This is a genomic window from Streptomyces sp. NPDC058052 (assembly GCF_042885515.1).
Taxonomy (GTDB): domain Bacteria; phylum Actinomycetota; class Actinomycetes; order Streptomycetales; family Streptomycetaceae; genus Streptomyces.
The window spans coordinates 55,742-111,560 of record NZ_JBHVRX010000015.1; the positions used below are offsets into that span (position 1 = coordinate 55,742).

The following is a 55,819-nucleotide window of genomic DNA, read 5'->3' on the forward strand; positions in this document are numbered from 1 at the left end:
TGGTCCGCATGGCGAGCTGGGCGTCGTAGTCGGCCTGGACGAAGAAGGAGGACTGCTCGCCGGTCTCCTTCGGCCCGCCGGCGCCCTTCGGGGCGTCGGACGAGGCGCTGGAGCCCGCCGAGTCTCCCGGCAGGTCGCTGGAGCAGCCGGTGAGGGTGACGAGCGCGACCGCTGCTGCGGCGGCGAGGACACGTCGGTGGATGCGCGGCATGGTGTTTCCTCTACGCGGTGGTGGGGGCCGGCTTGGAGCGCCGGGGGAACTGGAGGGATCCGAGGGCGACGGCGACGATGAGGATCAGCCCCTGGACGGTGTATTCGAGGGCCCCGGAGATCCCGTACAGGTTGAGCAGGGTGAAGAGGGCTTGCAGGGTGAAGGCGCCGGCGATGGCGGCGACGGCGGATCCGCGGCCTCCGCCGAGGACGACGCCGCCGAGGACGACGGCGGTGATCGCCTGGAACTCCAGGCCCTCGCCGACCTTGGCGGACACGCCGGCGAATCCTCCGAGGAGGACGGCGCAGACGGCCGCCGACAGCCCGGAGAGCACGAAGGCCATGGTCTTGACGCGCCGCACGCGCACTCCGGACAGACCAGCGGCGACGGGGTTGTCGCCCGCGGCCGTCAGGGTGCGGCCGAAGTCGGAGCGCATGAGCGCGATCACGGCGGCGACGGCGGCGGCGAGGACGAGGACCGACCAGGGCACGGGCCCGAGGGTGCCGCGCCCGAACTGGCGGAACTCCTCGGACAGGGCTCCGCGGGGGGATCCGCCGGTCCACAGGAACACGGCTCCGGACAGGATCAGGAGGGAGCCGAGGGTCACGATGAAGGACGGCACCTTGAGCATCGTGGTGACGAGCCCGTTGACGGCGCCGATGAGGGCTCCGAAGGCGAGCAGGAGCAGGACGACGGGCCAGGTGGCGCCGGAGTCGCCGTCGATCAGGCGGGCGGCGATCACCACTTCGGCGGTGACCAGTGATCCGACGGAGAGGTCGAACTCGCCCGAGACGATGACGAAGTACTGGCCGGCGGCGAGGATGGCGAGCGGTGCGGCCCGTTTGACGAAGGCCAGGAAGCCCTCGGGTTCGAGGAAGTAGGGGTTGGCGGCGGCGATGGCCACGAGGAGGACGGCCAGGACGCCGAAGATGGGCAGGTTGCGTCTCATCGGGCGGTCCTCCGGCGGGCGTAGAGGGCGAGGGCGGCGACGAGGACGACGCCCCGCACCACGTCCTTGGCGAAGGAGTCGATCTCCATCTGGTTGAAGACGCTGTCGAGGACGGCGAGGAGGAGGACTCCGCCGACCGTGCCGGCGACGCCGCCCTTGCCGCCGGCGAGCGCGGTGCCGCCGAGGACCACGGCCGCGATGGACTCCAGGTCGTATCCGCCGTCGGTGCCGACGGTGGGGGCGCCGGCGCCGAGCCTCGCGGCGAGCAGCAGACCGGCGGCTCCCGCCGTCAGGGAGCACAGGACGTGGGTGGCGACGAGGACGCGGCCGGTGCGCACGCCCGAGAGCCGGGCCACCTCGGGTCCGCCTCCGACGGCGTAGATGCGGTAGCCGAGGGGCGTGCGGCGGAGCAGGAACCAGGCCGCCGCGGCGATCGCCAGCCAGAGGAGGGCGGAGACGGGCACGGGCCCGACGCGGTCGTAGCCGAGGTGCTGGAAGGACTCGGGGACACGGCCGGCGGGTCCGTCGTAGCGGTACTCGAGGATGCCCTTGATGATGAGGGACACGCCGAGGGTGGCGATGAAGGCGTGGACCTTCAGCGCGGTGATGGCCAGGCCGTTGACGAGTCCGGTGAGCGCGCTGACGAGGAGGACGGCGCCGATCGCCGGCAGGACGCCGTACTGGGCCATGGTCTCTGCGGCGACGAGCGAGCTGAGGCTCATCAGGAAGGCCACGGAGAGGTCCAGCGAGCCGGCGAGGATGGCGAGCGTCTGGCCGACGGCGACGATGCCGAGGGCGGCGGACCGCTGCTGGATCCCGACGATGTTGCTCTCGCTGAAGAACTGTCCTCCGTCGAAGGCGAACAGGACCCATCCGAGGATGATCATGACGCCCAGGGCCACGAAGACGGGTCTGGCGGGACTGTCCGCGCCGAAGCCCCGCACGGTGAGTCCCTTCACCGGGAGGGACTGGAGCTGGTGGGTCATGATCCGGCCGCCAGGTGCATCACGGCTTCCTCCGTGGAGTCTGCGGGCAGGTGACCGGCGATCCGGCCGTCTCTGAGGACGACGACGCGGTCACTCATGCCGATGAGTTCGGGGAGCTCGGAGGAGATCATCAGGACGGCCATGCCGTCCTCGGCGAGTTCCCGTACGAGCTCGTGGATGGCGGCCTTCGCCCCGACGTCGACGCCGCGGGTCGGCTCGTCGAACAGGAGGACCTTCGGAGCCACCGTCAGCCATTTGGCGAGGACGACCTTCTGCTGGTTGCCGCCGGAGAGGTACCTGACCTCCTTCTCGGGGCTGGGGGGTGCCAGGCGCACCCGTTCGAGCAGGCCGAGGACCGAGGTGCCCGTGCGGCCCCGGCGGGCGCGTGCCACGAGGAGGGCGTTGTCGCGCACCGACTGATGGAGGGCGAGTCCCTCCGCCTTGCGGTCCTCGGTGACGAGTCCGATGCCCGCGTCGATGCCCTGCCGCACGGAGGCGGGCCGCAGGGGGGTCATCTCCCCCCGGGTGAAGGGCTCGGCTCCGAAGAGGGCCTTGGCCAGTTCGGTGCGGCCGGCGCCCTGGAGTCCGGCCAGGCCGACGATCTCCCCGGCCTTCAGCTCCAGGTCGATCCCGTCGAGGACGGCGTTGCCGCCGCCCCGCACCGAGAGGAGGGTGTCGCCGGGCGGGCGGGTGGCGCGCGGCGGGTAGTAGTCGGTGAGTTCGCGGCCGACCATCAGGCGGACCAGTCCGGCCGTGGTGAGTTCGCCGATGGGAAGGGTGGTCACCTTGGCGCCGTCCTTGAGGACGGTGACGCGGTCGGCGAGTTCGAAGATCTCGCGCAGGCGGTGCGAGATGTAGAGGACGGCGACGCCGCGTTCGCTGAGCCGGCGCACCAGCCGGTGGAGCAGTTCGACCTCGCTCTCGGCGAGGGCGGCCGTCGGCTCGTCCATGACGACGATCCGGGCGTCCACCGAGAGCGCCTTGACGATCTCGACGACCTGCTGCTGGGCCACGGAGAGGCGGCGGACCAGGTCGCGGGGGCCGAAGGAGCCTTCGCCGAGTTCTTCGAGGAGGGTGGCGGTGTCCTTCTCCATCGCGGCCCGATCGACCAGGCCGAGTCGCCTGGGCTCGCGCCCGAGGAAGACGTTCTCGGCGACGGTGCGTTCGGGGAGGAGGGTGAGCTCCTGGTAGATGATGGACACGCCGGCGCGCTGGGCGTCCGTCGGGTGCTTGAAGGTGACGGTCCGGCCGTCGAGGGTGATCGTGCCCTCGTCGGGCGCGTGGACGCCGGCGAGGATCTTCATGAGGGTCGACTTGCCGGCGCCGTTCTCACCGATCAGGGCGTGCACCTCGCCGCGTTCGACGTCGAGGTCGACGTCGGTCAGCACGCGGGCTCCGGGGAAGCTCTTGCCGATGCCCTTCATGCTCAGCACTCGACCCACCCGCCTTCGCGTGCCGACCGGAGCGCGGCGTCGGTGAGCAGGGCGGCACGGGCGCCGTCCTCGAAGGTCGGCAGACCGTCGCGGTGGTCCCCGCCGAGCGCCGCGTAGGCGTCGGCCACGAAGGCGTTGAAGCAGTCGTGGAAGCCCTGGGGATGGCCGGCGGGCAGCGGGGAGTAGCGGCGGGCCGCCTCCGAGAGGCTGAGCGGGTCGCGGACGAGGGCCTGGGAGCCGTTGCGGCCCCCGAGCCACAGCTGGTCGGGGTTCTCCTGGTCGAAGGCGAGGCTGCCGGAGGCGGCGGACACCTCCAGGTAGAGGCGGTTCTTGCGGCCGGGGGCGACCTGGCTGACGGAGACCGTGCCCAGGGCGCCGGATGCGGTGGCGAACTGCACGGTGGCGAGGTCCTCGGTGAGGACCGGGCCGGCGCCCGTGCGCTGCGGCACGACCACCGAGGTCTGCGCGCAGAGCGTGGTGATCGGGTCGCCGGTCACGAATTCGACGAGGTCGAACCAGTGGGAGCCGATGTCGCCGATGGTGCGGCCGGGGCCGCCCTGCGCCGGGTCGACCCGCCAGTTGTCGTCGGTCGCCTCCAGCAGCCAGTCCTGGAGGTAGCTGCCCTGGATCAGGCTGACGCGTCCGAGTCCGGTCAGCCGTTCCCTGGCCTCCCTGACCATCGGGTGGAAGCGGTAGACGAAGGGGACGGCGGCCAGTACCCCCGTGTCCTTGGCCCGTTCGGCCATGGTCCGGGCCGTCGGTGCCTCGGTCGCCAGCGGCTTCTCGCAGATCACGGCGAGGCCGGCGTCCATCGCCTGGAGCGCGATGGGGGCGTGCAGATGGTTCGGGGTGCAGACGTGGAGGACGTCGATCAGGCCGGACGTGATCAGTTCCGTGACCGATTCGAATGCCTTCTCGGCGCCGAGCGCCTCGGCGCCCTCCTTGGCGTTCGCCAGGTCTGCTCCGGCGACGCCCACCAAGCGGGCGCCGGCCTGTCGCGCGGCTCGGGCGTGGATCCGGCCGATGAAGCCAGTTCCGACGATCCCCACCCTGACTTCCGCCGACTGTCGTCGTATATCGAGCATGTTTCGGATCCTAGGGATGGCTTATGACGACCGTCAACCATAAGTGCGTCGACAGTTATGATTAGTGGGTCCAGACCAACTCGGCAGCACACCATGGATGGAGACGGGGAGTTGACCACTGAACCGGCAGGCGCCGGAGCCCTTCTGGCGATCCTTCGCGACGGCCGCGCCCGCACCCGCACCGAGCTGGTGCAGCTCACCGGCCTCGCCAGGTCGACCGTGACCCAGCGCCTCGACGCACTCGCCGACCAGCACTGGATCCGGCCCACGGACGACGCGATCTTCTCGGGAGGCAGGCCCGCCGTGGCCTTCTCCTTCAACTCCGGTGCGCGGGTGGTCCTCGCCGCCGACCTCGGCGCCACGCACGCGCGGATCGCCGTCACCGATCTCGCCACCCGCGTGATCGCCGAACGCGGCCGCGACCTGCGCATCACGGAGGGGCCCGAGCACGTCCTGGGCTGGCTCGTCGACGAGTTCACCGAGCTGCTGGCCGAGGCCGGTCACACCCTCGCGGACGTGTGCGGCGTCGGCATCGGCCTCCCCGGCCCCGTCGAGCACACCACCGGGCGGCCCGTGAACCCGCCGATCATGCCCGGCTGGGACGGCTTCGACGTGCCCGGCTGGCTCGAACCCCGGCTCGGCGCCCCCGTCCTGGTCGACAACGACGTCAACATCATGGCCCTCGGCGAGCACTGGGCCGCCAGCCCCGAGGTCGAGCACCTCCTCTTCGTGAAGGTCGGCACCGGCATCGGCTGCGGCATCATCACCGAGCACCGGCTCCATCGCGGCGCCCAGGGCTCGGCCGGCGACATCGGCCACATCCGGGTCGCCGGGGCGGCCGACGAGCCCTGCCGGTGCGGGAACACCGGCTGCCTCGAAGCCGTCGCAGGCGGCGCCGCCCTCGCCGCCCGCCTCCGGGAGTCGGGCGCGGACGCCGCGGACGGCCGGGACGTGGTCGCCCTCGTCCGCGCGGGAAACCCCGCGGCCATCCAGCTGATCCGTCAGGCGGGCCGGGACCTCGGTGACGTGCTGGCCGCGCTCGTGAACTTCTTCAACCCCGGAGTGATCATCATCGGCGGCGACGTCTCCGACGCCGGAGAGCACCTGCTCGCCGGAGTGCGCGAGGTCATCTACAGCCGTTCCCTCCCGCTGGCCACCCAGCACCTCTCCATCCGGGGACGGGGCCTGGGCGACCGCGCCGGCGTCATCGGCGCCGCGGTGATGGTCATCGAGCACACGCTCAGCCCCTCGGCGGTCGACCGGGCCATCGCAGCCTCGGACCTCGGGGCGCACGGCTCCTGACCCGCGCGCCCCGGCGCGCGGTCAGAGGCCGACGAGCGACCACTCCTGCCCGCCGGGCCGTCGGCGGGCGGCCGGACGACCGGTCCCTCCACGCACGGGAGCCTTGCCCTCGCTCTGACCAGGAGCGTTCCCGGCTCTCTCCTCCGTCCGCCTGAGTACGCGTACTCAGGTGCCGTACGCCGGGCTCCTCCATGCTGGGCGCGAACGCCGGACCGTCACAAGGGGACTTGACGCATGCACCACGCCCTGGAGTTGCGCACCGCCACGCCTCGGGATCACGACTGGATCCACGAACTGCGCCACCGCGTCTACGCCGAGGAGCTCGGCCAGCATCCGGTGGATCCGTCGGGGAGGCTGAGCGACGGTCTCGACGGCGACAACGTCTACCTCGTGGTCGCGCGCGGCGGGACGCGGATCGGTTTCGTCAGCCTCACCCCGCCGTGGGTCGGCCGCTACTCCCTCGACAAGTACCTGACGCGCGAGGAGCTGCCGGTCCTGACCGAGGAGGCGCCGTTCGAGATCCGCGTCCTGACCGTCGAGGAACGCTGGCGGTCCACCGCGGCGGCGCCGCTCCTCATGTACGCGGCGCTGCGCTGGGTCGCGGCACGGGGCGGCCGCCGGGTGGTGGCGATGGGCCGCACGGAGCTGCTCGACATGTACCTCGCCGCCGGACTGCGGCCGGTGGGGCGCACCGTCCGCTCGGGCGCGGTCTCCTTCGAGGTCCTGAGCGGCTCCGTGGCCGAACTGACGGGGGCGGTCGCGGAGCGCCACGGCCGGATCCTGGAGCGGCTGCGGGCGGACCTCGACTGGCGGCTCGACATGCCCTTCGCACCGCGCGCGGACGGCTGCGAGCACGGCGGTGCCTTCTTCTCGGCGATCGGTACGGACTTCCGGACGCTGGCCCGCCGTCATGAAGTGGTCGCGGCGGACGTGCTGGACGCCTGGTTCCCGCCGGCCCCCGGGGTCCGGGCGGTCCTCGCGGAGGATCCGGGGTGGGCGGCCCGGACCTCGCCGCCGACGGGCGCGGAGGGACTGCTCGCGGAGATCGCCGCGGCCCGCGGGCTGCCGGTGGAGTCGCTGGTCGTCGGGGCGGGCTCGTCGGACCTGATCTTCCGGGCCTTCGGCCGGTGGCTGACGCCGGGGAGCCGGGTGCTGCTGCTCGATCCGGGATACGGGGAGTACGCCCACGTCACCGAGCGGGTGATCGGCTGCCGGGTCGACCGGCTCCCGCTGCGCCGGGAGGACGGCTGGCTGCTCGACCCGGCCCGGCTCGCCGCCGCGACCGCCGACGGACGGTACGACCTCGTGGTGGTGGTCAACCCGAACAACCCGACCGGCCGCCACGCCCCGGCCGCGGCGCTGCGCGCGGTGATCGAGGCATCGCCCGCGCGGACCCGGTGGTGGATCGACGAGGCGTACCTGGGCTATGTCGATCCGGCGGACTCGCTCGCCGGGTTCGCGTCCGCCGACGCCCGCGTCGTCGTCTGCACCTCGCTGTCGAAGATGTACGCGCTGTCGGGGATGCGCGCCGCGTACCTGGTGGCCGCTCCGGGGACGGCCGGGGAGCTGCGGCGCTGGACGCCGCCGTGGCCCGTGAGCCTGCCCGCCCAGCTCGCGGCCGTGGCGGCGCTGCGCGACCCCGCGTACTACGCGGAGCGCTGGGCCCGCACCCATGCGCTGCGCCGGGAACTGGCCCGCGAACTGACGGAGTTGGACGGCTTCTCGTCGGTCGACGAGGGGGTGGCGAACTTCCTGACGGTGACCCTGCCGCCGGACGGACCGAGCGCGGCGCGGCTGGTGAGCGCGTGCCGGAGCCACGACGTGTTCCTGCGTGACCTGTCGCCGATGTCCCCGGCGTACGAGGGGCGGACCGTCCGGATCGCCGTCCGCGACACGGCGGAGAACGCGCGGATCGTGGCGGCGTGCCGGAGCGCCCTGGACGCGCTGCGCACTCCGGTGGCCGTGGTGTCGGGCGACCCGGGGCGGGCCGCCCGGTGACGACAGTGGCCGGTCTCGTCCCGTACCTCGGCGGGGCACTCGCGATCGGGGGCGTCGCGGTGGCCGCGACCCGGCGCCGCGAGCTGATGGTCCGCTGGTGCGTGTGGGCGCTCGGAGTGCCCCTGGTGACGGCCGCGTTCTGGCTCGGTCCGCCGGGGATCGCGGTGCTCGCGGCCGTGGTCGGGGTGGTCGCGGTGGCGGAGTACGGCGGGCTGCTCCGGCTGGGTGCGGTGGACCGGGCGGTGCTGGGCGCGGCCGTCGTCGGACTCGTCCTGACCGCCTGGCTGGCCCCCGGGGAGGTGTTCCGGGTGGCGGCGGTCGGGGCGCTGGCGATCGCCGGGGTGCCGCTGCTCTCGGGCGATGCGGAGCACGGGCTCCGCCGCCTGGGGGCGGGCCTGCTGGGGCTCGTCTGGCTGGGAGTCCTGGCCGGTCTCGTGCCGTCCGGAGCCCTCGGCCTCGTCCTGTTCGTGGCCGTGTCGATCGCCGACATCGTCGCGTACGCGGCGGGTCGCCGCCTGGGCGGTCCCCGGCTCTCCCCGCTGTCGCCCGCCAAGCGGTGGAGCGGCACGCTGGCCGGCGCGGCGGCCGGTCTCCTCACGCTGGCCGTGCTGTCCTCCCTGACCTGGCAGACGGCGGTGGCCGTGGCGGTCGGCGGCCCGCTCGGAGACCTGCTGGAGTCGATGGTCAAGCGCGGCGCCCGCGCCAAGGACGCCGGCCGCTGGCTGCCCGGCTCCGGCGGCCTCCTCGACCGCGTCGACTCCCTCCTCGTCGCCCTGGCGGTGCTGTTGGTGCTGAGCTGAGCGACGTGACCCGGCGCCGGGGGTGGTGGCGGTCGGGCGGGACGTCACCTCCGCCCCGTGGCGGACCGGACGTGGACCGCCGACCGGACGCCCCTCACCCCTCAGGCGCCGTGGTCCTCGCCGTCCTCGTGGAGGTGCGCCTCGACGGCGCCCAGGTGGCGGTCGTGGGCGATGAGCAGGTCGTCGTCGAGGCCGAGCAGGCGGACGCTCCCGCCGGGGAACCGCAGCCTGAGGCCGGCCGGGAAGTCGACGCGGCCGTCGTCGTGACGGATCTCCCGCACCGAGCGGAGCGGCTGTCCGACGAAGCGGGTCAGCGGCACGTCCGGCGAGTCGTCGTCCACGTGGACGCTGCCGTGCTCCCCCCACTCGTACGGTCCGTGCGGCGCGCGAAGGAGCGGGGACACGCCGGTGGAGGGCGTGTGGAACTGGACCGGCCCCAGCCCCTCCAGGTGGAGCCACAGGTGCAGCGGCTCCGGCTCGCCGTCGGCGGACCGGTACCACGCGGTGGTCACCTTCAGGAGCCGCCTCCCGACGAGATCGGCGGCGGTCAGCGGGGCGGACGGGTCGGCGGGGGACGCTCCGTCGCTCATCCGTCCTTCCCTTCCGGCTTCCAGGGGCCGACGGCGAGGCGGCCGGTGGTGCCGAGGTCCAGTTCCGGGACGACCATGACGGGGGCGGCTCCGGGCTGCCACCGGACGCGGACGTAGGGAGCGCCGACCGGGTCGCCGGCTTCCGTGGTGTTGCGCCAGACGAGGCCCGCGCGGGCGCGTTCGCCGGGGCGGAGGGTGAAGGGGCGGGCCGGGCCGTCCGCTCCGGTGCCGGCCGCGATGGTCTGGCCGCCCTGGAGGACGCGGACGCCCGGGAGATCGCGGTGGTCCTCGTCGAGGGGCTGGATCCCGGGGTAGCCGTCGAGGGGCAGGGGCCGGGTGCCGCAGTTCTCCAGGTGGAGGCCGACGGCGCGCAGGCCCATGGCGGCGTCGCCCTCGTCCGCGTGCACGCGGACGCCGGAGGGCGGGCAGGGGCCCGTGGGGGCAGGGGCCTCGGCGGCGGGGACGGTCCGCACGGTGCCGATGCGGACGCGTCCGCCGACGAGGGAGTCCGGCGTGGCCAGGGCGGCGGTGACGGTGCGGGTCACGGTGGCTCCGGCCGCGACGGCCGGGATGGTCTCCTTCGCGTTGTCCATCGCCCGCCCGTCGGCCGTCAGGAACTCGAAGACGGCGAGGGTGACGACCGGCCCGTCGGCGGGGCCGGTCACGGTGTACGTGGCGCAGGGCCGCGCGCAGCCGCCGAGACCGGTGATCCGGATGCCGTTCTTCTCCTCGGCGGTGACGGAGGGGCTGGGCACGGTGGGACCGGAGCCGCCGGCGGTCCGGACTCCGCAGGCGGTGAAAAGGAGCAGGCCGGCGGCGAGTGCGGGCAGGAGGGCGGGTTGCGGGCGCATGGCGCCGAGTCGATCAAGCGCCGTGCCCGGCCGGCCATGACGTGAGTCACTTCTCCGGTCACAGGGACGTCACAGATCGCTGCGGGCGGCGTCAGGTGCGTCGACCCGCGGGATTGCCGACGCGGGCGGGGGCGCGTGTCCGTGGTTACCGCCGCGCGCTGAAGGTCCACCACTCCCCCGGTCCCGTCGTACCGCCCGGAGACGTGCGGGGCGGCGGTGCCGGGGGCGATGGCGGCCTGACGGGGCGTCTACGGGATCGACAGGGCGCACACGCGGCCGGCGGGGTCGAACAGGCGCAGGTCTCTGATCATCTTCTTGGCCAGCAGGAGGTGACCGCGCTGGTTCGGGTGCAGTCCGTCGCCGAGGAGGCCGTGGGGCACCGTGCCGCCGCCGGACTCCAGCCAGTGGGTGTGGTGGTCGACGAGGACGACGTCCAGTTCCGCCGCGACCTCGCGCATGATCTGGGCGTAGTCGCCCAGCGCGGCCCGGTTCGGCCACTGGTTCACGTCGACCGGGTTGGGGGTCTGGAGCAGGGGGATCGCGCCGCCGGGCAGGGCCCGGACGTCCGACACGAGCCTGCGCAGGTTGGTCCGGTACACAGCGGGTCCGGTGGAGGCGGTGGCGGCGTCGTTCGTACCCAGCATGATGGACACGACCTCGGGGCCGAAGGCCGCCACCCGTTCGGCGAAGGTCGTCACCAGGGACTGGGTGGTGCTGCCGCTGACGCCGGTGTCGATGACGAAGTCGCTGTTCTTCGGCTTGCCCAGCTCCCAGCGCACCCGCTCCTGGAAGTGCTCGGGGTAGCTGCGCCAGCCGTCGGTCCACAGCGCGCCGTGGGTGATGCTGTCGCCGGTGGCCAGCCAGACGGCCGGGGTGTCGGAGTTGAGGATCGTGGAGATGCGGCCGAGGTCGGCGAGGTCGACGCGGACGCTCTCGGCGGCGATCTCCGGCTGGGACAGGGCGCGGTCGTAGACGGCGACCCGTTGGATGGTGCCGGTGTAGAACCATTCGCCGCCCGGGTGGTCGCTGTCGAGGTTGCGGGCGACGTGGAGCGCGGTGAGGCCGGAGGCGCTGCCGAAGAAGTGCGCCTGGTCGGTGGTGAAGACGGGGCGCCCGTCGGCGTAGAAGGTGGTTCCCGTGCCGGTGACGGTGATCGCGAGGGTGTGGAGCGCGCCGTCGTCGTACATGGTGCGGGTGAGGTGGTTCTGCTTGACGACGCCGTTGTCGCGGACGGAGAACTGCAGCCTGCCGGCGCTGACGCACGCCGTGACGTCGGTCGCCGGTCGCGTCGGGTCCGAGGCACTGAGCAGGGTCATCGCCAGGTTGCGGCTCGTGGTGCCGAAGGTGGCCAGGACGGTGCCCGAGCGCAGGTCCCGGACCTTCCCGATCTGCGCGGTCAGGTCGGTGTACGACCGCCCGTCGTAGGCCCGTTCGGCCCGGTGGTCGAGCACGGGCGCGGTGGTCGACGCGGCGGCCGCGCGGGTGAACGAGGGGGTCAGGGTGGCGGCGGCCCATGTGCCCGCCGCGAGAAGGACAGATCGTCTGCGCACGCTGGTTCCTCTTCGGGATGGGGTGGGGTGGGGTTGCGGTGGCCCTGGGGCCTGCCGCCGGAGTGCGTCCGGCGGCAGGCCCGCTCAGGAGGGGTCAGTTGGCGCGGTGGACGGTGATCCGCTCGATGCGGCCGCCGTAGAGCCACTGGGGGCCGCCGCTGTCGACGTTGCGCCCCGCCCACATGCCGTTGAGGCCCTGGGTCTGCCCGAAGAGGGACGGGGTCGTGGTCGACGCGATCCGCACGCCGTCCGCGTAGAGCGTCGTGCCGGCGTCGGTCACGGCGACAGCGAGCGTGTGGTCGAGTCCGTCGGCCAGCGACCGGGTGCCGTCGAGCCGCGCGCTGTAGACGCCGCCGGCCCGGGCCTCGAAGTGGGGCACTCCGCCGTTGAGGGAGAGCGTCACGTTGGTCGACGGCGCGGCGGTGTCCGAGGCGGAGAGCAGCGTTCCCGCGACGGGCGTCTTCGTGGTGCGGAAGCGGACGGTGAGCACGCCTCGCGTCAGGGGCGCGACGTCGGGCAGCGATCCGGTCAGATCGGTGTACGAGGTCGTGCCGTCGAAGTCCTTGGCGAGCGTCGTGTCGAGGGCCTTGCCGCCGCCGACGACGAGCATCCGTGCGGTCGTGGAGGTCGTGGCCGCGCCGGACTGGAGGGCGACGGTGAAGTCCTGCTCGCCGGAGGCCGTACCGGCCGGGGGCGTCACCGGGAAGCGGAGCGCGACCGTGGCTCCCGGCGCGATCGCCGGAATCTGCTGGGCGGCCGCGCCGGGCCAGCCCGAGGGCGTGGCCAGGGTGGCCGTGCCGGGGACACTGGTGAGGTGGCCGTGGTTGGTGACGCGTACCTCCACCGTGTTCGGCGTGCCGGCGGTCAGCAGCCCGTCGAGGACGGAGGTCTGGGCGGCGAGCTTCGGGGCGCTCTGGTCGGTCGGGCAGTCGGCGCCCAGCCAGGAGGCGTTGAAGCGCGCGAAGGTGATGCGCTGGTAGGGACCGGATTCGTACAGCAGGCCGAAGGTGCCGTCGGCGAGCCGGGTGAGGGTCGAGTACGCCGAGCCCCCGGCCTCGACCACCTTGGACGTGGGCCAGGTCAGGCCGTCGTTGCAGGACATCCTGACGGTGAGGCGGTGACGGGTGGTGGTGCTCGCGGTGTTGCTGAACAGCAGCCAGTGCGACTGCGGTCGCTCGGCTCCGGCCGTCGCGTCGTAGCGGAGGATCGCGGCGTTGTTGGTCGGGTCGATCAGCTCGTCGTCGGGGACGGGGGCGCTGTAGGTGACGCCGCCGTCGGTCGAGTAGGCGACGAGCCGGGTCCTGGCGCTGGAGGTGCGGCTGTTGAGCATGACGCGGCCGTCGGCCAGCTCGACGGTCTTGTTCTCGTCCATCAGCGGGCCGACCGGGTTGCCCCTCTTCCACGTGCCGCCGTGGTCGTCGCTGTACGCGCTCACCGCCCAGATGCTCCCGTCGGCCTTGCGGAACGCGTACTGCTGGACCAGGCGTCCGGTCGACAGCTGGATGCCGGTGCCGGAGGAGGCGAACATGCCCTTCCAGGCGGGGTCCTTGACGGCCCGGGTGATGCGGCGGGTGGTCCAGGTGACGCCGCCGTCGTCGGAGTACGCGTAGTCGGCGTGGAGGGAGTCGGTGGCGTCGTCGGCGTTGCCCGCGGCGGAGTTGAAGAAGCCGATGCCCGCCGGGCCGTACGCGTAGAAGACGAAGACCCGGCCGGTGACCCGGTCGACGACGATGCTGGGGTCGCCGGCCCCGATGCCGCCGTCGTAGTCGGCGATCGCCTGGGGGGCGGTCCAGGTGCGGCCGTTGTCGGTGCTGCGCCGGACCATGACGTCGAGGTTGCCGGGCAGGTCGGCGGAGCTGTCGTTGCGCCGGTCGTAGGCGGCGACGAGCGTGCCGTCCGGCAGGGTGTCCAGGGCGGGGATGCGGTAGGTGTGCGCGCCCTGTCCGGCGGTGGCGAGGACGGTGCTCTCGAAGAGCGGCTCCTCGGCGGTGCGCCCGTGCTCGCGCGACGCGGTGGCCTCGGAGTGGGACGGGGGCCCGGCGGCCGGGGCCGGCGGCGCGGCGAGCAGGCCGGCCCCCAGGGCGAGCAGGAGAAGGAGCGGAGCGGTACGGGTGGTTTTCACCGATGCCTCCAGATCGGACGACAGTAAGGCATCGGACATCAGACGTTGTGGTGAACCTAGAGTGCCGCCGAGGGACCGTCAACCCCGGGCAGGGCAACGGAATTCGGGCCGCGCGCGCCATTGCCCGGACGGCGGTTCGGCCCTAGAGTCGCTCAGGCATCGGACATCAGACGTCACATGCCTTGTTCCTTCTGGGAGGGAGAGGGACCCGTCCCTCATCCCCCCAGGTGATCCACGGCCCCGGGTTCGATCCGCCGGTGCAGCCGCCTCGGCACGTCGAACCCCACCATCACGACCACCACCAGACTCAGCCCGGACGTCAGCACCGCCAGGGCTGTCCCCAGCGCCATGCCCTCGGCCAGCCGTGCTCCGAGCACCGGCGCCACCGCACCGCCCAGCGCGCCCACGTTGTACGTGAACCCCAGCCCGGCCGCCCGCCGCTCCGCAGGGAAATGGCCGCCGATGTACCGGGGCAGCAGCCCCGAGACGCCGAAGCCCAGGGCCTGGAGCACGAACAGCAGCGCCCCGAGCAGCGGCAGGTTGTCGTCCACCGCGAAGACCGGGAAGACGAACACGAGCGACGCGAGCAGCGTCCACGCGTACGCCCGTGACGGCCCGAACCGGTCCCCCGCGAACCCGGACAGGCAGCAGCCCGCCATGGTGCCGAACCCCGCGAAGTAGAGGACCTGCGCCACCTGTTCCGGCGTGTAGCCGAGTTCGGTCTTCAGGTAGGTGGGCAACAGCGCCTGGATCGGCCAGCTGTACAGGAACGCGGCGAACACCGTGCCGATCAGCGCCAGATACAGGATCCACCCCCGCCGGCCGCCGAGCTGCGCCGCGAACGCCACCATGACCGCGGCCGCCAGGACCGACAGAACCGCCGTCGCGCCTCCCGCGGCTCCCGTGAACACCGCGAACAGGGACCCCAGGGCCACCACCGCGAGCAGCCCGTTGACGAGCCCGCGCCGCCGGCCGGCGTAGAGCGGCCGGAAGGGAGCGGGCCGGGTCGCCGTCTCCGCGACGGCCTCCTCCCAGTCCTCCGCCTCCGGCAGGGCGCGCCGCACCCACAGGGCCACCACGACCGGCAGCACGCCGAGGTAGAACATCCAGCGCCAGCCGTGCTCCGGCACGACGACGCTGTACGTCTCGGCGGCCAGCACCGTGCCCATCGAGTAGCCCGAGATCAGGAAGCCGCTGGCGCGTCCGCGCAACCGGGCCGGCCAGCTCTCCATGACGTAGGTCGCGCTCGCGCTGTATTCGCCGGCCATGCCGAGGCCGATGACCAGTCGCGCCGCGAACAGGCTCCCGTAGTTCCACGCGAAGCCGCACGCCAGGGTGCCCAGGGAGAACAGCCAGATGCTGATCACCATGGCCGTCAGCCGGCCGTACCGGTCGCCGATCGCGCCCAGGACGGCACCGCCCAGCCATCGGGTGATGAAGGCGGCCGAGACCAGGCTCGCGGCCTCCACCGGCGTGAGGCCGAACTCCTCGCTCACCTCGGTCAGGACCAGGGTGATCAGGACGAAGTCGAACCCGTCGAGGAGGTAACCGATCCAGGCGCCGGCGAACGCCTTCCAGCGCGCCCGCCCGATCTCGCGGTACCAGGGCACCGCGTCTTGTCTCTCGTCCACCCTGCACAGCATGAGGGGCGTGGCCCTCTCCGCCCGGGAGGGCCACGCCCTGGGACGCCGCCGTCGGACCTGAGCGGTCCGACGGCGACGGGTTCAGACCCGGCCGTCCGCGACGGCCGCGGCGAACCACGCGGTCAGCGTGGTGGGGTGGGTGATCGCCGTACCGACGACCACCGCGTGCGCCCCGTGCGCCAGGGCGCGCGCGGCCTGCGCCGGGGAGTGGATCCGGCCTTCGGCGATCACCGGTACGTCCAGCGCGCCGGCGAGCCGCTCCACCAGCTCCAGGTCCGGCCCGGCGGCCTTGCGGTCGTACGTGGCCGGGGTGTAGCCGGAGAGCGTGGTGCCCACCAGATGGGCGCCGAGCGCGGCGGCCCGTACCCCTTCCTCGTACGTGGACACGTCGGCCATCACCAGACCGCCGGCGGCGCGGACCACCTCGATCGACTCGGCCAGCGGGCGGCCGTCCGGCCGGGGCCGGTCGGTGGCGTCGAGGGCGACGACGTCCGCTCCGGCGTCGAGGACGGCGAGGGCGTGCCGGGCCGTCGGCGTGATGTACACGCCTTCCGTGCCGTCCTTCCACAGCCCGATCAGCGGCAGGTCCAGCGCGCCGCGGATGGCCCGGAGGTCGTCCAGGCCCTGGGCGCGGATGCCGCCCGCGCCGCCGTCGCGGACGGCCATGGCCATCCGGCGCATGGTGTCGGGGTCGCGCAGCGGCTCGCCCGGGTACGCCTGGCACGACACGATCAGCGCACCGCGCAGGCGGCCGAGCACCGTGTCCCGCTCCGTGCGGTCGCTCATCGCACGGCCTCCAGGGCGAGGCGGGCCGCGCCGAGGACGGCGGCGTCGGCGCCGAGCGCGCCCCGGCGCAGTTCCACGTCCTTCAGCGGCGGCAGGAGCTCGGCCGCGAACGCCTCCCGCAGGGGTTCCCACCACTCCGGGCCGCAGTTGCTGACGCCGCCGCCGACGAGGACCAGTTCGGGAGCGGTCATGTTGACGATGCCGCCCAGCGCCTCGCCGAGGGCACGCGCGCCCCCCGCCAGGACCCGGCGGGCCGCCTCCTCGCCGCCGGCGGCACGGGCCGAGACCTCGGCCAGCGACGAGACCGGGGCCGACGCGGACGTCGCGTACGCGGCGAGCAGCGCCGGGCCGCTCGCCACGGCCTCCACGTGCCCCGATCCACCGCAGGTGCAGGGGATCCCTGCGGCCGACGGCACGGGGACGTGACCGGCGTGCCCGGCCGCGGAGCGGGCTCCGTGGTGGACCCGGCCGTCGATGAGGAGCGAGCCGCCGATACCGGTGCCGGCCGCGACCAGCAGGACGTGCCGGTGTCCGGCGGCGGCGCCGAGCCACGCCTCGCCCAGGGCGTGGGCGTGGACGTCGTTGTCGACGGCGACGGGGACGCCGAGCGCCCGCTCCAGGTCCCGGCGCAGCTCGGTCCCCGCCCAGCCGGGCAGCGCGTCGGTGGCCGAGACGATCCGGCCGGACCGGGGGTCGACGACGCCGGCGCTGCCGACGCCGACGGCCGTCACCGGACCGCTCAGCTCCCGGACGGCCCGGACCGCCGCGGCGACCACTGCCGCCGGGCCGTCCGCGGCCGGGGTCGGCAGTGTGTGCCGGGCGTGGACGGTGCCGCTCGCGTCGACGAGTCCGGCGGCGGTCTTCGTGCCGCCGATGTCGATTCCAGCGACGAGGGTCATCGCAGGTCCGCCCGCTCCAGGATCTCCGCGATCCGCGCGGTCTCGTCCGCGTCCAGCGGGCGCATCGGCGGGCTGACGACGTTGGTGTCGATGATCCCGCGCACCTTGAGGGCGGTCTTGAAGGCGCCGAGGCCGCCCGCGGTCGCGGAGGCGGTGCCGGGCCTGGCGACGGTCACGATCTCGAAGAGGCGGGCGATGCGGTCCTGTTCGGCCCGGGCCGCCGCCCAGTCGCCGGCGGCGGCGTGCCGGTCCAGGCGGGCGTAGCCGTGCGGGTCGACGTTGCCCAGGCCCGGCACGGCGCCGTCGGCGCCGCCGAGGAGCATGGCGTCGACGACGACCTCGTGGCCGGTGAGGACGGAGAAGCCGGGCAGTTCCCGGGCGCCCAGGCAGAGGTAGCGCAGGCCCACGTCGTCACCGCTGGAGTCCTTGATGCCGGCCAGGACGCCGTCGGCGGCGAGGCGCAGCACGAGGTCGGCCGACAGCTTGCTGTGGACGCAGACCGGGACGTCGTACGCCAGGAGGGGGAGGTCCACGGCGTCGGCGATGAGCCGGAAGTGCCGGTCGATCTCGGTCTCGTGGGTGCGGGTGTAGAAGGGGGCGGTGGCGACGATGGCGTCGGCGCCGCTCTTCAGGGCGGCGCGACCGCGCTCGATCGCGCGGTTGGTGGTCTGCTCGATCGTGCCGGCGACGACGGGCACCTGCCCGGCGGTGGCGCCGACGATGGTGTCGACCACGAGGTCCTTCTGGGCGTCGGTCAGGTAGGCGGTCTCACCGGAGCTGCCGAGGGCGAAGAGTCCGGTCACCCCGCCTTCGAGGAGGAAGCCGACGAGCCGCTCCAGGGAGGCGTTGTCGATCTCGCCGTCGGAGGTCAGGGGGGTGACCACGGGCGGGATGACTCCGGTGAAACGGGGGGTACGGGCGTTCACGACGTGCTCCTGGCGATGTCTGCGGGGGTGGAACGGGAGGAAGGGAAGGCGGGGGTGTCGTCCTTCAGCGGGTGGACGCAGTGCCAGCGGTGTGCGTCCCTGGCGCCGTCGGCGGCGGGGAAGGCGGTCGCGCAGGCGTCGTCCGCCTTCCAGCAGCGCGTGCGGAAGGGGCAGCCGCTGGGCGGGTTGACGGCGGAGGGGACCGGACCGGTCAGGATGATCCGCTCGGTCTGCTCCAGCAGGCTCGGCGTGGCCGAGAACAGGGCCTCGGTGTACGGGTGGGCCGGGGAGGCCGACACCGCGCGGGCCGGGCCCTCCTCGACGATCCGCCCGAGGTAGAGGACGGCGAGGCGGTCGGAGAGGTGGCGCACGGTCTGGATGTCGTGGGAGATGAACACCATGCCGAGGCCGAGCCGGGCGCGCAGGTCCACGAGCAGGTTGAGGACCTGGGCGCGGACGGAGACGTCGAGCGCGGACGTCGGTTCGTCGGCGACGATGATGTCCGGCTCCAGGGCGAGCGCGCGGGCGATGGCGACGCGCTGGCGCTGGCCTCCGGAGAGCTGTCCCGGCAGGGCGCCGAGGGTGTGGCCGGGGAGGCCGACGAGGTCGAGGAGTTCCTCGACGCGCTCCTCGCGCTCCCGCTCGGTGCCGCGCCGGTGGACGTCGAGCGGGTCGCGGAGGATGCGGCCGACGGACATCCGCGGGTTGAGCGCGGTCGAGGGGTCCTGGAAGACGACGCCGACCGAGGCCCCGAACTCCTTGCGGCGGCGGGCGGCCGGCATCCGCCACAGGTCCTCGCCGCGGAAGTGGACGGTGCCCTCGGTGGGCTTCTGGAGGCCGGTGAGGACGCGGGCGAGGGTGGACTTGCCGCAGCCCGACTCGCCGACCAGGCCGAGTATCTCGCCCTTCGCCACCGCCAGCGTGGCGTCGGTCAGGGCGTGGACCGCGTCGTGGCGGAAGAGTCCGCCGCCGCGGGCCTTGTGCCGGACGTGGATGTTCTCCAGGCGGATCATCGGACCGCCTCCTTCCGCAGCTCGGCGATGGCCGCCGGGTGGTGGCAGGCGAACGCGTGGGCCCGGCCGGCGGGCGCGGTCAGCTCCGGCGGCGCCGTGCGGCACAGCTCGGTGGCCGCCTCGCAGCGGGAGGCGAACCGGCAGCCGGCGCCGAACCCCTTCGGGGCCGGGACCACGCCGTGGATCTGGTGGAGCCGCTTCGCGCCGGCCTCCAGGGAGACGACCGAGCCGAGCAGGCCGCGGCTGTAGTGGTGGGCCGGTGCGACGAGGACGGAGCGGGTGTCGCCGACCTCGGCGAGCTGACCGGCGTACATGACGGCGACGCGGTGGGAGAGGTCTCCGACGAGCGCGAGGTCGTGCGAGACCAGCACCATCGCGAAGCCGAGCTCGTCGCGGAGCCGTACGAGGAGCTCCACGACCTGGGCCTGGACGGTGACGTCCAGTGCCGTGGTCGGCTCGTCGGCGATCAGGAGCTTCGGGCCGCGGGAGAGCGCCATGGCGATGAGGACGCGCTGGCGCTGGCCGCCGGAGAGTTCGTGCGGGTAGCTGCGCAGGGTGCGCTTCGGGTCCAGGCCGACCAGTTCGAGGAGTTCGGCCGGGGTGCGGGTGCCACCGCGCGAGGTGAGCTGGCCGAGCTGTTTGCCCACGAGGATCGAGGGGTTGAGGGACGACATGGCGTCCTGGTAGACCATCGCGATCTCGGGGCCCGCCAGCGTCCGGCGTTCCTTGCGGTCCATCGTGAGCAGGTTCCGGCCGCGGTACTCGATGGTGCCGGAGACCTCGGCGTTGCGGGCGAGCAGGCCCATGACCGCGAGGCTGGTGATGGACTTGCCGCAGCCGGACTCGCCGACCAGGCCGAGGGTCTCGCCCTCGCGGACGGTGAAGGAGATGCCGTCGACGACGTTCACGTCGCCGTACCGGTCCGGGAAGCGGATGGCGAGGTCCTTCACGACCAGCAGCTCGGCGGCGTCGTCGGCCACCGGTCTCGCGGACGGCGGGGTGGTGCGGACGACCTCGGCGAGCCGGGCGAGCGCGGCGTCCACCTCCTCGCGCGCGAGGGGCCGGGCCTCGGGGCGGGCTGCTTCGCGCGGGGCGTCCGCTTCCTGCGTCCGGGCCGTCCTGGGGGCGGCCGAGGCGTCGGTGAGCCCCTCGGAGAGGATGTTGAGGGCCAGGACGGTGACCAGCAGGACCATGCCGGGGAAGAAGGTGGCCCACCAGCCGCCGGAGAGCAGGATCTGCCGTCCGTACGCGAGGACGTTGCCCCAGCTGGGGTCGGGGTCCTGCACGCCGGCGCTGATGAAGGAGAGGCTCGCCTCGAAGGTGATCGCCTCGGCGACCAGCACGGTGGCGAAGACCATGACGGGCGCCGCGCAGTTGACGGCGACGTGCCTCAGGACGATGTGGCCGCGGCGGGCGCCGATCACCTTCTCGGCGGCGACGTAGTCCTCGCCGTACTGGGCGAGGACGTTGGCGCGGACGACGCGGGCCAGCGACGGCACGTACACGAAGGCGATGGAGCCGATGATCACCGGGACGCTGGGGCCGAAGACGGCCACCAGGACGGCGGCGAGCGCGATCGGCGGGAAGGACATGACCACGTCGAGCGTGCGCATGACCGACTCGTCGCCGAGCTTGCGCGAGGTCGCGGCGAAGGCGCCGAGGAGCGCGCCGCCGACCACCGCGAGCGCGGTGGCGCCGAGGCCGATGAGGAGCGAGTAGCGGGCTCCGTGCACGACCCGGGAGAAGACGTCGCGGCCCACGCGGTCGGTGCCGAACCAGTGGTCGCCGCCCGGTGCCCGCACCGGGGTTCCGGTGGCCAGCGGATCGGGGGCGATCAGGGGCGCGAGGACGGCCGCGGCAGTGACGAGCAGCAGGATGCCGACGGCGGCGCGGGAGGTGAGCGGCAGCGCCCGGAAGCGGATGCCGGGTCGGGAGAGCCTCTGGGCGAGGCGACCGGTGAACATGCGTCACACCGTCCTGATACGGGGGTTGACCAGCAGGTACAGGAGGTCGACGACGACGTTGACGACCAGGAACGCGAGGGCGATGGTGAGCACGGTGCCCTGGACGAGGGCGGTGTCGCCGCCCGTGACGCCTTCGAGGATGAGCTTGCCCATGCCGGGCAGGTCGAAGATCGTCTCGATGACGACGGCGCCGCTGAGCAGGTAGCCGACCTTGATGCCGAGCACGGTGAGCGGGGTGACCAGCGCGTTGCGCAGCACGCCGCGGACCACCACGGTCCGGGGCAGGCCGTTGCCGGTGGCGGTGCGGACGTAGTCACGGTCGAGCTCGGCGACCATCGAGGTCCGGATGAGCCGGGCCAGGGACGCGGCGACGGGGATGGCCAGGGAGATCGCCGGCAGGGCCATGGCCCGCAGCCATCCGGTGAAGGACTCGGCCGGGTTGACGTAGCCGCCCGTCGGGAAGGCGGGGGTGTTCAGGGCGAACTGCTGGATCAGGACGACGCCGAGCCAGAAGGACGGGATCGCGATGCCGGCCATCGACAGGATGCGGGTGACCTGGTCGGGCCAGCGGTCGCGCTGCACGGCGCCGGTCACGCCCATGGCGACGGCGAGGACGATCGCGAGGACGAGGCCGAGGGCGGTGAGCTGGATGGTGACGGGCAGGGCGATCGCGATCCGGTCGGCGACGGCCTGGCCGGGCGGCAGGGTGACGCCGAGATCGCCCTGGAGCAGCTGCCCGAGGAAGGTGACGTACCGGACGGGCAGGGGGTCGTTCAGCCCGTGCTCCTCGGCGAAGGCGGCGCGGGCCTCGGCGGTGGCGCCCTCGCCGAGCGCGTTGAACGCCGGGTCGACGGGAGAGAACTGCAGCACCACGAAGACCAGCAGGGTGATGCCGAGGATCATCACCGGCATGATCGCGATGCGGCGCAATGCGAGCCGGAGGAAGACAACCATCGTTTGGTTCCTAGCGGTTGGAGGGGTGCCCGGGCCGGCCCGGCGTCGGGTGCGGGCCGGCCCGGGCACCGGTCAGGAACGGCCGACGTTGAGGAACGACATGCCGGTGGTGGGCAGCGGGCTGAAGCCGGGCAGCGCCTTGTCGCTCCAGGCGGTGGGCAGCTTGCGGTGCAGGATCGGGTAGATCGGGACCTCGTCGGAGATGAGGTCCATGACCTGGTTCCAGAGCTTCGTGCGCTCGGCGGCGTCGGAGCTGCGGGCCGCCTGGTCGAGGAGCGCGCGGACCTGCTTGTCGGGGGCGGTGCCGTCCCAGCGGTAGCGCTTGGTCGGCCAGGTGCCGTCGTAGAACCAGCGCAGCAGCAGGTCGACGTCGTTGCCGAAGACCGAAGGGTCGCCGGGGGCGACGAGGACCTGGAAGTCGCCCTGGTCGACCTTGCCGTACTGGGCGGAGGACTGGCCGATGTCCAGCGTGGTCCGCACGCCGACCGCGTCGAGGCTCTCCTTGATCAGCGGGGCGATGTCCTTGACCCAGCCGGTGTCGGTGGTGAGCAGCTTGATCGAGAGGTTGTTCACGCCCGCCTCGGCGAGCAGCTTCTTCGCCTTCGCGGGGTCGTACGAGTAGACCGTGGACGCCTTGTGGAAGTCGGGGTGCGTCGTCTGCAGGTAGCCCTGCGCGGCGGTGCCGTTGCCCATCATCGCGGTCTCGATGATCTTGGGGGTGTTCAGGGCGTAGTGCAGGGCCTGGCGGACCCGCTTGTCGTCGAAGGGCTTCTGCCGGGTGTTGAACATCATGAAGAGCTGGCCGAAGGACTGCACCGCGTCGACGGTCGCCTTCTCGGACAGGCGCTTGGCGTCGATGTAGGGGACGTCCTCGATGGCCTGGACGCGGCCGGACTCCAGGGCGCTCACCCGGGCGGCCGGGTCGGACATGAGGCGCCAGGTCATGGACTTGACCTTGGCCTTGTTGCGGCCATTGTACTTGTCGTACGCCTCGAAGACGATCTTGTCTTCCTTGGTCGCGGAGACCAGGCGGTAGGGACCGGAGCCGACCGGCTTGGCGTCGAAGCCCTTGGGGTCGGCCTCGACCAGCTTCTTGGGGACGATCTTGGCGACGGTGACCCGGGAGGGGAACAGGTCGAAGGGATACTTGAGGGTGAACTCGACGGTGGAGGCGTCGACCGCCTTCACCTTGTCGAGGAAGGGCAGGAACTGCGCCATCAGCGAGGCGTTCGCGGGGTCGAGGATGCGCTCGAAGCTGTACACGACGTCCGCGGAGGTCACCGGGGAGCCGTCGTGGAAGGTGGCGCCGGCCCGCAGGGTCGCCCGGTAGGTGGTCGCGTCGATCTTCTCGGGCAGGGCGGTGGCCAGCGCCGGGCGGGCGACCAGGGTGGCCGGGTCGAGGTCGGCGAGCCCCTCGAAGACGTGCGTGTTCGCGGCGACCGGGGTGGCGCCCGAGGCCGTCATGGGGTCGAAGCCCGTGGAGAGCGCGTACGAGATGCCCGCCTCGATCGTGGTCGTGCCGCCCCCCGCGCCGTTCGCGGAACCAGTGGAGGCCGGGCCACCGCACGCGGCGAGGGTGCCGGTCAGGACGGCCGCGGTGCCGACGACGCCGGTGTAGCGCAGGAAGCTGCGGCGGCGGAGTCCTGCGGGTGTCCGCTGCGACATGGGGGTCCTCCTAGGGGCGACGTTCACTCGGGAAGAGCCTGGAGTTCGGACGTCTGATGTCCGACGGCTGATAGCGTTGGAACCTAGCTGGACGAGGGAGAGGGGTCAATAGGTGGCCAGTCCTGAGATTTCCGAAGTGCGCCGGGGACGCGCATCGCTCCGAAAGACGGTGGCGGAGGAGATCAAGCACTACATGCTCGACAACCGCATGCGTCCCGGCGATCCCCTGCCCACCGAGGCGGAGCTCTGTGCCGCGCTGGGTGCGAGCCGCTCCAGCATCCGCGAGGCGGTCAAGACGCTGGCCGCGCTGGACATCGTCGAGGTGCGCCACGGGCACGGCACGTACGTGGGCCGGCTGAGCCTGTCCGCGCTCGTCGAGTCGATGAGCTTCCGGGGCATGCTCAGCCCGGACGACGACTTCCAGGTGTACGCGGACCTCGTCGACGTGCGCGAGCTGTTCGAGCGCGGCAACGCCGAGCGGATCATCGGCGCGCTCAGCGCGCGGCACCTGGACACCCTCGACGGCCTGGTCGACGAGATGGAGCGGCAGGGCTCCGGCGGAGGCGACGGCTTCGTCGCCTCCGACCGCGCCTTCCACGCCCTCCTGGTGGAGCCGCTCGGCAACGAGCTGATGAGCCAGCTCACCCTGGCGTTCTGGGACGTCTACTCGATCGTCTCGCCCCATCTCAACCTGATGACCATCGAGGACGAGAAGGTGACGGTGGACGTCCACCGCCGGATCGCCGAGGCGGCGCGGGCCGGAGATCCGACGGCGTTCATCGCCGCCGTCGCCGACCACTACGCCCCGGTGCGCCGCCGGCTGGCCGACGCCCGCGCCAGGACCACCGCCGGGAACTGACGGAGCCGGACGAGGTGCCCGCCCGGTCCCCACCGGGCGGGCACCTCGGCGCGACCGCCCCCGCTTGACCGCCCCCCTTGACCGCCCACCCGAAGGGCCTTACTGTCGCGACCGGACATCAGACATCTCATGTCCGATTTCGTGGATCACCCCGAGGAGGCGGCCGTGCCGCTCACCGACCTGTCCCTGGACGACTGTCTGGCGTACCGGCCCGAGGTGCCGGCCCCCGCCGACTTCGACGACTTCTGGGCCCGCACCCTCGCCCTGGGCACCGCCGCCCCACCGGAACTGCGCCCCGTCGACAACGGCCTCGCCCTCATCGACACCTACGACGTCACCGTCCCCGGCTTCGACGGCCAGCCGGTACGCGGCTGGCTCCGGGTGCCGGCCGGCGCGACCGGCCCGCTGGGCTGCGTCGTCGAGTTCCTGGGGTACGGGCGCGGGCGCGGCCTCCCCCACGAGAACCTCCTCCACCCGGCCGCCGGTCACGCCCACTTCCTCATGGACACCCGCGGCCAGGGCTGGTCCGCCGCCCCGGGCGACACCGCCGACCCCGCACCCGGACCGAGCGGACCGGTCCCCGGCTTCCTCACCCGAGGGATCGAACGCCCTGAGGAGCACTACTACCGACGGCTGTTCGCCGACGCGGCCCGCTGGGCCGAGGCCGCCCGGGCCCTGCCCATGGTCGACCCCGGCCGGATCGTCGTCACGGGCTTCAGCCAGGGCGGCGGCATCGCCCTCGCCGTCGCCGGACTCGTCCCCGGCCTCGCCGGCGTCATGCCCGACGTGCCCTTCCTCTGCCACATCCGGCGCGGCGCCGAGATCGCACCGGAACCCCCGTACACCGAGATCGCCCAGTACCTCGCCCTCCACCGCGACCGGGTCGACCAGGTCTTCACGACCCTGTCCTACTTCGACGGCATGCACTTCGCCGCCCGCGCCGACGCCCCCGCGCTCTTCTCCATAGCCCTGATGGACCCGATCTGCCCGCCGTCCACCTGCTTCGCCGCCTACCACCGGTACGCCGCGGACAAGACGGTCGAGGTCTACCCCTTCAACGGCCACGAGGGCGGCGGCAGGGCCCACGAAGCGGCCCAGCTCGCCTTCGTGCGCGCCCGCATCGGCTGACCGGTGCTCCCGTCGACCGCGCCGTCAGAACCACTCCGGGAGGCCGCTCCCGACGACCCCCGCTTGGGCCCGCACGCCCGTGTCCCGGGGCCGTCGTGACCCCCGGCACTCACCCCGGGGCATCAGCGCCGCGACGACACGCCCACCCGCTCGTGGCGGCGGGCGGCCACACCGGTGGCCACGACGGCGGAGAAGAGGACGCCCGCGGCCACGTAGCCGACGACGGTGTCGGTGACGACCAGGACGAGCAGCAACGGGATCAGCGTCATGTTCCCGGTCCTGGACACGGCGAAGGCGTCCGCGCGCAGGACGAGGCGCAGGAAGCGCGAAGGCGGGACGTCGGTCATGGATCTCCCCCGCACGGAACGTGAGGCCCCGTCCGTCCGGGCGGGCCAGCCTCCGGGTGAGACTACCCGGTCACCGTTCCCGCTCGACGACGGCCCCGCCCCCGCGAACGAGCACGCCGCGGCCGTGGAGAACGGCGACGCCACGGTCGGACCTCGCCCTCAACGCAGGGCGCCTCCCTGGAGGTCGAGGCTCCAGGTCTGGCCGACGAGGGCGTGACCGAATGCCTCGGTGGGGTCCTCGTGGATGAGGGTGAAGCCGAAGTGCTGGTAGATCCTGCGCGCCGCGTCGAGGTTGCCGGTCGTCCACAGCGTCACGGCCCGATAGCCGGCCGACCGGGCGAAGGCCAGCGCCTCCTCGACCAGGCGGGTGCCGATGCCGAGCCCCCTGGCGTCGGGGGTGACGAGCAGGACGCGCAGCTTGGCCACGGCCGGCCGGTCACTGGCGACGAGCATCACGCAGCCCGCCCGTTCACCGTCGACGTCCGCGATCCAGGCCGCCTGCGCCGCCGCGGTCCGCTCGGCGGCGAAGTCGGCGACGATCTTCGCCACCAGCGCCTCGAAGTCCTGGTTCCAGTGGAACTGCCGGTCATAGAGCTCCCCGTGGGCCATCACCATCCAGCCGAGGTCCCCGGGACGGTCGGCACGGCGCATCGTGACACTCCGCTGGTCTGACCTTGCCGACATGTTCACTCCTTGCATGGAAACCCTCACCACAGGCTACTGACACAGTCGTGTCAGTAGCCGTAGGGTAGGCGCATGCCTCCGAGCACCGCAAACCCCTCCCCCCGCCAGACCGAACTCCTCGAAGCCGCCTACCGGTACGCCCTGGCTCACGGCCTGGCCGGCATGTCGCTGCGCCCCTTGGCCGACGCGATCGGTTCGAGCACCCGCGTCCTGATGTTCCTGTTCGGCAACAAGGACGGACTCCTCCAGGCCCTCCTCCAGAGAGCCCGCGCGGAAGAACTGGCCCTCCTGGACGAACTCCGCGGGCACGAGCAGCCTCTCGGGCTCGCCTCCGCCGCGGAGAGCGTGTGGGCCTGGCTCGCCGCCGACAGCCACCGCCCCCTGCTGCGCCTCTGGGCCGAGGCGTACACCCGCTCCCTCGTCGAGCCCGACGGCCCCTGGGCGGGCTTCGCCAGGAACACCGTGGACGACTGGCTCGCGGTGCTCGCGGACTGCCAGCCGCGGGCCGAACGGAACAGCGCGGCGGGAACCGCCCTCCGCACCCTGACCCTGGCCGTTCTCCGCGGGGCTCTGCTCGACCTGCTCGCCACGGACGACGAACGCCGTGTGACCGCCGCCGTCGACCAGCAACTGGCACTGCTGCGCGGTGCGCGGCCCGGCCACCGGTAGGAGCCGTCCGGTCGCCGGCCGGCGGGCCCGTCCCACCCCACCCCACCCCACCCCACCCACGAGACACCGGGCGAATCTCCCGTGCCGACGGGGGTCGGTGATCGCTAGGTTGGTGCCCTCGGCGTCGAACGGCCCGATCGGAGGGATGAAGGTGGAGAAGTCGCAGGTGAGCTTTGGCCTGGAGAAGGGCGTGACCGGGTTCAGCGGCCCCAACGACCCTCCCGTGCCGAGCACCGATCCCCGAGCGTGCCGTGCCGGCTGGTACGCCGCGGCGCGGGCCGCGGGAGGCCAGGTCGAGGACTTCACGGAGCGGGAGTACCCGCAGAACTTCCACACCGCCACCATCAGCGACCGGGACGGCACGCACATCGCGCTGTTCCACGCCCACTACCCGCTGATCGCCTTCGTCGGCGACCGGCGCTACTGGTACACCGACGAGTTCCGGGAACCTCCCGCATGGGCCACCGAGCTGATCAGGACCGGCTTCGTCGTCCCGAGCGCGGCACAGCTCCGGTCTCCCCTGACGGAGTGGGACACCTCTGCCCTGTCCGCGGCGGAGTGGCGTCAGATCGAGCACTGGCGGCCGCGGACCCTCGGCGCCACGCTCTTCAACTCCTGGGACTGAGAACCGGCCGGCGCCCAACTCCCTTCCTCCTCCGCCAGGAGCCCGTGCCACGGCCGCGAAGGGGAGGTGCTGATCAGGACGCCGACAGGTGAGGCGGTCCCGCAGGCCGGGGAATTCGGGTGACAGCCGAGGCGAGCTCCGCGATCATCGGCCGGTGGCCACAGAACCGGACCTCCTCAGCCTGCAGATCGTCTGTCCACCGCCCGGAGAGGGCGCGGTGGAAGTCAGGCCCCTCGTCAACGGACGGGATCTGCTGGCCGACGTGTTCCCGCGGGGGACGGGTGTGAGCCCTCGGTACCTCTTGCCGCCGGCCGGGCCGCTGCTTCCCCGCTCACGGCCCGCCGAGGTTCGGCTCGCCCTGGCGGGGTGCGGCTACGAGCCGTGCTGTGGCGCGCTCTACGTGACGGTCGGACGCGACGGGGAGCACGTGGTGTGGGCGGACTGGCGCGACCCGCCCCGCCAGGACGTACGCCTGCCGGAGCTCAGGTTCGCGGCCGGTCCGTACGAAGCCGAGGTCCGCCGGGCCGAACAGGACCGTGGATGGGAGTGGCCGGCCGGAGTCGTCGCACGGCTGCTGGAGGACCGCCTGCGGGAACGCACCGCCTGGCTGTCCCGGTGGGAGTGCGAGCTGGAAGACGTCTGGGCCTCGCGCACCGAACCGGACCGGATCCACGTCCTCCTGATGCATCCCCGCGTCCGGACCGAGACGGGACCCTGGCTCCAGTTCGGGATGACTCTCCCCGTCGAGGAGGCCGACGACCCGGCCGACCAGGCCGAACGGTTCGAGGCACAGCTGACCGTGAGCGATCCCCGCGCCGCCGCCGAGGTCTGGGGAGGCTCGCACGACGCCGAGCTGCTCGGCTACCCATGGCCCCCGGTCGACTAGGCCGTCTCTTTCGGATGTTGCCGCGCCTGTGAGGTCTGGGGCCGCGAGGTGCGGATCCGGCGTACCGCACACGGTGGTGCGCACCACGTCGCGCGAAGGCGGGAACCCATGGATGACGAGAGCACACGGCGTAGCCGAGAGTTCGGTGTGCGTCGCGCGAACGGCTCGGAGGCGGACGCGCTCATCGGCGTCGACGCCGTCGCCGTCGCCGGGGACCCCGGACGACGCGCGAGCATCCGGACGTGGTGCCGCCAGGGCCTGGCGATCGTGGCGGAGGACGCGTCCGGCCCGCTCGGCTACTGCGTGGTCGAGTACACCTTCTTCGAGCACGGCTTCGTCACCCTGCTGACGGTGGCCCCGCCGGCGCGTCGAAGGGGCGTCGGGCAGCGGCTGCTGGACGCCGCGGCCGAGACGTGCACGTCCGCGAAGCTGTTCACCTCGACCAACGTCTCCAATCAGGCGATGCAGCGCTTGCTCCAGCGGGCCGGCTGGAGTCCGGTCGGCCTCCTTCACGGCCTCGACGAGGGGGACCCCGAGCTGTTCTACCTCCACCGGCCGCGAGCCACGTAGACACGCGCCCGTCGAGTGGCCCGGTCGGCGGCCAGGAGCGTGGACTTCGTGACGCGCCGCGGCCCTTGCCCCCGTGCGGTGGCGTTCCTGGCTACGCTCGGTCCCTGGTGGCCCGCGCCCGGCGGGCCTGCGAGGGGCCGGGACATGGGGTCGGGCGAGAAGCTGCTGTCGGAACTGATCGCCAGGTCCCGTCCGGTGCTGGGACGGGACCTGGCCGCGCTCGTGTCCGAGACCGGTCGCGACAGGGGGCTGCACGACGTACGGATGTACCTGGCCGACCTGCAGCAGGCGAAGCTCGTGGCCCTTCCGCTGCCGACGACGGCCGGGGAGGAGACGCTGAGCATCGACGACTCGGCGGCGGGGCAGGCGTACCGCCGGGAGCGCACCGTACGGTCGGACGACGGTGCCACACTCTGGGTGCCGATGATCGACGGCGTCGAACGTCTCGGCGTCCTCAAGGCCACGGCTGCCGGTCTGGACGACGAACTGATCTCCTGGTGCGAGGCTCTGGCCGGGGTGGCCGCGCTGCTGCTCGTCTCCAAGTCGTCCCACAACGACCTGCTGATCGAGGCGGAACGCCGGCGGGCCATGACAGTGCAGGGCGAGCTGGTGTGGGCGTTTCTGCCGCCGCGCACGATCGGGAGCGCCCGCGTGACGTCGTCCGCGGTGCTGGAGCCCGCGTACGACATCGGCGGTGACGCCTTCGACCACAGCTTCGACGGCGACGCCCTGCATCTGGCGCTGCTGGACTCGATGGGGCACGATCTCGCCTCCGGCGGGGCGAGCGCCGCCGGACTCGCGGCCTGCCGGGCCACGCGCCGTTCCGGAGGAAGCCTCGCCGACATCGTCCTGGCGATCGACAGGATCCTGGACACGTGGTTCACCGACCGGCTCATGACCGCGGTCATCGCCCGGCTGGACACCGCCGACGGCACGCTGGCCTGGGTCAACTGCGCCCATCCCCCGCCGCTGCTGATCCGCGACAACCGGATCCTGCCCGACGCGCTCGTCCGTGAGTCCGATCTGCCGCTCGGCTGGGGCTTCCACACGGAGACACCGCCGGCCGTCCACACGACCCGGCTCGAACCGGGCGACCGTGTCCTCCTCTACAGCGACGGCGTCACCGAGGCGAGGTCCCCGCAGGGCGACCTGTTCGGCGAGGAACGGCTCAGCGACACGGTGATCCGCGCGCTCGGCGCCGGAGACCCCGCGCCGGAAGCACTCCGTCTCCTCCTGCGGGACCTCCTCCGCCACCAGGACCGCCGCCTCCGCGACGACGCCACCATCGTGCTCGCCGAGTGGCACCCCAACCGGGGCTCGATGTGATCACGAGCGTCACCACCGGCCCGCGGGCGACGCCGAAGGTGCGCCATGATCTCTTCATGGACGACCTCCTGACGTTCCTTCACGCCCGCTACGAGGCGGACGCCCACACCTACGCCGATGTGGCCTACCGCTTCGGGGGTGACGCCCTCCTCGACAGCCACCTGCCGATGCTCGACCTCGTCGACATGCTGGTGCGGGAGTACGAGGCGATGGATCCGTCCGACGCGCGCTTCCCCGGTCTCGGACATGCCGTTCGCGTCCTGGCGCAGTCGCACGCCGACCACCCCGGCTACCGGGAGGAGTGGCGGCCGTAGAAAGCTGTCCCCCGGCGACGTCCGGTCCGGAAGTCGCCGGGGAACCCTGTCTCCGTCATCTGCGGAGAGGGCAGGATTCGAACCTGCGCGGGCCCGTTGGACCCGACCGTGGAGCCGAGGCTCCGGTCCCCGATAAACCACTCCGGGCACCTCTCCAGAAGCCGCCCGGTGCGTCCGCCGGGCTGTTCCTGAGAACAACTGTGGCAGACACCGCTGATACCGGTCTGACGTACCGCTGACACGCGTCCCGGCCCTCCCCCGTCCTTCCGCGCCCAGGAGGCGTCCGCCGCATGGGCCGAGCGGCCCCGAGCGCGGCATCGCGGCCCGTTCCCGCGTCAGACGCCCCGCAGAACACGTGCGAGTGCCGCCCGGCCCACAGGTCCCCAGTGCGGCTTGCCGCCGGGAAGGCCCCGGTCTCCGTTCTGCCCCATGAGCATGAGGAAGAGGCTCTTCATCGCGGCCAGCCCGCGGGCCCTCCGGATCGCCGCCTCGTCCGCGTGCCCGTACGCGTCGAAGAACCGTGCGGCCGTTCCCTCGGGGAGCAGCACCCACGCGGCGGCGAGGTCCCACGCCGGATCGCCGGCGAACATGTCACCGAAGTCGACGACGCCCGAGAGCGTCCCGTCCGAGACGACGACGTTCGCGGGGTGGAGGTCGCCGTGCACCCAGACCGGCGGTCCCTCCCAGGCGGGGGCCGCAGCGGCGTCCTCCCAGACGGTCCGGACGTCGGCGGCGATGCCGTCGGGGACGACGGCGTGGAGGAAGTGCGCGAAGCCGTCGGTGCAGTTCCTGGGGTGGGCGCCGCGGTCGGTGGCGATCGGCGCCTCGGCCGGCGCCTCCACATGGAGGGCCCGGAGGAAACCCGCCAGCGTGTCGGCCGCGTGGACGCCGCGGCTGATCGAGCCGTGGTCCAGCGGTTCGCCGGGCACCCAGGTCATGACCGTCCAGTGCTTGGGGAAGCGCTCGGACGGTTCGCCGCACCGTACCGGGGTCGGCACCGGAAGCGGCAGGCGCGGGGCCAGCACGGGGAGCCAGCGCCGCTCCTTGAGCTGGAGCTCCGGGGTGGGGTCCATGCGCTGCACGCGCACGGCCAGCTCGTCCCCGAGCCGCCACATCTGGTTGCCCCAGCCGCCCGCCACTTCACGGATGTCCAACCCTGCCAGGTCCGGATGCTGCTCCCGCAGCAGAGTGCGGACCAGGTCGGCGCTGATCTCGATCTCGGTGTCGGTCATGCGACGTCACAGTAGTTCGGCGTGGGTCGCCGCGCTCTCCCGCACCCGGCCGCGGGAGAGCGCGCCCTCGCCGTCCCGGTCCTCAGTCGATGGCGGGTCGCGCCGTGATCTACAGCCGGGTGATGGCGTACGCCTCGATCGCGTCGCGCTGGTACGCGGCCAGGCCGGGGACGATGGCCTCGTAGGCGGCGCGCCACGTCTCGTTGCCGACGAGGGAGCGCCCGATGGCCCGGTACTCCTCGGCGGAGACGGCACGCAGTCCGGTCAGGGCCCGGTACTGGGCGTGGATCTCCGCCTGGACCGGTTCCGCGTCGGCGGGATGGCCCGCGGCCATGAGCTCGGCCAGCCGGATCATCTGGGCCGTGCGCGCACGGTGCGCGGCGTCGGCGTCGGCCTCGCTCATCGTGGCCGCCCGCCGGCCGACGTCCGCGGCCAGTTCCGGGAAGTCGCGCATGTTCTCCTCGTACTGGGAGGGCGTCACGCCCTCGAAGAGGTTCTCCGGTCGGTTGATGGTCATGGGGTTGCCGTCCTTCCTGGACTGCTTCAGTTCGGCGATCGTGCGGGAGACGGTCCCGGCCAGCACGTCGAGCCGGTCCCGTTCCGCGAGGAGACGCTGGTGGTGCCGCTCGAGGGCGTCCACCTCGTCGACCTCCTCGGACAGGATCCGTCCGATGTCGCAGAGACCGACGCCCAGTGCCCGCAGCACGAGGATCTGCTGCAACCGCAGCAACTGGCGCTCCCCGTAGTAGCGGCGGCCGCCGGCGCCGATCCGGGCCGGCGGCAGCAGACCTGTCTCGTCGTAGTGACGCAGGGTCCGGGCGGTGACGCCCGACATACGCGCCACCTCCGCGATCGGCCAATCCATCACGACTCCCGCGCTGCAGATCGCCGGGCCGGCGTCTCCGGCCCTGGTCACGACGGTAGAAGCTGCCGCAACGGCAACCGCAACCCCGGCAGGGCCCAGAATCCCTTGCCTGCGCACCGGCTGCCCTTCCGCCTGCTTGAACTCTCCGGGAGGGCGATGCAGGGTTGATCCATGACTTGGACAGCACCACCCGTCCACCGCACCGGGCACCTCGGCGAGCTGGGTGTCGCCACCGAGCGTCATATGCTGGAGGGTTGGTTGAGCTGGCATCGGGAGACGTTGCTGGCCAAGTGCGCCGGGCTCGAATCGGCCCCCTTGGCGCGGACGACCGTGGAGCCGTCGAACCTCACGCTCCTCGGTCTGGTCCGCCACATGGCGGAGGTCGAGCGGTGGTGGTTCCGGCGAAGCTTCGCGGGCGAGCCGATCGGCGAGGTGTTCACCGGCCCGTCGGACGGCAACGAGGGGCTCGACGGGGTGCGCGCAGCCCGAGCGGAGAGGGACTTCGGGTTGTTCCGGGCCGAGGTCGAAGCCTGCGACGCGGCAGTGGCCGGGCACGGCCTCGACGAGACCTTCCTGTCCTCCCGCGGGGTTCCCCTCAGCCTGCGCTGGGTCTACATGATGATGATTCAGGAGTACGCCCGCCACAACGGTCACGCCGACCTCCTGCGCGAGCGGACCGACGGGATGACGGGCGACTGAAGGTCCTCGGACGGAGGGTCCGTAGCGCCCTGCGCTCCGGCCGGACCACCCACCGGCGTGACGCTGCGAGGTGCGCCCTCGCCGCCATGGCCCACAGGGCGATCACGACCGCCCTCGGTTCACCTCGTGACCGACCTCAGTTCACGCTGACCGCCGCGAGCGCGAACAGTCCGACGGCCACGAGCACCGCGAGCACGGCCAGGACACCCAGACCCACCACCAGGGCGATGGCCGACCATCCGAGTCGTTCGGCACGCCGGCTTCGCGCCACGGCTTCTTGAGGGTTCACAGAGCCTCCTTCCTCGTCCGGCCCGTCCCCCGGTCGTGGGGGCGGACACGCTGACCGACGTCACGGGAACTGTAACTTCCCACCGCGGGACGGCCGTCACCGCCGTCGCCCTCTCCCCGGAACGCCGACGCCGAGGGGGGTCGGCGAGCTCATTCCGTCGTTCGGTCCGCCGTCCGTGCGGAGCAGTCGTGTCCGTCGCCGGGCAGGCCCAGGATGTTCAGCTCGGGTTCCTCGTCCTCGGGGACGACGAAGGTGAAGTGCGCGCCTGACGGGATCGTCGCCAGCGAGCACTGGTCTCCGAACGTGAGCGGGGCGTACGGCTCCCAGGCACAGCCCGCCCGGTCCAGGGCGGACACGACGTCCGCGTACCTGAAACCGGCCGGGAACTCGGCCGTCCCCCCGGTGACCGACGGAGGGAGTTCGACGGTGTCACGCCAGGTCTGGACACAGATGAGGGAGACCTTGCGGCAGCGGCAGACACTGAGCTCCAGGTCTCCGTAGGCGAAGAGCTTCGGCCACTTCCTCCGCCGGCTCATCGTGCCGATCTCCCACGGTTCGCCGAGCGCCGCGGTCACGTCGTTCCAGTCGGCTCCGATGGACACCGGACCCAGCCGGCCCGTCTTCGCCAGGCCGGCCAGGACATCGAGTACCTCCATGGTGCGAAGCCTGCCAGGGACCCTGACCAGCGGTCCACCGGGTTCCGGGGGCGGGCCGCCGCGGTCGCCGACGTGTTCGTGGGCGGTCCCCCGCGGCTCGTCCGGTGCGGGCCCGGCCGCCGGCGACGGCCGGACTGCGCGGCGGGCGCGGGACCGGTCAGGATTCGAGAAGCCCCGGCCGGTACCCGGCCCCTAGCGTGAGGGTCATGGCAACCACCACTTCCTCCGCAGCCCCCCTCTCCCTCGCGTCCGTCACCCTCGAGGTGGCCGACCCCGAGGCCGCCCTCCGCTTCTACAGCGCCTTCGGCGTGGACGCCTACGTCCGCCTCCGGGCGTCCGAGGCCCCCTCCACCGGGTTCCGCGGTTTCACCCTGGCCCTGACCGTGGCCGGGCCCGCCACCGTGGACACCTTCTTCCGCGCCGCCGTGGACGCCGGTGCCACGGTCCTGAAGCCCGCCGCGAAGTCGTTCTGGGGCTACAGCGGCGTCGTCCAGGCCCCGGACGGAGCGATCTGGAAGATCGCCACCTCGGGCAAGAAGGGTTCCGGCCCCGCCGCCCTGGAGGTCGACGACGTCGTTCTGCTGATGGGCGTCGAGAGCGTCAAGGCCACCCGGCAGCTCTACGCCGACCGGGGCCTGCCCGTGGCCAAGAGCTTCGGCGGCAAGTACGCCGAGTTCGCCCCCGGTCCGCTCAGCCCCGTCAAGCTGGCGCTGTACAAGCGCCGGGCCCTGGCCAAGGACCTCGGCGTCCCCGTCGACGGCACCGGCTCGCACCGCATCGTCCTCGGCAGCACCACCGACGCCTTCACCGACCTGGACGGGTTCTCCTGGGAGGCCGACACGTCGGCCTCCTCCCCGCGGCCCTGACCCGGGGCCCGGCCGCACCGACCCGGCCGGCGCCCACGCACCGTGGCGGTGGCGCCGGGGTGAAATGCGGGAACGGCTGTCGGAGCCGGACGAGCCGAATCCGCGACGCACCGCAGAACCACAGGAGGAAGACCATGAAGTTTCGCGCCCATGTCGAGCCGCCCGAGCCCATGCGGGGCCTGGAAGTCCCGCCCGAGGTGGTGACCGCGCTCGGCGGGGGCGCCCGGCCGCCGGTGACGATCACGGTCAACGGTCATTCCTGGAAGAGCCGGGTCGCCATCCTCCGGGGCCGCCACCTGCTCGGCCTCAGCAATGCCAACCGGCAGGCCGCGGACGTCGCGATCGGCGAGGAGGTAGAGGTCGAGGTCGAACTCGACACCGAGCCGCGCGTCGTCGTCGAACCCCCGGACTTCGCCCAGGCCCTGGACGACGACCCGGCCGTCCGCGCCGCGTACGACAACCTCACCCACAGCCGCAAGCGCGAGCACGTGCGCGCCATCGAGAGCGCGAAGAGGCCCGAGACGCGCCGACGGCGCATCGAGAAGGCCATCGCCACCCTGCGCGGCTGACCTTCGAGTGCCGGTCAGGACCAGCCCTCGGCACCGCGGTCGCCGTGCCGAGGGCTGGTCCTGCCTGCGCGCTGGGGCCTCTCCCTCTCAGGCGAGCCGGACGCGGACCCGCTGCGGGGCGCCGGAGGCTTGGGCGAGGCCGGTGAAGGTGAGGTTCAGGGTCGCGCCGGTGGTCGCCGCGGTCACCGTGCCGGGCTTGGAGATCACCGAGGAGACCCGCTTGGCCCAGGTGATCCGCAAGGAGGTCGTCCGGCGGGCCGGGTCGGAGACCACGACGGTCGCCGTGCCGTCGCGGTGTTCGCGGACGAGGACGGACGCGGGCGCGTCGGCGGAGAGCTGTCCGACGGCGCCGGCCGTCCAGAAGTTGACGGCGGTGAGACCGAGGCGGGGTACGCGGACGCCCTGCTGCGAGCCGGTGTTGGCGAGGAGGTGCAGCCATCCCCGGTCGGCGGCGCGCCGGGCCGTGGTGCGGAGGCTCGCGCCGGGCATCAGGACGTACGCGTAGTCGCTGTCCGTCGGATCGGTGCCGTGGTCGGTGAAGAGGGTGAGGTAGCGGCGGGTGAGCGGGGTCGCGGGTCCCCCGGCGTTGATGTCCCGCCAGGCGCCGGTGCGTTCCTCGCGCACGGTGCCGAGCCTCAGCCCTTCGGGGAAGACGTAGCCGGCGTGGCCCTCGACGTGGGCCCAGCGGGCGTTCTCGAAGGTGCCCTGCTCGCCCTGCCCGTCGGGCTGCACCCTGCCGTCGACGGTGAGCGCCGGGGTCTCGGACGCCTTGAGGGCCCGGTTGTCCACGGTGGTCTCCACGGCGTGGCCGTCGGTGGACGTGATGCCCGCGCCCAGACAGACGACGGCGTCGTCCAGCCAGAACCATGACTTCTTCGCGTTCATCGTGGAGGACAGGCCGATGAGGTGCTGTCCGGTGGCGCCGAACTCGCCGTCGGTGGTGCCGCCCACCCAGGCGGCGTTCGGCATGGGCTGGCCCCAGTTGCCGCCCTCGCCGTCGGCGAGCGGCTTGCGGGAGGCCGTGATGCCGGGGAGGCGGTAGGGGTCGACGGTCGGCCAGTAGGCGTCCGCGTACTGCTCCAGGCCGAAGTCGTCGCCCCACCAGGAGAGCCAGCCGGCGCCGGTGTGGTAGCCGCGCGCGTGCTCGCCGTTGCCGTACTCGTAGTGGGCGACGCGCTTCGAGGCCATGGAGACCGAGGCGCACCAGCCGCGGCGGCGATGGGTGGCCCGGTCCATGTGGTGGAACAGCCGGTGCTGGACCGGTTCGGGCGCCGGCGTGACCGAGGTGTCGTCCAGCAGGGACTGCAGCAGGGCGGCGCGGACCAGGCTCAGCTTGGGGTTCCTCAGCGGAGGGGCGTGGTAGTCGCGCTGCATCCAGCCCTTGACCATGGCCCGCCAGCGGGCGTTCTCCGCCTCGCTCGCGCCGCGGCCGATCAGCACGATGGTGGCGAGCAGGGCGTGGGCCCGGGTGTGGTCGGAGGTTCCGGCGCGGCTGATGCCGCGGGACGAGACGTTGTCCATGATCAGGCCGTTGTGGACGAACGGCGCGATGGCGTGGTCGACGGTGTCCAGGAAGAGCTGCGCGTCCGGGGAGGCCACCGGCCACGGCGAGGTCCGCAGCAGGGCCATCAGGCGTCCGATGCCGTCGTGGAGGACGGAGCCGTATCCGCCGATGTAGGGGACGTTGCGGTGCTGGATGAACGATCCGTCGGCGTAGAAGCCGTCGCCGCTGGTCACGTACGGGAAGACGGGGTCGAGGGCGGCGACCGCGCGGGCGATCCGGCCGCTGTCCTCCCCCACGATCGCGCGCAGGATCACACTGCGGCACAGGTCGACGCGGTTGGCGCCGGTGGATGTGCCGGTGTACGCGTCGAAGACCGAGTCGGGGACGAAGTGGTCGACGGCCCGGCAGTACGCGGCGATCTGCTCGGCCGTCAGGTGGTCGTGGACGAGGACGCACGTGTCCATGAGGGCCTGCGGGGCACCGATCTGCCAGTTCCACCAGTTGCCGTAGCGGACGGTCGTCTCGTTGTAGACCTGGGCGTGGAGATGGTCGAGGCCGTCGAGGACCGCGCGCAGGACGGCGGGGTCTCCGGTGAGCCCGGTACCGGGCTGGGCCCATGCCTGCGCGAGCGTGCCGATCCGGTTGTAGCTCTCGTTCATCTGGGCGGAGAAGGCGTACGACTCCGCGTCCGTGTCCGGTTCCGGGTCCCGCCACACCGCGTCCGGCCACAGCGAGCCCTCGGCGGGGAGCATCGTGGACAGGTGCGCCCGAGCCGCCGTACCGAGGTCGGCGAGCAGGCTTCTGAACGGCTCGGCGGTGGGGCTGAAGCCGGTGCCGAGGACGAGGTCGCGCCAGCCGGCGCGCAGCGCGGCGAACTCCTGGGGGTCCGGGGTCGCGGCGGCGGCCGGGGCGGCGGCGGCTCCGGCGACGCCGAGAGCCAGTGCGGTGCCGCCGGTCACCTGGAGGAAGGTGCGGCGACGCAGGGATGAGGACATGCGGGACCAGCCTTTGCGGGGGACGTCATGGGGAGTGCGGAGGAAGCCGCGGGGGGAGCGGGGACGTCATGGGGGAATGGGGACGTCGTGGGGGCGGGGGACGTCAGGGGGGGACGGGGGCGTCATGGGGGGACGGGGGACGCCATGGCATACGGAGGGGGAAGTCCTCGGGAGTGCGAGGGGCTCGGCGGAGGTGCTTGTGCAGCAGCCTCTGCAAGCGCTTTCTCCCCGTCAAGGGACGAGGGTGACTCGGGCAGTATTCGGTCAGTCAGAGGGCACGCGGTCGACCGGACCCGAGCTGCGCCCCACCGCCTGGGAAGCCCTTCGCCGGCGTCCCGGAGGCACGGCCGGGTCCCTACCGCCGGCGCTCCTCGGGCGACTCGTGTCCGTCGACCGGCCCGCCGGCGGCTCCGCAGGAGTCCCGGATCACCAGCCTCGGCAGCCACTCGACCGCGGAGTGCGCGGCGTCGGGCTCCTCCAGGCGCCGTACCAGCAACCGGACCGCCGCCTCCCCGACGGCGAACGTCGCCGGACTGACGGACGTCAGCGGCACGTCGGCGAGCGCGGCCATCTCGTCGTTGTGGCACACGAGCGCGAAGTCCTCCGGCACGCGCACCCCGTGGGCCCGCAGCCGGTGGAGCAGGTTCACCGCGTCGATGTCGGTGTGGACGAGCCCGGCGCGGATCTCTCCGGCACGGATGAGTGCGAGGAGGCGGTCCGCACCGATGTCGTCGAGGTCGCTCCCCGGTCCGTCCGGAGTCGGTGAGAGGTCGTCGTCGGGGAGGCCGAGCGCGCGGACCGCCGAGAGATAGCCCTGGCGTACCGCGGGCCTGGTGTGGGTGTGCCGGGCCAGCAGGGCGACGCGCCGATGCCCGAGCTGGGCCAGGTGACGCACGGCGAGCGCCGCTCCGCCGGCGTGGTCCGACACGACACGGTCGAGGTGGGAGCCGGGCACACCGAGGGGGATCCGCCGCTCGACGAGGACGGCGGGGACCGGAGGCGCGGCGAACGGCGCCGCCTCCGCCTCGTCGGGACCGTCCAGGGCCCAGCTCGGAGCGAGCAGCAGGCCGTCGACGCCGGCGTCGAGCAGCGTGGCGACGTGCTGGCGGTCCCGTTCCGAGGTGTAGTCGGTGACACCCACGAGCAGGCGGGCGCCCGAGTCGGCGGCGGCTCGGCGGGCGCCCTGGATGACGGACCGGAAGTAGTAGTCGGACACCGGTACGACCATGCCCAGCACGGGCCCGCTCGGCGCGCGCGGCACGGTCCGGCGGGCGAGGCGGGCGTCGCGGGCGTTGAGCGGCGAGGTCGGCCAGGAGACGGTGCCGTGCAGCCGCCGCACGCGTCCCACCGCGGCCAGCGCGGCCACATCGCGTCGGGCGGTCTCCACGGAGACCTCCAGTGCCGCCGCGAGTTCGGTGACCCGTACGCTCTCCCGTTCACGGACGAGCCGCAGGATCCTGCCGTGCCGCTGCTCCACGCTCTCTCGCATCGGTGGCGGCTCCTCGCTCCGGTCGGTGGGTCGCGGGCGCAGCCTAGCGCCGTGTTCCGCTCCGGCTCCCGAGGTGGATCGGGCAGGGGTGCGGCAAGCGCGGGCGGCGGGGATCCCGCGCGCGGTGCGCCACTCGTGGCGCGCGGGCACCGCGGCACGGCTCGACGCCGTGGCACCACGGACGGCATGACGACCGAGCGAAAGGTCCATGCCGCGTAGACGGCCGGGACGCGTCCGGGCCACGCTCCCGGACCAGGGGCGGTCACCACGCCCGAAGCCGGCCATCGACCGCCTCTCCCCGCGTGCGCTGTCCGAGATCGTCCGCCTGGAGCGCTCCCGGAACTACCTGCGACCAGGGGATGTCGGCGCCGCCTTGCGCCGGTGGAAGGCGTACGTGCACCGGCCCGAGCGCGAGCTCTGGCACGACGACGAGTTCGGCGACGCGCACTGGTACTGCTGCGGCAACCCTCACGAAGGCCGTGCCCTGCTCGACGCCGTCCTCCGCGCGATGTCGCCGCGCGGAGCCCGCGAACTCCGCGCGATCGTCGAGGGTCTGGACGCCTTCATGGGCTCACCCGCCACGGTCCCGGACCGTCAGACGGTGGAGGACATCAGCGCGTCGCGGCGGCTGTCGAGGGTGGCGCGGAGGACGGGGGCCTCGGAGCCGTCGCAGGGCGCGTAGAACGTCAGGCGGCCCGGGTCGGCGTGGTGCAGGTCATGGGCTGATGCCGGGACGGGTTTCCTCGGCTGCCGTGATGCCGGACACCGTGGCCGTGGCGGGCCGGCCTGCCTGGACCTGCTGGAGGCGCTCGATCGTGGCGGCCAGCACGGCGTGGGCGTCCGCCGGGTCCTCGCCCGCGTCGTCGACGACGACGCGGGCCACGATGGTGCCGGATCGGCTGTAGCCGTGGACCGTGCCGCTGAATCCGGTGTCCGTGAGGAAGGCCGACTCCTGTCCCACCTGGCCGGCCTGCACCGAGACCGTCCCGTCCCGCTCCACTCACGTGTCGTAGGCCGACTTCGCGTGCGCGGCAGTGTCGAACTGGCATACGTCCAGGTCGATGCCGTGCGAGACCGTGGACCCCTGATGGTCGTCGTCGCCGCTGCCCGACCGCCGCCATCTGGCGGGCGCGGGCGCGTCCAGGGGTGCGCAGTCGTCGGGCTCGCCCGGCATGCGCTTGTGCAGCGTGCCGGGGAGGTAGCCGGGAACCACGTCCTCCGCGTCGGGGATCGCCCGGGTGAGATCGCCCTGGCTCAGCTGTCTGGTCACCGGTACGGCGGAATCGTCCTCCAACGGCTGCGGCTCGCCCTCTCCTTCGGCAGGCGACGCCGTCGCCGATGCCGGCGGCGCGTCCCGGTCCGGGGTGCCCGCCGTACACCCGCTCACGGCGGCGCAGGTGAGGAGGACGGCGGTCAGGGCCGGTCGTGTGCGTGACATGTGATGAACCTAGGCCGGAGCCAAGCGCGCGGGCGGGCTGCGGATGCGCCGCCAGGTCCGACCGCGTGGCTCCGGCGTGCGGTGACGCGGGGCTTCAGGGCGTGGCCGGGGAGGGGAAGCGGAATTCGGTGCGCCGGCGGGCGGTGGTGCCGGGGCGGAGCACGGGCGTGGGGTACGCGGGGCGGTTGGGGGCGTCGGGGTAGTGCTGGGTCTCCAGGCAGACCGCTCCGTGGCGGAGGAGGGGGCGGCCTTCGGGGTCGGTCAGGGTGCCGTCGAGCTGGTTCGCCGTGTAGATCTGGAGGCCGGGGGCGGTCGTCCAGACCTCCATGACGCGGGTGCCGCCGGGGGCGGTGAGGCGGGCGGCGCGGCGGGGGGCCGGTGATTCCGCGCCGGCGAGGGTCCAGCAGTGGTCGTAGCCGCCCGCGCGGCGGAGCTGTTCGTCGGCGGGGGCGAGGACGGTGTCGCGGAGGCGGCGCGGGGTGGTGAGGTCGAAGGGGGTTCCCGCGGGGTCCGCCGGCGGGCCGAGGGGGATGCCGGTGGCGTCGACGGGGAGGTAGCCGGTGGCGTCGGTCTGGAGGGTGTGGTCGAGGACGTCGCGTCCGTCCGCCGCGAGGTTGAAGTAGGCGTGGCTGGTGAGGCTGACCACGGTCGCGCGGTCCGTGGTGGCGGCGAAGTCGACGGAGAGGGTCCCGGCGCCGTCGAGCGCGTACGTGGCGGTGACGTCGAGGTTCCCGGGGAAGCCCATGTCGCCGTCGGGGCTGCGCAGCGTCAGCCGCAGGGCCGCGGTGTCGCCGTCGACGAGCGGGGCGGCCCGCCAGACGCGGGTGTCGAAGCCCTCGGGCCCTCCGTGGAGGGCGTGGCCGCGGTCGTTCGCGGGGACGTGGTGGGTGACGCCGTCGAGGGTGAAGCGGCCGTGGGCGATGCGGTTGGCGTACCGGCCGATGAGGGCGCCGAGGTACGGGCTCTTCTCCGCGTACTGGTCGAGCGTGCCGAGCGAGAGGACCACGTTGTCCGTGCGGCCCCGGACGTCGGGGACGCCGAGGGCGTGCAGGATGCCGCCGTACGTGAGGATCTCCGCGTACGCGCCGGAGGGCGAGGCCAGGTGCCAGAGGCTGACGTCCTCACCGGAGGGGGTGGTGCCGAAGGGGCGGTGGCGGATGGCGGGTCGGGGCATGGAGGTCCTCGGGCCGGTGGGAGGGGGCAAGGGTGGGGCGGGCGGTTGGGTGGGCCCCGGGCTCGTTCGGGGGGCCGGGGGCGGGGCGGCCGGCTGGGTGCACGGCCCGGGCGGGGTGGGCTCGGGGGCGGGGCGGGCGACTGGTGCGCGGCCCTCGGGCGGGTTCAGGGGGCGTCGGTCGGCGCGGCGCTCGCCGGTACGGGCGGCGTCGCGTCCGCGGCCTCCGGGGACGCGGGCTTCGCCACGGTGTGGGAGCCGCCGGTGGATTCGCGGACGACCAGTTCGTAGCCGGGGCGGATGCGGCGCGGTTCCGTCACCGGGGCTCCCGCGAGGCGCTCCACCAGCCGGTCGACGGCCTGGCGGGCGATGGCCCGCTTGTCCGGGGCGACGGTGGTCAGACTGATCGTGCCGTACCGGCTCTCCTCGATGTCGTCGAAGCCGACCACGGCGATGTCCTCGGGGACCCGCAGGCCCCGCTCGGCGAGGGTGCGGAGCGCGCCGAGCGCGATCAGGTCGTTGTAGGCGAAGACGGCGTCCGGGCGGACGCCGCGGTCGAGGAGGGTGGCCATCGCGTCGGCGCCGTCGCCTCGGCCATAGCCGTCGGTGGCGACGACGAGCCGCTCGTCGGGTTCCACGCCGGCGGCCGTCAGCTCCTCGCGCCAGCCGCGCAGCCGCAGGTGGGCGGGCTGGCGTTCGCGGCCGGTGCGCGAGCCGAGGAAGGCGACGCGGCGCCGGCCGAGGTCGAGCAGGTGCCGGACCGCGGTGCGGGCCGCGGCGACGTTGTCGATGGCGATCTGGTCGTAGGGGGCGTCGTACTCCCGCTCGCCGAGGAGGACGAGCGGGGAGGTCTCCTGGCGGGCGAGCAGGTCGCCGTTCTCCAGGTGGATGGGGCTGAGGATCAGCCCGTCGATGACGTGGGAGCGGAACTCCTGGCACACCAGGAGTTCCCGCTCGCGCAGTCCCGCCGTGTGGTCGACGAGCACGGTGTAGTCGTGCTGCGCGGCCGCGTCGATCACCGCTCCGGCCAGCTCCGCGAAGTACGGGTTGCCCAGCTCGGGGACGGCGAAGGCGATGATGCCGGTGCGTCCCTTGCGGAGGTGGCGGGCCGTGAGGTTCGGCCGGTAGCCGAGCTCGTCGATGGCCCGCTGCACCTTGGCGCGCATCTGCGGGGTGACGTGGGGATAGTTGTTGACCACGTTGGAGACGGTCTTGATCGAGACGCCGGCCCTCTGCGCGACGTCCTTGAGGCTGACGCCCACGGGACTCCTCTGGTTCGGCTCTGACCGGCGTCGGTTCCGGTGTCGGTTCCTGCGTCGGTGCCGGTCGGTTCCTGCGTCGGTTCCCGTGTAGGGACCGGGTCGGGACCGGGTCGGGACCGGCGGTGGTGCCGGTGGCGGGTGCGGTGGTGCGGGCCCGCGTCAGAGCGTTCGTCTGGTGCGTGAAACGTACCGCTGGGCCACGACGACCAGGATCAGGAAGCCGCCACTGACCACCGACTGGTACGAGGAGTTCAGCGAGCCGATCTGGTTGATGAGGTTCTGGATGACGGCGAGCAGCAGAACGCCCCAGAGCGTGCCGCTCACCGAGCCCGCGCCGCCCACGAGCAGCGTGCCGCCGATGACCACGGCGGCGATGGCGTCGAGCTCCATGCCGGTGCCGATGATCGTGACGCCGGAGGAGAGCCGGGCGGCGTTGATCGCGCCGGCGAACCCCGCGAGCAGGCCGCTGAGGACGTACACCGTCACCTTGGCGCGGGCCACCTGCAGCCCCATCAGGGTCGCCGCGTCGCCGCTGCCGCCGACGGCGAACAGGGTCTGGCCGAAGGAGGTGCGCTGGAGGACGAGGCCGCCCGCCCCGAACAGCGCCAGGGCGATCAGGATCGGGTACCCGAATCCGGCGACACTGCCCTGGCCCAGCTCCGCGAACGCCGAGCCCTTCGGCACGAGGTGGGTGGTGGCGCCCTCGTCGGTGATCGCCAGCAACAGGCCCCGGGCGCCCAGCAGGGAGGCGAGCGTGACGATGAAGGGGGCCATGCCGGCGCGGGCGATGAGAAGTCCGTTGAGCAGCCCGATGGCGGCGCACACGACGAGCGGCACGAGGAGCGCGGGCAGCAGGCCCCACTGCGACGCCCAGGCGGCGAGGACACCGCCGAGGGCGAAGACGGAGCCGACGGACAGGTCGATGCCGCCGGTGATGATCACCAGGGTCATGCCGAGGGCCACGACGGCGAGGAAGGACGCCTGGACGAGGACGCCGCGCGCGTTGTCGAGGGTGGCGAAGGTCGGGTAGACGAAGGAGGCGATCACCACGACGAGCAGCAGGACGGCGAGCACGCCCTGGCTCCGCACGCCTGCCAGGAGGCGTTCCGCGAGGGTGCCGTCCGGCCCGGGACGGGGGCGGGGGGCGGGCGGCTGCTGCGGAGCGGCGGCCGTGGGCGCCGGTGCGGCGTACGAGGTCTGTTTCATCGGGATCGGCGCTCCCGTGCGACGTAGACGGCGGCGATGATGATGGCCGCCTGGGCGATCTGGGCGGTGGAGTCGGGCAGGTCGTGCTTGACGAGCGTGGCCCGCAGCAGCTGCATCAGCAGCGCTCCGGCGACCGTGCCCAGGACACGGATCGAGCCGCCGCTGAGCGGGGTGCCGCCGACGACCACGGCGGTGATCGCGGAGAGCTCCATCAGCGTGCCGAGGGACGAGGGGTCGCTGGCGGTGAGCCGGGCCGTGGCGAGGACGCCGGCGAGGGCCGCGAGGGCGCCGCACAGGATGTAGACGCCGGTCAGGACGCGCTTGACGGGGAGGCCGGCGAGCGCGGCCGCGGCACGGTTCCCGCCGATGGCGACGACCTGCCGCCCGAAGGTGGTGCGGTGGACGACGAACGCCACGGCGAGGGCCAGGACTCCGGCGATGAGCACGACGAGCGGGACGCCGAGGAAGCTGCCGGTGCCGAGGGCGAGCAGGTCCGGATTGACGATCTGCTTGAGCTGTCCGTCCGCCATGACGAGCGCCAGGCCGCGTCCGCCGACGAACAGCGCGAGGGTGGCGACGATGGGCTGGAGTCCGACGACGGAGACCAGGGTTCCGTTGACCGCTCCGACGAGGACGCCCGAGAGGAGCGCGACGAGCAGCGCGGGGATCAGGCCGTAGCCGAGGTAGAGCGGCAGGAGCGCGGCGGCGAGGGCCATCGCCGAGCCGACGGAGAGGTCGACGCCCTCGGTGCCGATGACCAGGGCCATGCCGAGGGCCACGATGACGATCGGGGCGACCTGGATGAGCTGGGTGCGGAAGTTGTCGGTGGTGAGGAAGTGGTCGGTGAAGACGGCGTTGAAGAGGAGGAGCGCGGCGACGGCGGCGTAGACGCCGTACGCCTGGAGCCAGGCGGCGGCGCCGCGACCGGCCCGGGTCCCGGGGCTCCTGGTGGTGGGGCCGTTGGTGCCGGGGCTCTTCGTGCCGGGGCGACTCTTCCCGGTGGTGTCGGTGCCGGAACTCCCGGCTCCGACACCGCCGGCGCCGTGGGATCCCTCGCCGCGGGCGGGTTCCGCGGTGGCCTGGGCGGTCATCGGGGGTCCTCCTCGGCTTCGGGGCGGGGCTGGGCGGTGGGGACGGGGACGGGGTCACCGGCCTGGGCTGTGGGCGACGGGGCGGTGTCGGGGTCCGGGTCGGGATCCGATTCCGGGTCCGGGTCCAGCAGGTCCGGGTCCGGGCCGGGGGACTCCGTGTCGGGTGGCTCGGTGGCCGTGGCGGGTGGGGCGTGGTCGGCCAGGGCGGCGAGGAGGTCGCCCTCCGAGACGTTCTCCCCCACGAGTTCGCCGACGGTCGCGCCGTTGCGCAGGACCACGATCCGGTCGGCGCCCTCGACGAGTTCCTCGATGTCGGAGGAGATCAGGAGGACGGCCAGGCCCTCCCCCGCGAGTTCGTCGATGAGGGCCTGGACCTCGGCCTTCGCCCCGACGTCGATGCCGCGCGTGGGTTCGTCGAGGAGCAGGACCTTCGGTTCGAGGCAGAGCCAGCGGGCCAGGAGGACCTTCTGCTGGTTGCCGCCGGACAGCTCGCCGACCTTCTGTTCCGGGCTGGACGCCTTGATGCGCAGCCGCTGCATGAAGATGTCGACCAGCCGGTCCTGGCGGGCCCGGGAGACGACACCGCCGCGTGACAGCCGGGGCAGGGCCGCGAGGACGATGTTCTCCCGTACCGACAGTCCGGGGACGATCCCCTCGGCCTTGCGGTCCTCCGGGAGGAGGCTGATCCCCGCCCGGATGGCCGCCGCCGAGGAGGAGCGGGCGAGCGGTGTCCCTCCGACCCGTACCTCCCCCGCGTCCAGCGAGAGAGCGCCGGCCAGCGCCTTCGCGGTCTCGCTGCGGCCGGAGCCGAGCAGGCCGCCGAGCCCGAGCACCTCACCCGGGTGCAACTCCAGTGACACCCCGTCCAGTTGGTGGCGGCGTACGAGGTTCCGCGCGGTCAGGACGGGGGTGCGGGCGATGTCGTGGCCGTCGGCCCCGAAGCTCGTGGTGCCGTTGCGGCGCACCTCGGACACCTCGCGGCCCAGCATCATGGAGACCAGCCCCACCCGGTCGAGCTCGGCGAGCGGCCCGGTGTGGATGTGCCGGCCGTCGCGGAGGACGGTCACGCGGTCGCAGATGCGGTAGAGCTCGTCCATGCGGTGACTGACGTACAGGACGGCGATGCTCCGCCGCCGCAGGTCCTCGATGACGCGGAAGAGCGTCTCGACCTCGCGCGGTTCCAGGGACGATGTCGGCTCGTCCATGACGACGACCTGGGCGTCGACCGACACCGCGCGGGCGAGGGCGACCATCTGCTGGGTGCCGAGGCCGAGCGTGTGCAGCGGGCGGCGCGGGTCCACGGTGATGCCGAAGCCGCTGAGGAGTGCGGCCGCCTCGGCGTGCATCCTCGGGAAGTCGATCAGACGGAGGCGGTTCTTCGGTTCGCGGCCGAGGAAGATGTTCCGCGCCACGCTCATCAGCGGGACGAGGTTGACCTCCTGGTAGATCGTCGAGATCCCGGCGGCCTGCGCCTCGGAAGGACGGGCGAAGCTCACCGGGCGTCCGGAGAGCAACAGCTCGCCGCTGTCCGGGCGGTGCACTCCGGTGAGCACTTTGATGAGGGTGGACTTGCCGGCGCCGTTCTCGCCGACGAGGGCGTGGGTCTCACCGCGGTGGAGGGCGAACGAGACGTCGTCCAGCGCGACGACGCCGGGGAAGCGCTTCCCGACGCCGCGGGCCTCCAGCACCGTCGGCGCGGACGCGGACACCGTGCCGCTGACCGCCGACGCTGCCGCTTCGGGGGGTGCCATGGGGGCCTTCCGGGGGTCTTGAGGGGGAGGAGGGGGGTCGGGTGGGCTGAAGGGACGGCTGGAAGGGCGGACGGAGGGGGCGCGGGGCCGCACGGGGCGGGGAGGCTGTGTGCGGCCCCGCGCGCTCGCCACGGCGGGGGTGAAGCGGGGAGTACCGGGCGGGGTCGGCTGCGCGCGGGGGAGCGGGCCGTGACACCCGCCGGGCCGATGCCTCAGCCGTACGCCGGCCACGGGAGGACGGCTGCCCGGCCCGCGTACGGCGCCGGGGCCCAGCGCGGATGCCGGACGTACGGCGTCGGCATCGGCGCCGACCCGGATCCCGCCCCCGAGCCCCATGGGCGGCACGCCCGTACAGACAGGGGCCCGCACCCGGGTCGAGCCCGGGCCCCTTCCGCGTACCGGTCCCGGCCCGCTCAGCCGGCCGGGTCGGTCAGTACGCCCCGCCCAGCGACTCCTTGGCGTTCGCCGGGTCGTAGGCGCGGTCCGCGATGATGACGTCCTCCGGGATGCCCTCGCCCGCGTAGAACTTCCGCGCGGTGGCGAAGGCCAGCGGGCCGAAGCGCGGGTTGGACTCGATCACGGCATTCAACTCGCCGTTGACCAGGGCCTGTACGGCGTTGCGGGTGCCGTCGATCGACACGATCTTGATGTCCTTGCCGGGCTTCTTGCCGGCCGCCTTGAGGGCGGTCACGGCGCCCAGCGCCATCTCGTCGTTCTCCGCGTACACCGCCGTGATGCCGGGCTTCGACTGGATCAGCTGCTCCATGACCTGCTGCCCCTTGTCGCGGGCGAACTCGCCGGTCTGCTGGGCGACGATCTCCAGCCCCGGCGCCGTGGCGGCGATCTGGTCGACGAAGCCCTTGGTCCGGTCCGTGGTGACGCTGTTGCCGGAGGAGCCGAGCAGGATGGCGACCTTGCCCTTGCCGCCGGTCGCCTTGACCATCGCGTCCGCGGCCCGCTTGCCCTGCTCGACGAAGTCCGAGCCGAGGAAGGCGAGATAGTCCTTGCAGGCGCCGGCGTTGACCTTGCGGTCGATGGTGAGGACGGGGACCTTCTTGGCGGCGGCGGCCTGGAAGGCGGGCTCCAGGCCGTCGGAGTTGAGCGGGGCGACGATGAGGAACTGCGCGCCCTGGGCCAGCATGTCCTGGATGTCGCTGATCTGCTTGGACAGCTGGGACTGGGCGTTGGTGGTGAGGAGCTTCTTCACGCCGATCTTCGCCGCCTCGTCCTTGATGGACTGGGTCTCGGCGATGCGGAACGGGTTGGCCTCCTTCTCGGACTGGGAGAAGCCGACGACGGCGTCCTTGAGGTCGAGCTCGGGGGCGCCGTAGGTGGTGAGGGTGCAGCCGGGGCCGGCGGAGGCGGTCGGCGTCTGGACCGTCTGCGCGCCCTGGGCGCTGTCGCCACCGGCGTTGCCCGTCGTCTCGGACTTGGCGCAGCCGGAGAGCGCGAGCGCGGCGGTGGCCGCGACGACGCAGGCGACGGAGAGCGTGCGGGATCTCTGCGGAAGGGTCATCGGGAGGACACTCCTTGGCGGGGGACAGCACCGCCGAGTGGCGTGCGGTCGCGCGGGGGCAGGGAAGCGGAGCCGGGACGCCGCGAGAGGGCGGCGGACCCGTGGTGCACAGTCTCGATCAGCCCGGATCATGGCCCTGACCTGGGAAGATCATGGATCGGAGTGGCCTTCGGGGTGGCGGCGACTCCGGCTTTACAACGTTATAACCGCGTCGCGGCGGGCCCTGCAAGAGTCCGGGACAACGTTTTCCGGAATCCCCCGCCGGCGGGAATCGACGGCGGACGGCGGGGAGTTGACGGGCGTTCGGAGAGAGCGTGCGCGAGGTCTGGACAGCCTCCGCGCGGCGTGCTGTCATTCCGCTGCACGCCGTTTTCCAACGTTGGAATGATGACCGGCCGCCCCTCCGGGGCAACCGTTGCCGACCCCGTACGCCGACCCCGTACGCCGCTGCCGTGCGCCATTTCCGTGCACCCCCGACGCACGCTCCTGACGCACGCCCCTGCCGTACGCGGTCGCCCGGCCGGTCCCCGTGCCGGAGACACCGCACGCCGGAGCGCCCGAGGCACCCGAGGCGCCCGAGCCACCGCGTGTCCCTCCAGGCACACTCCGCCCTCTTCCCTCCTCCCCCGCACGAGGAAGACGCCATGAAAAGACGACGACGCGCCCCCCGTCCCCGCACCCGGCTCTGGTCCCTCCTCACCGCCGCCGCCCTGGTCGTCCCCGTGGGCGCCCTCACTCCCCCGGCCACGGCCCTCGCCGCGGACCACGCCCGGGCGGTGACCGCCTCCGAGGCCGCCGCCATCGAGGCCGCCTCCTCGGAGGCCGCCGCCATCGAGGTCCACGGTCTCAAGGGCGAGTACTTCGCCATGTCCGCGCCCGGCGCCCGTGACTTCGCCCGGCTCGGGGGCACCGCCCTCGACCCGCAGGTCGACTTCTCCGGGCTCACCGGCACCTTCGAGGCGCTGACCGGCCGCTCGGAGCACACCACCGCGCGCTGGACCGGCCGCATCGCGGCCCCGGTCACCGGCGACTACACCTTCCACGGCATCGGCGACAACGGCTTCCGGCTCTTCATCGACGGCAAGCCGGTCATCGACCACTGGGTGCCCGACTGGGACCGGGAGCAGACCAGCGCGCCCGTGCGGCTCACCGCCGGCGAGAAGCACGACTTCCGGCTGGAGATGTTCCAGGACGTCGGCGGCGCCAACATGTTCCTGCGCTGGTCGACGCCGGCGATGCCCAAGCAGCTCGTCCCCGAGTCCGCCTTCACTCCGCCGGACGACTTCGAGGTGTACCCCGTCGAACCGACCGTCCCGGCGAGCGGCCGGCAGCTCCGGCTCCGCTTCGACCGCCAGGTCGGCGGGCTCGACCGGCTCGCCGGTCACCTCACCGTCGAGGCCGACACCACCCCCCTGCCGATCCGTTCGGTCGCGGCCGCGCCCGGCGATCCGACGACCGCCGTCGTCGAACTCGACGCTCCGGTCCAGAAGGGCCAGCGGGTACGGATCGACTACGACGGCGCCGGCGGGCTGACCGACGGCGGCGAGACCGTCCCCCGGCTCCTGCGCTCCGCGGCGAACGCCTCCGCCCACCGCCTCACCACCGAGTGGGGCGACGAACTGGACCCGAAGAACCCGCTGCCCGAGTACCCGCGCCCCCAGCAGGTCCGCTCGCAGTGGAAGAACCTCAACGGCCCCTGGCAGTTCGCCGCGGGCAGGGCAGGCGAGACCCCGGCCTTCGGCAAGGACCTCTCCGAGCGGATCATCGTGCCCTTCCCGGTCGAGTCACAGCTCTCGGGCATCGAGCGGCACGAGGACCACATGGTCTACCGGCGGCTCGTGGACGTGCCCAAGGGCTGGAAGGTCGGCCGGTCCGGCCGGGACAACCGGCTGATGCTGAACTTCGGCGCCGTCGACCACCAGGCCACGGTGTACGTCAACGGCCGGAAGGTCGCCGAGCACACCGGCGGCTACGACGCCTTCAGCGCCGACGTCACCGACGCCCTCAAGGCGAAGGGCCCGCAGGAGATCGTCGTCGCCGTCACCGACACCGGCGGCCCGAACCAGCCCACCGGCAAGCAGTCCACGAACCCCGGCGGCATCTTCTACACCCAGTCCTCGGGCATCTGGCAGACCGTGTGGATGGAACCGGTCGCGCCCGTCGCCATCGACGACGTCGTCACCACCCCCGACGTCGACACCTCCACCCTCGCCGTGACGGTCCGGTCCGCCCGCGCCTCGGCCGGCGCGCGCGTCGAGGCGGTCGCCCGGGACGCCCGCGGCAGGGTCGTCGGCCGGATCAGCGGGCCCGCCGACCGCGAACTGCGGCTGCCCGTGCCGAAGCCCCGGCTGTGGAGCCCGGACGACCCGTACCTGTACGACCTCGACGTGCGGCTCACCGACGGCCGGTCCTCCGACCGCGTCGGCAGCTACTTCGGCATGCGGAAGATCTCCGTGGAGAAGGTCGGCGGCTTCCCGAAGCTGGTGCTCAACGGCAAGCCGGTCTTCTCGCTGGCCACCCTCGACCAGGGCTTCTGGCCCGACGGCCTGTACACGCCGCCGAGCGACGAGGCGCTCGCCTTCGACCTGGAGGCGCACAAGGAACTCGGGTTCAACGCGGTGCGCAAGCACATCAAGGTCGAGTCGGACCGCTGGTTCTACCACGCCGACCGGCTCGGTCTCCTCGTGTGGCAGGACTTCGTCTCCGGCGACCTCAAGGACGCGGCCGGGCAGCGGGCCTTCGTCGAACAGGGCCGGGAGATGATGCGCGAGCACCACGACTCGCCGTCCGTCATCGGCTGGATCGTCTTCAACGAGGGCTGGGGCGAGTGGAACCGCGAGGAGTCCGGCCGGATCGCCGAGTCGGTGAAGGCGGCCGACCCGTCCCGGATCGTCAACGCCCACAGCGGCGTCAACTGCTGCAACTCCAAGGGTGATTCGGGCAAGGGCGACATCCTCGACCACCACGACTACAACAACACCGACGCGCCCTACCCCGACCACCGGGCGGCGATGGACGGCGAGCACGGCGGCTTCACCCTGCGCACCCCCGGCCACATGTGGCCCGGCGCGCCGACCGTGATCTACAGCGGCGTCGCCGACAAGGAGGCGCTGACCCGGAAGTACGTCGAGAACACGGAGAAGTACTACCTGGAGGCGGCCGGCGCCGAGCTGTCCGGCTCCGTCTACACCCAGATCTCCGACCTGGAGAACGAGCTCAACGGCCTCTACACGTACGACCGCAGGGAGATCAAGGTCGATCCCGCGCGGGTCCGCGCGATCAACCGCGAGGTGATCGCGGCCGGGGCCGCCGCCGGGCGTCGCACGCCGGTGGCCGGCGGCGCCTCCTGGGCGCTGGACGAGGGGACGGGCACGACCGCCCGCGACTCCGGCCCGAACGGGGCTGCGCTCACGCTCACCGGGGACACGGCCTGGACGGCCGGTGCCGGCGGCGGGAGCGCCCTGCGCTTCGACGGCCAGGGCGACTACGCCCAGACGGAGGGACCGGTGGTGGACACCACCGCCGGCTACACCGTCTCGGCCTGGGCGACGCTCGACTCCCTCCCCGGCAACTACGCCACGATCGTCAGCCAGGACGGCCGGCGCCAGGAGAACCCCTTCTACCTCCAGTACGGCCAGGGCGCCTTCGCCTTCAGCACCCCGGGCGGCAACCGGGCCCGCTTCGTCACCACGCCCGAGCTCGGCCGCTGGTACCACCTGGTCGGCGTCCGCGACCCGGCCCGGAACGAGATCCGGCTGTACGTCGACGGGACCCTGGTGGCCACGGCGACGCCGGGCCCGGCGGACGTGAGCACCGGTCCGCTGGCGGTCGGCCGCGCCCGGTGGGGCGGCGGGAACGTCGACTTCTGGAAGGGCGCGGTGGACCGGGTCGGCGTCTTCGACAGGGCGCTGACCTCGGAGGAAGTGGCTGCTCTCGACGCCGCCGAACGACCGTAGCGTTCACGGCTCGCCGATCGGGGCCGGGCCCGGTCGCCTCGCGGCGGCCGGGCCCGGCGGTGCGGTCGGGCGGCCCGGGTGTCGCCTCCAGGGACCGACCGCGGGCGGTCGGGGGCTGCCGGTCGTCCATCGTGCGGGTGTCGTCGAGGGTCCCCTGGCCCCGCCCCTCGTTGAAGGGGACGTGGGTGGACCCGCCCACGGTCCCTGACATGCGTCCTCTCTCTCGCGGTGCGCGCCGGCGGTCCACGCCGTCGCGCACCGCGCCGATCCCCCCACGGGAGCAACCATGAACCGTGCCCGACGATGGCCCGGGGTGCCCGTCGCCCTGGCCCTGACCCTGCTCTTCACCCTGCTCACCGCCGCGGCCGTCACGGCGACCACCGCCGCCCCCGCCGCGGCGGAGCAGACGCCGCTGCGGGCCGCCGACCCCAGTGTGCTCCGGGTCGGATCCACGTACATCGCCGTCCAGTCGCATTCCGGCTCGCTGGTCGTCCGCCAGGCCGACTCCCCCGCCGGACTCGCCACCGCCCCCGCCCGCACCGTGTGGACCGACACCGGAGGGCTCGGCGAGGTCTGGGCCCCGGAGATCGTCCGCGACGGCGGGCGCTACTACGTCTACTTCGCCGCCGGGAAGGGGGCCGCGCACCGCATGTACGTCATCGGTTCGGACAGCCCCGACAGCGGCTACTCCCCCGCCTCCCGGCTCGCCCTGCCCGACGACAAGTGGGCGATCGACGGCACCCTGTTCACCTTCGGGGGGCAGCGCTGGTTCGTCTGGTCCGGCTGGGCCGGCGACACCGACGTCGAGCAGAACCTCTACATCGCCCGGATGAGCAGCCCCACGACCCCCACCGGCGCCCGGTACGTCATCTCCCAGCCGCGCGAGAGCTGGGAGCGGGTGGTCGGCGACCCGTACATCAACGAGGGCCCCGAGCCGATCAAGGACCCCGCCGGCCGGCTGCACATCGTCTACTCCGCCAACGGCAGCTGGAGCGACTCCTACTGCCTGGCCGACCTGCGGCTGCGGGCCGGCGGCGACCCCACGTACGTCTGGGACTGGTACAAGTCCAACGGCTGCCTCTTCGGCTCGCACCGCGACACCATGATGACCGGCTGGGACCCCACGCTGCACGTCGACGGCCCCGGCCACCACACCTTCGTCCTGCTCGACGGCGACATCGCCACCAGCCCGCCGGCCGGCCCGAGGTTCCCGCTCATGTTCCACGCCGTACGGAAGGGGACCCCGTACGCGTGGGAGAACCGCTACTGGAACACCGGCACCTTCTGCTGGTGGGGTGACACGACCTACCGCCGCGCCCATGTCCCCGGCCCGACCTCCGACACCGGCTGGAGCCTGAAGTTCTTCGAGTAGCGGCACGCTGAAGGGGCCGGGAAAACCCGCGGGACTCCGGCTTGAGACCATGGCAGCCTGTCGGCATGCCATGGGACCTCAAGGAGCACGCGGGTCGTCACTACGCCGTCCTGTTCCACTACGCCCTGCCCGACGACGCCTGGGCCGTGGAACTGAGCGAGGCGCAACCCGTCCCGGCCGGGGGCGATCAGCCCCCCGGCGCCGTGACGCACCTGCCGGGCCCCGCCTTCCTGGTGACCCTGGTCCCGGACGAGGATCCGGACGAGGAGCCGACCGTCCGCGTCTACAGCCCCGCCGACCGCGTCGTCCCCTACGAGATCATGCTCTGGTACCTGGAGCAGGTGGCCGACCAGGTGCGGCGCTGCCGTGCCGCGTTCGAGCGGGGAGAGTACTTCTGAGGTCACCCTCGCCCGCGGAGGGCGGCGCGGCCGGCGTAGCGGGCGGCCGCGCCGAGTTCTTCCTCGATGCGGAGGAGCTGGTTGTACTTCGCGGTGCGGTCGGAGCGGGAGAGGGAGCCGGTCTTGATCTGGCCGCAGCCGGTCGCCACCGTGAGGTCCGCGATGGTGGTGTCCTCCGTCTCGCCCGAGCGGTGCGACATGACGGCGGTCCAGCCGGCCGCGTGGGCCGTGGTCACCGCGGCCAGCGCCTCCGTCAGGGTGCCGATCTGGTTGACCTTGATGAGGATCGAGTTTCCGACGCCGGTGCTGATCCCCTCCCGCAGCAGGGCCTCGTTCGTGCAGAACACGTCGTCACCGGT

General features: G+C 73.0%; 52 protein-coding genes and 1 tRNA gene (2 of these 53 cut by a window edge). 18 read left to right on the forward strand and 35 right to left on the reverse strand.

The features are described 5' to 3' along the window. The 5 genes in view from ACFVU3_RS21295 to ACFVU3_RS21315 are tightly spaced (at most 10 nt apart) and all read right to left on the reverse strand, a layout consistent with a single transcriptional unit that may run on beyond the window. Nucleotides 1–211, reverse strand: partial view of a substrate-binding domain-containing protein gene (locus tag ACFVU3_RS21295; protein ID WP_390068277.1) — the beginning only. 1,004 nt of this gene lie to the left of the window's left edge; only the first 211 of its 1,215 coding nucleotides appear in the window; its start codon is at nt 209–211; the stop codon falls past the left edge of the window. Nucleotides 212–221: 10 nt separating this feature from the next. After that, on the reverse strand, nt 222–1,160 hold the full coding sequence (locus tag ACFVU3_RS21300) for an ABC transporter permease (protein WP_390068279.1): 939 nt from the start codon (nt 1,158–1,160) through the stop codon (nt 222–224). Continuing rightward, entirely contained in the window at nt 1,157–2,146 is a 990-nt protein-coding gene (locus tag ACFVU3_RS21305; RefSeq protein ID WP_390068280.1) for an ABC transporter permease, read from the reverse strand. The genes ACFVU3_RS21300 and ACFVU3_RS21305 overlap by 4 nt, the downstream gene beginning before the upstream one ends. Next, nucleotides 2,143–3,579 (reverse strand): sugar ABC transporter ATP-binding protein, encoded by a 1,437-nt coding sequence (locus ACFVU3_RS21310; protein ID WP_390068281.1) that lies wholly within the window; start codon nt 3,577–3,579, stop codon nt 2,143–2,145. Before ACFVU3_RS21310 ends, ACFVU3_RS21305 begins: the two co-directional genes overlap by 4 nt. After that, complete coding sequence (locus ACFVU3_RS21315; RefSeq protein WP_390068283.1) at nt 3,573–4,664, reverse strand: Gfo/Idh/MocA family protein; 1,092 nt, start codon at nt 4,662–4,664, stop codon at nt 3,573–3,575. Before ACFVU3_RS21315 ends, ACFVU3_RS21310 begins: the two co-directional genes overlap by 7 nt. A 111-nt stretch (nt 4,665–4,775) precedes the next feature. On the opposite strand from ACFVU3_RS21315, the gene ACFVU3_RS21320 reads away from it, so the two are divergent. The 3 genes from ACFVU3_RS21320 to ACFVU3_RS21330 all read left to right on the forward strand — a co-directional run bounded on the left by ACFVU3_RS21320 (nt 4,776) and on the right by ACFVU3_RS21330 (nt 8,764). Then, complete coding sequence (locus ACFVU3_RS21320; protein ID WP_390068285.1) at nt 4,776–5,966, forward strand: ROK family protein; 1,191 nt, start codon at nt 4,776–4,778, stop codon at nt 5,964–5,966. A gap of 234 nt (nt 5,967–6,200) precedes the next feature. Next, complete coding sequence (locus tag ACFVU3_RS21325; protein WP_390068287.1) at nt 6,201–7,964, forward strand: aminotransferase class I/II-fold pyridoxal phosphate-dependent enzyme; 1,764 nt, start codon at nt 6,201–6,203, stop codon at nt 7,962–7,964. Next, nucleotides 7,961–8,764 carry a phosphatidate cytidylyltransferase gene (locus ACFVU3_RS21330; protein WP_390068289.1) on the forward strand — a complete coding sequence of 268 codons (804 nt, stop codon included), beginning with the start codon at nt 7,961–7,963 and terminating at the stop codon, nt 8,762–8,764. The genes ACFVU3_RS21325 and ACFVU3_RS21330 overlap by 4 nt, the downstream gene beginning before the upstream one ends. Nucleotides 8,765–8,865: 101 nt before the next feature. Here the strand turns inward: ACFVU3_RS21330 and ACFVU3_RS21335 are convergent, their stop codons facing one another. The 12 genes from ACFVU3_RS21335 to ACFVU3_RS21390 form a co-directional block, all read right to left on the reverse strand. Continuing rightward, nucleotides 8,866–9,354 (reverse strand): hypothetical protein, encoded by a 489-nt coding sequence (locus ACFVU3_RS21335; RefSeq protein WP_390068291.1) that lies wholly within the window; start codon nt 9,352–9,354, stop codon nt 8,866–8,868. Beyond that, on the reverse strand, nt 9,351–10,205 hold the full coding sequence (locus ACFVU3_RS21340) for a DUF4232 domain-containing protein (RefSeq protein WP_390068293.1): 855 nt from the start codon (nt 10,203–10,205) through the stop codon (nt 9,351–9,353). The genes ACFVU3_RS21335 and ACFVU3_RS21340 overlap by 4 nt, the downstream gene beginning before the upstream one ends. Before the next feature lie 248 nt (nt 10,206–10,453). Next, complete coding sequence (locus ACFVU3_RS21345; protein ID WP_390068295.1) at nt 10,454–11,755, reverse strand: GDSL-type esterase/lipase family protein; 1,302 nt, start codon at nt 11,753–11,755, stop codon at nt 10,454–10,456. Between the two features lie 94 nt (nt 11,756–11,849). Beyond that, nucleotides 11,850–13,877, reverse strand: a complete 2,028-nt coding sequence (locus tag ACFVU3_RS21350) for an exo-alpha-sialidase (RefSeq protein WP_390068297.1) — start codon at nt 13,875–13,877, stop codon at nt 11,850–11,852. 215 nt (nt 13,878–14,092) lie between these two features. After that, the gene (locus ACFVU3_RS21355; RefSeq protein WP_390068299.1) at nt 14,093–15,508 is read right to left on the reverse strand and encodes a sialate:H+ symport family MFS transporter; all 1,416 of its coding nucleotides are present in this window, start codon (nt 15,506–15,508) and stop codon (nt 14,093–14,095) included. A 93-nt stretch (nt 15,509–15,601) separates the two neighbouring features. Next, on the reverse strand, nt 15,602–16,306 hold the full coding sequence (locus ACFVU3_RS21360; RefSeq protein WP_390068301.1) for an N-acetylmannosamine-6-phosphate 2-epimerase: 705 nt from the start codon (nt 16,304–16,306) through the stop codon (nt 15,602–15,604). Then, nucleotides 16,303–17,205: an ROK family protein gene (locus ACFVU3_RS21365; protein ID WP_390068303.1), complete on the reverse strand. Its 903-nt coding sequence runs from the start codon at nt 17,203–17,205 to the stop codon at nt 16,303–16,305. The genes ACFVU3_RS21360 and ACFVU3_RS21365 overlap by 4 nt, the downstream gene beginning before the upstream one ends. Next, nucleotides 17,202–18,131, reverse strand: a complete 930-nt coding sequence (locus tag ACFVU3_RS21370) for a dihydrodipicolinate synthase family protein (protein ID WP_390068304.1) — start codon at nt 18,129–18,131, stop codon at nt 17,202–17,204. Before ACFVU3_RS21370 ends, ACFVU3_RS21365 begins: the two co-directional genes overlap by 4 nt. Continuing rightward, a complete protein-coding gene (locus ACFVU3_RS21375; protein WP_390068305.1) occupies nt 18,128–19,144 on the reverse strand; it encodes an oligopeptide/dipeptide ABC transporter ATP-binding protein in 1,017 nt (338 codons plus the stop codon). Before ACFVU3_RS21375 ends, ACFVU3_RS21370 begins: the two co-directional genes overlap by 4 nt. Continuing rightward, entirely contained in the window at nt 19,141–21,108 is a 1,968-nt protein-coding gene (locus ACFVU3_RS21380; RefSeq protein WP_390068306.1) for a dipeptide/oligopeptide/nickel ABC transporter permease/ATP-binding protein, read from the reverse strand. Before ACFVU3_RS21380 ends, ACFVU3_RS21375 begins: the two co-directional genes overlap by 4 nt. A gap of 3 nt (nt 21,109–21,111) precedes the next feature. Next, a complete protein-coding gene (locus ACFVU3_RS21385; protein WP_390068307.1) occupies nt 21,112–22,062 on the reverse strand; it encodes an ABC transporter permease in 951 nt (316 codons plus the stop codon). A 72-nt stretch (nt 22,063–22,134) separates the two neighbouring features. Further along, nucleotides 22,135–23,727, reverse strand: a complete 1,593-nt coding sequence (locus ACFVU3_RS21390; RefSeq protein ID WP_390068308.1) for an ABC transporter substrate-binding protein — start codon at nt 23,725–23,727, stop codon at nt 22,135–22,137. 127 nt (nt 23,728–23,854) lie between these two features. On the opposite strand from ACFVU3_RS21390, the gene ACFVU3_RS21395 reads away from it, so the two are divergent. Together ACFVU3_RS21395 and ACFVU3_RS21400 are read left to right on the forward strand one after the other, a co-directional pair. Beyond that, nucleotides 23,855–24,586: a FadR/GntR family transcriptional regulator gene (locus ACFVU3_RS21395; protein WP_390068492.1), complete on the forward strand. Its 732-nt coding sequence runs from the start codon at nt 23,855–23,857 to the stop codon at nt 24,584–24,586. A gap of 165 nt (nt 24,587–24,751) precedes the next feature. Continuing rightward, nucleotides 24,752–25,714 carry an acetylxylan esterase gene (locus ACFVU3_RS21400; RefSeq protein ID WP_390068494.1) on the forward strand — a complete coding sequence of 321 codons (963 nt, stop codon included), beginning with the start codon at nt 24,752–24,754 and terminating at the stop codon, nt 25,712–25,714. Nucleotides 25,715–25,836: 122 nt separating this feature from the next. Here the strand turns inward: ACFVU3_RS21400 and ACFVU3_RS21405 are convergent, their stop codons facing one another. Continuing rightward, the gene (locus tag ACFVU3_RS21405; protein ID WP_390068309.1) at nt 25,837–26,061 is read right to left on the reverse strand and encodes a hypothetical protein; all 225 of its coding nucleotides are present in this window, start codon (nt 26,059–26,061) and stop codon (nt 25,837–25,839) included. A 159-nt stretch (nt 26,062–26,220) separates the two neighbouring features. Beyond that, nucleotides 26,221–26,712: a GNAT family N-acetyltransferase gene (locus tag ACFVU3_RS21410; protein WP_390068310.1), complete on the reverse strand. Its 492-nt coding sequence runs from the start codon at nt 26,710–26,712 to the stop codon at nt 26,221–26,223. A 105-nt stretch (nt 26,713–26,817) separates the two neighbouring features. Between ACFVU3_RS21410 and ACFVU3_RS21415 the strand changes: the two genes are divergently transcribed. The 6 genes from ACFVU3_RS21415 (at nt 26,818) to ACFVU3_RS21440 (ending at nt 31,135) form a co-directional block, all read left to right on the forward strand. Next, nucleotides 26,818–27,414, forward strand: a complete 597-nt coding sequence (locus tag ACFVU3_RS21415; protein WP_390068311.1) for a TetR/AcrR family transcriptional regulator — start codon at nt 26,818–26,820, stop codon at nt 27,412–27,414. Nucleotides 27,415–27,559: 145 nt separating this feature from the next. Continuing rightward, nucleotides 27,560–28,039, forward strand: a complete 480-nt coding sequence (locus tag ACFVU3_RS21420) for a hypothetical protein (protein WP_390068312.1) — start codon at nt 27,560–27,562, stop codon at nt 28,037–28,039. Between the two features lie 400 nt (nt 28,040–28,439). Beyond that, a complete protein-coding gene (locus ACFVU3_RS21425; protein ID WP_390068314.1) occupies nt 28,440–28,925 on the forward strand; it encodes a hypothetical protein in 486 nt (161 codons plus the stop codon). A gap of 147 nt (nt 28,926–29,072) precedes the next feature. Next, entirely contained in the window at nt 29,073–29,495 is a 423-nt protein-coding gene (locus ACFVU3_RS21430; RefSeq protein ID WP_390068316.1) for a GNAT family N-acetyltransferase, read from the forward strand. A 144-nt stretch (nt 29,496–29,639) separates the two neighbouring features. Further along, entirely contained in the window at nt 29,640–30,821 is a 1,182-nt protein-coding gene (locus ACFVU3_RS21435; RefSeq protein WP_390068317.1) for a PP2C family protein-serine/threonine phosphatase, read from the forward strand. A gap of 56 nt (nt 30,822–30,877) precedes the next feature. Further along, nucleotides 30,878–31,135 (forward strand): DUF6221 family protein, encoded by a 258-nt coding sequence (locus tag ACFVU3_RS21440; RefSeq protein WP_390068319.1) that lies wholly within the window; start codon nt 30,878–30,880, stop codon nt 31,133–31,135. Between the two features lie 62 nt (nt 31,136–31,197). On the opposite strand, the gene ACFVU3_RS21445 is transcribed toward ACFVU3_RS21440, so the two are convergent. From ACFVU3_RS21445 to ACFVU3_RS21455, 3 genes are all read right to left on the reverse strand, one after another. Next, nucleotides 31,198–31,291: transfer RNA gene (locus ACFVU3_RS21445), tRNA-OTHER, on the reverse strand. A gap of 179 nt (nt 31,292–31,470) precedes the next feature. Next, the gene (locus tag ACFVU3_RS21450; protein ID WP_390068320.1) at nt 31,471–32,367 is read right to left on the reverse strand and encodes an aminoglycoside phosphotransferase family protein; all 897 of its coding nucleotides are present in this window, start codon (nt 32,365–32,367) and stop codon (nt 31,471–31,473) included. A 109-nt stretch (nt 32,368–32,476) separates the two neighbouring features. Next, on the reverse strand, nt 32,477–33,232 hold the full coding sequence (locus ACFVU3_RS21455) for a MerR family transcriptional regulator (RefSeq protein WP_390068321.1): 756 nt from the start codon (nt 33,230–33,232) through the stop codon (nt 32,477–32,479). A gap of 171 nt (nt 33,233–33,403) precedes the next feature. On the opposite strand from ACFVU3_RS21455, the gene ACFVU3_RS21460 reads away from it, so the two are divergent. Beyond that, the gene (locus ACFVU3_RS21460; protein ID WP_390068323.1) at nt 33,404–33,931 is read left to right on the forward strand and encodes a DinB family protein; all 528 of its coding nucleotides are present in this window, start codon (nt 33,404–33,406) and stop codon (nt 33,929–33,931) included. A 136-nt stretch (nt 33,932–34,067) separates the two neighbouring features. On the opposite strand, the gene ACFVU3_RS21465 is transcribed toward ACFVU3_RS21460, so the two are convergent. Beyond that, the gene (locus tag ACFVU3_RS21465; protein ID WP_390068324.1) at nt 34,068–34,220 is read right to left on the reverse strand and encodes a hypothetical protein; all 153 of its coding nucleotides are present in this window, start codon (nt 34,218–34,220) and stop codon (nt 34,068–34,070) included. A 149-nt stretch (nt 34,221–34,369) separates the two neighbouring features. Continuing rightward, on the reverse strand, nt 34,370–34,876 hold the full coding sequence (locus tag ACFVU3_RS21470; RefSeq protein ID WP_390068326.1) for a hypothetical protein: 507 nt from the start codon (nt 34,874–34,876) through the stop codon (nt 34,370–34,372). Nucleotides 34,877–35,082: 206 nt separating this feature from the next. Between ACFVU3_RS21470 and ACFVU3_RS21475 the strand changes: the two genes are divergently transcribed. After that, entirely contained in the window at nt 35,083–35,742 is a 660-nt protein-coding gene (locus ACFVU3_RS21475) for a glyoxalase (RefSeq protein WP_390068327.1), read from the forward strand. A 134-nt stretch (nt 35,743–35,876) separates the two neighbouring features. After that, a complete protein-coding gene (locus ACFVU3_RS21480; RefSeq protein ID WP_390068329.1) occupies nt 35,877–36,311 on the forward strand; it encodes a YdeI/OmpD-associated family protein in 435 nt (144 codons plus the stop codon). Between the two features lie 87 nt (nt 36,312–36,398). Here ACFVU3_RS21480 and ACFVU3_RS21485 read toward each other — a convergent pair whose 3' ends face one another. Together ACFVU3_RS21485 and ACFVU3_RS21490 are read right to left on the reverse strand one after the other, a co-directional pair. Next, nucleotides 36,399–38,810, reverse strand: coding sequence for a polysaccharide lyase 8 family protein (locus tag ACFVU3_RS21485; RefSeq protein ID WP_390068331.1), 2,412 nt, complete (start codon nt 38,808–38,810; stop codon nt 36,399–36,401). 355 nt (nt 38,811–39,165) lie between these two features. Beyond that, entirely contained in the window at nt 39,166–40,299 is a 1,134-nt protein-coding gene (locus ACFVU3_RS21490; RefSeq protein ID WP_390068333.1) for a substrate-binding domain-containing protein, read from the reverse strand. Nucleotides 40,300–40,507: 208 nt separating this feature from the next. On the opposite strand from ACFVU3_RS21490, the gene ACFVU3_RS21495 reads away from it, so the two are divergent. Beyond that, nucleotides 40,508–40,981, forward strand: a complete 474-nt coding sequence (locus ACFVU3_RS21495) for a hypothetical protein (RefSeq protein WP_390068335.1) — start codon at nt 40,508–40,510, stop codon at nt 40,979–40,981. Nucleotides 40,982–41,014: 33 nt separating this feature from the next. On the opposite strand, the gene ACFVU3_RS21500 is transcribed toward ACFVU3_RS21495, so the two are convergent. The 8 genes from ACFVU3_RS21500 to ACFVU3_RS21535 all read right to left on the reverse strand — a co-directional run bounded on the left by ACFVU3_RS21500 (nt 41,015) and on the right by ACFVU3_RS21535 (nt 49,734). Beyond that, entirely contained in the window at nt 41,015–41,299 is a 285-nt protein-coding gene (locus ACFVU3_RS21500; RefSeq protein WP_390068337.1) for a hypothetical protein, read from the reverse strand. Next, nucleotides 41,300–41,737, reverse strand: a complete 438-nt coding sequence (locus tag ACFVU3_RS21505) for a hypothetical protein (protein WP_390068338.1) — start codon at nt 41,735–41,737, stop codon at nt 41,300–41,302. Between the two features lie 94 nt (nt 41,738–41,831). Continuing rightward, a complete protein-coding gene (locus tag ACFVU3_RS21510) occupies nt 41,832–42,911 on the reverse strand; it encodes an aldose epimerase family protein (RefSeq protein WP_390068340.1) in 1,080 nt (359 codons plus the stop codon). A 164-nt stretch (nt 42,912–43,075) separates the two neighbouring features. After that, on the reverse strand, nt 43,076–44,170 hold the full coding sequence (locus ACFVU3_RS21515) for a LacI family DNA-binding transcriptional regulator (protein ID WP_390068342.1): 1,095 nt from the start codon (nt 44,168–44,170) through the stop codon (nt 43,076–43,078). A 159-nt stretch (nt 44,171–44,329) separates the two neighbouring features. Continuing rightward, nucleotides 44,330–45,376: an ABC transporter permease gene (locus tag ACFVU3_RS21520; protein WP_390068344.1), complete on the reverse strand. Its 1,047-nt coding sequence runs from the start codon at nt 45,374–45,376 to the stop codon at nt 44,330–44,332. Further along, on the reverse strand, nt 45,373–46,467 hold the full coding sequence (locus ACFVU3_RS21525) for an ABC transporter permease (RefSeq protein WP_390068346.1): 1,095 nt from the start codon (nt 46,465–46,467) through the stop codon (nt 45,373–45,375). Before ACFVU3_RS21525 ends, ACFVU3_RS21520 begins: the two co-directional genes overlap by 4 nt. Continuing rightward, a complete protein-coding gene (locus ACFVU3_RS21530; protein ID WP_390068348.1) occupies nt 46,464–48,218 on the reverse strand; it encodes a sugar ABC transporter ATP-binding protein in 1,755 nt (584 codons plus the stop codon). Before ACFVU3_RS21530 ends, ACFVU3_RS21525 begins: the two co-directional genes overlap by 4 nt. A gap of 430 nt (nt 48,219–48,648) precedes the next feature. Continuing rightward, a complete protein-coding gene (locus ACFVU3_RS21535; protein WP_390068350.1) occupies nt 48,649–49,734 on the reverse strand; it encodes an ABC transporter substrate-binding protein in 1,086 nt (361 codons plus the stop codon). A gap of 644 nt (nt 49,735–50,378) precedes the next feature. Between ACFVU3_RS21535 and ACFVU3_RS21540 the strand changes: the two genes are divergently transcribed. The 3 genes from ACFVU3_RS21540 (at nt 50,379) to ACFVU3_RS21550 (ending at nt 55,460) form a co-directional block, all read left to right on the forward strand. Next, nucleotides 50,379–53,690 (forward strand): LamG-like jellyroll fold domain-containing protein, encoded by a 3,312-nt coding sequence (locus ACFVU3_RS21540; RefSeq protein WP_390068352.1) that lies wholly within the window; start codon nt 50,379–50,381, stop codon nt 53,688–53,690. 286 nt (nt 53,691–53,976) lie between these two features. After that, nucleotides 53,977–55,062 carry a glycoside hydrolase family 43 protein gene (locus ACFVU3_RS21545; RefSeq protein WP_390068354.1) on the forward strand — a complete coding sequence of 362 codons (1,086 nt, stop codon included), beginning with the start codon at nt 53,977–53,979 and terminating at the stop codon, nt 55,060–55,062. 65 nt (nt 55,063–55,127) lie between these two features. Then, nucleotides 55,128–55,460: a hypothetical protein gene (locus ACFVU3_RS21550; RefSeq protein ID WP_390068356.1), complete on the forward strand. Its 333-nt coding sequence runs from the start codon at nt 55,128–55,130 to the stop codon at nt 55,458–55,460. Between the two features lie 2 nt (nt 55,461–55,462). Here ACFVU3_RS21550 and eno read toward each other — a convergent pair whose 3' ends face one another. Next, nucleotides 55,463–55,819, reverse strand: the final stretch of a protein-coding gene (eno, locus tag ACFVU3_RS21555) for a phosphopyruvate hydratase (protein WP_390068358.1). It continues 963 nt past the right edge of the window; the window shows 357 of its 1,320 coding nt (coding positions 964–1,320); its start codon lies off the right edge, out of view — the gene reads right to left on this strand; the stop codon is at nt 55,463–55,465.

Bases quoted from the DNA above. Each gene is read 5' to 3' on its own strand.
- ACFVU3_RS21300 (WP_390068279.1), bottom strand. From the start codon at position 1,160: ATGAGACGCAACCTGCCCATCTTCGGCGTCCTGGCCGTCCTCCTCGTG.
- ACFVU3_RS21305 (WP_390068280.1), bottom strand. From the start codon at position 2,146: ATGACCCACCAGCTCCAGTCCCTCCCGGTGAAGGGACTCACCGTGCGG.
- ACFVU3_RS21315 (WP_390068283.1), bottom strand. From the start codon at position 4,664: ATGCTCGATATACGACGACAGTCGGCGGAAGTCAGGGTGGGGATCGTC.
- ACFVU3_RS21325 (WP_390068287.1), top strand. From the start codon at position 6,201: ATGCACCACGCCCTGGAGTTGCGCACCGCCACGCCTCGGGATCACGAC.
- ACFVU3_RS21335 (WP_390068291.1), bottom strand. From the start codon at position 9,354: ATGAGCGACGGAGCGTCCCCCGCCGACCCGTCCGCCCCGCTGACCGCC.
- ACFVU3_RS21340 (WP_390068293.1), bottom strand. From the start codon at position 10,205: ATGCGCCCGCAACCCGCCCTCCTGCCCGCACTCGCCGCCGGCCTGCTC.
- ACFVU3_RS21360 (WP_390068301.1), bottom strand. From the start codon at position 16,306: ATGAGCGACCGCACGGAGCGGGACACGGTGCTCGGCCGCCTGCGCGGT.
- ACFVU3_RS21365 (WP_390068303.1), bottom strand. From the start codon at position 17,205: ATGACCCTCGTCGCTGGAATCGACATCGGCGGCACGAAGACCGCCGCC.
- ACFVU3_RS21375 (WP_390068305.1), bottom strand. From the start codon at position 19,144: ATGATCCGCCTGGAGAACATCCACGTCCGGCACAAGGCCCGCGGCGGC.
- ACFVU3_RS21380 (WP_390068306.1), bottom strand. From the start codon at position 21,108: ATGTTCACCGGTCGCCTCGCCCAGAGGCTCTCCCGACCCGGCATCCGC.
- ACFVU3_RS21385 (WP_390068307.1), bottom strand. From the start codon at position 22,062: ATGGTTGTCTTCCTCCGGCTCGCATTGCGCCGCATCGCGATCATGCCG.
- ACFVU3_RS21390 (WP_390068308.1), bottom strand. From the start codon at position 23,727: ATGTCGCAGCGGACACCCGCAGGACTCCGCCGCCGCAGCTTCCTGCGC.
- ACFVU3_RS21405 (WP_390068309.1), bottom strand. From the start codon at position 26,061: ATGACCGACGTCCCGCCTTCGCGCTTCCTGCGCCTCGTCCTGCGCGCG.
- ACFVU3_RS21410 (WP_390068310.1), bottom strand. From the start codon at position 26,712: ATGCGCCGTGCCGACCGTCCCGGGGACCTCGGCTGGATGGTGATGGCC.
- ACFVU3_RS21415 (WP_390068311.1), top strand. From the start codon at position 26,818: ATGCCTCCGAGCACCGCAAACCCCTCCCCCCGCCAGACCGAACTCCTC.
- ACFVU3_RS21420 (WP_390068312.1), top strand. From the start codon at position 27,560: ATGAAGGTGGAGAAGTCGCAGGTGAGCTTTGGCCTGGAGAAGGGCGTG.
- ACFVU3_RS21435 (WP_390068317.1), top strand. From the start codon at position 29,640: ATGGGGTCGGGCGAGAAGCTGCTGTCGGAACTGATCGCCAGGTCCCGT.
- ACFVU3_RS21440 (WP_390068319.1), top strand. From the start codon at position 30,878: ATGGACGACCTCCTGACGTTCCTTCACGCCCGCTACGAGGCGGACGCC.
- ACFVU3_RS21450 (WP_390068320.1), bottom strand. From the start codon at position 32,367: ATGACCGACACCGAGATCGAGATCAGCGCCGACCTGGTCCGCACTCTG.
- ACFVU3_RS21455 (WP_390068321.1), bottom strand. From the start codon at position 33,232: ATGGATTGGCCGATCGCGGAGGTGGCGCGTATGTCGGGCGTCACCGCC.
- ACFVU3_RS21460 (WP_390068323.1), top strand. From the start codon at position 33,404: ATGACTTGGACAGCACCACCCGTCCACCGCACCGGGCACCTCGGCGAG.
- ACFVU3_RS21470 (WP_390068326.1), bottom strand. From the start codon at position 34,876: ATGGAGGTACTCGATGTCCTGGCCGGCCTGGCGAAGACGGGCCGGCTG.
- ACFVU3_RS21475 (WP_390068327.1), top strand. From the start codon at position 35,083: ATGGCAACCACCACTTCCTCCGCAGCCCCCCTCTCCCTCGCGTCCGTC.
- ACFVU3_RS21480 (WP_390068329.1), top strand. From the start codon at position 35,877: ATGAAGTTTCGCGCCCATGTCGAGCCGCCCGAGCCCATGCGGGGCCTG.
- ACFVU3_RS21485 (WP_390068331.1), bottom strand. From the start codon at position 38,810: ATGTCCTCATCCCTGCGTCGCCGCACCTTCCTCCAGGTGACCGGCGGC.
- ACFVU3_RS21490 (WP_390068333.1), bottom strand. From the start codon at position 40,299: ATGCGAGAGAGCGTGGAGCAGCGGCACGGCAGGATCCTGCGGCTCGTC.
- ACFVU3_RS21495 (WP_390068335.1), top strand. From the start codon at position 40,508: ATGCCGCGTAGACGGCCGGGACGCGTCCGGGCCACGCTCCCGGACCAG.
- ACFVU3_RS21505 (WP_390068338.1), bottom strand. From the start codon at position 41,737: ATGTCACGCACACGACCGGCCCTGACCGCCGTCCTCCTCACCTGCGCC.
- ACFVU3_RS21510 (WP_390068340.1), bottom strand. From the start codon at position 42,911: ATGCCCCGACCCGCCATCCGCCACCGCCCCTTCGGCACCACCCCCTCC.
- ACFVU3_RS21520 (WP_390068344.1), bottom strand. From the start codon at position 45,376: ATGAAACAGACCTCGTACGCCGCACCGGCGCCCACGGCCGCCGCTCCG.
- ACFVU3_RS21525 (WP_390068346.1), bottom strand. From the start codon at position 46,467: ATGACCGCCCAGGCCACCGCGGAACCCGCCCGCGGCGAGGGATCCCAC.
- ACFVU3_RS21530 (WP_390068348.1), bottom strand. From the start codon at position 48,218: ATGGCACCCCCCGAAGCGGCAGCGTCGGCGGTCAGCGGCACGGTGTCC.
- ACFVU3_RS21535 (WP_390068350.1), bottom strand. From the start codon at position 49,734: ATGACCCTTCCGCAGAGATCCCGCACGCTCTCCGTCGCCTGCGTCGTC.
- ACFVU3_RS21540 (WP_390068352.1), top strand. From the start codon at position 50,379: ATGAAAAGACGACGACGCGCCCCCCGTCCCCGCACCCGGCTCTGGTCC.
- ACFVU3_RS21545 (WP_390068354.1), top strand. From the start codon at position 53,977: ATGAACCGTGCCCGACGATGGCCCGGGGTGCCCGTCGCCCTGGCCCTG.
- ACFVU3_RS21550 (WP_390068356.1), top strand. From the start codon at position 55,128: ATGCCATGGGACCTCAAGGAGCACGCGGGTCGTCACTACGCCGTCCTG.